The 55,690-nt window shown below is 72.8% G+C and carries 54 protein-coding genes and 1 pseudogene (1 of these 55 cut by a window edge); 39 read left to right on the forward strand and 16 right to left on the reverse strand.

The features are described 5' to 3' along the window. The 4 genes from ME121_RS12355 to ME121_RS12370 form a co-directional block, all read right to left on the reverse strand. Positions 1-943: HAMP domain-containing protein (locus ME121_RS12355; protein WP_491892835.1), on the reverse strand; the 943-nt coding region annotated here is incomplete at its 3' end. Between the two features lie 36 nt (positions 944-979). After that, positions 980-1,552: a chemotaxis protein CheW gene (locus tag ME121_RS12360; protein WP_012319158.1), complete on the reverse strand. Its 573-nt coding sequence runs from the start codon at positions 1,550-1,552 to the stop codon at positions 980-982. Then, positions 1,552-3,096, reverse strand: a complete 1,545-nt coding sequence (locus ME121_RS12365) for a CheR family methyltransferase (protein WP_059408918.1) — start codon at positions 3,094-3,096, stop codon at positions 1,552-1,554. Before ME121_RS12365 ends, ME121_RS12360 begins: the two co-directional genes overlap by 1 nt. Before the next feature lie 7 nt (positions 3,097-3,103). After that, a complete protein-coding gene (locus ME121_RS12370; RefSeq protein WP_029360854.1) occupies positions 3,104-3,598 on the reverse strand; it encodes a chemotaxis protein CheW in 495 nt (164 codons plus the stop codon). A gap of 206 nt (positions 3,599-3,804) precedes the next feature. Here ME121_RS12370 and ME121_RS12375 point away from each other — a divergent pair, with 206 nt between their 5' ends. From ME121_RS12375 to ME121_RS12405, 7 genes are all read left to right on the forward strand, one after another. Continuing rightward, the gene (locus tag ME121_RS12375; protein WP_012319155.1) at positions 3,805-4,047 is read left to right on the forward strand and encodes a hypothetical protein; all 243 of its coding nucleotides are present in this window, start codon (positions 3,805-3,807) and stop codon (positions 4,045-4,047) included. Positions 4,048-4,316: 269 nt separating this feature from the next. Further along, on the forward strand, positions 4,317-5,138 hold the full coding sequence (locus ME121_RS12380) for a DeoR/GlpR family DNA-binding transcription regulator (RefSeq protein ID WP_012319154.1): 822 nt from the start codon (positions 4,317-4,319) through the stop codon (positions 5,136-5,138). 84 nt (positions 5,139-5,222) lie between these two features. After that, positions 5,223-6,755 (forward strand): glycerol-3-phosphate dehydrogenase, encoded by a 1,533-nt coding sequence (gene glpD, locus ME121_RS12385; RefSeq protein WP_043073691.1) that lies wholly within the window; start codon positions 5,223-5,225, stop codon positions 6,753-6,755. Between the two features lie 55 nt (positions 6,756-6,810). Next, on the forward strand, positions 6,811-8,316 hold the full coding sequence (glpK, locus tag ME121_RS12390; RefSeq protein WP_012319152.1) for a glycerol kinase GlpK: 1,506 nt from the start codon (positions 6,811-6,813) through the stop codon (positions 8,314-8,316). A gap of 288 nt (positions 8,317-8,604) precedes the next feature. Continuing rightward, entirely contained in the window at positions 8,605-9,336 is a 732-nt protein-coding gene (locus ME121_RS12395) for an MIP/aquaporin family protein (protein WP_029360856.1), read from the forward strand. Between the two features lie 134 nt (positions 9,337-9,470). Next, entirely contained in the window at positions 9,471-10,454 is a 984-nt protein-coding gene (gene lipA, locus ME121_RS12400) for a lipoyl synthase (RefSeq protein ID WP_012319150.1), read from the forward strand. Positions 10,455-10,469: 15 nt separating this feature from the next. Further along, on the forward strand, positions 10,470-10,928 hold the full coding sequence (locus tag ME121_RS12405) for a type II toxin-antitoxin system RatA family toxin (protein WP_024830108.1): 459 nt from the start codon (positions 10,470-10,472) through the stop codon (positions 10,926-10,928). A gap of 27 nt (positions 10,929-10,955) precedes the next feature. Here the strand turns inward: ME121_RS12405 and ME121_RS12410 are convergent, their stop codons facing one another. After that, a complete protein-coding gene (locus tag ME121_RS12410) occupies positions 10,956-12,173 on the reverse strand; it encodes an FAD-dependent oxidoreductase (protein ID WP_012319148.1) in 1,218 nt (405 codons plus the stop codon). A gap of 23 nt (positions 12,174-12,196) precedes the next feature. Continuing rightward, positions 12,197-12,694 (reverse strand): CinA family protein, encoded by a 498-nt coding sequence (locus tag ME121_RS12415; protein ID WP_024830109.1) that lies wholly within the window; start codon positions 12,692-12,694, stop codon positions 12,197-12,199. 103 nt (positions 12,695-12,797) lie between these two features. Here ME121_RS12415 and ME121_RS12420 point away from each other — a divergent pair, with 103 nt between their 5' ends. Beyond that, positions 12,798-13,196: an MAPEG family protein gene (locus ME121_RS12420; RefSeq protein ID WP_029360861.1), complete on the forward strand. Its 399-nt coding sequence runs from the start codon at positions 12,798-12,800 to the stop codon at positions 13,194-13,196. Between the two features lie 64 nt (positions 13,197-13,260). Here the strand turns inward: ME121_RS12420 and ME121_RS12425 are convergent, their stop codons facing one another. Beyond that, a complete protein-coding gene (locus ME121_RS12425; protein ID WP_059408919.1) occupies positions 13,261-14,592 on the reverse strand; it encodes a bifunctional 2-C-methyl-D-erythritol 4-phosphate cytidylyltransferase/2-C-methyl-D-erythritol 2,4-cyclodiphosphate synthase in 1,332 nt (443 codons plus the stop codon). 171 nt (positions 14,593-14,763) lie between these two features. Between ME121_RS12425 and dusB the strand changes: the two genes are divergently transcribed. The 3 genes from dusB to ntrC are packed head-to-tail and all read left to right on the forward strand — an operon-like array spanning position 14,764 to position 18,442. Further along, positions 14,764-15,789: a tRNA dihydrouridine synthase DusB gene (gene dusB / locus ME121_RS12430; protein ID WP_059408920.1), complete on the forward strand. Its 1,026-nt coding sequence runs from the start codon at positions 14,764-14,766 to the stop codon at positions 15,787-15,789. Then, positions 15,786-16,928 (forward strand): two-component system sensor histidine kinase NtrB, encoded by a 1,143-nt coding sequence (locus tag ME121_RS12435; RefSeq protein ID WP_012319143.1) that lies wholly within the window; start codon positions 15,786-15,788, stop codon positions 16,926-16,928. Before dusB ends, ME121_RS12435 begins: the two co-directional genes overlap by 4 nt. A gap of 47 nt (positions 16,929-16,975) precedes the next feature. Next, complete coding sequence (gene ntrC / locus ME121_RS12440) at positions 16,976-18,442, forward strand: nitrogen regulation protein NR(I) (RefSeq protein WP_012319142.1); 1,467 nt, start codon at positions 16,976-16,978, stop codon at positions 18,440-18,442. 99 nt (positions 18,443-18,541) lie between these two features. Here ntrC and ME121_RS12445 read toward each other — a convergent pair whose 3' ends face one another. Next, positions 18,542-18,811: a hypothetical protein gene (locus ME121_RS12445; protein ID WP_012319141.1), complete on the reverse strand. Its 270-nt coding sequence runs from the start codon at positions 18,809-18,811 to the stop codon at positions 18,542-18,544. Positions 18,812-18,899: 88 nt separating this feature from the next. Here ME121_RS12445 and ME121_RS33590 point away from each other — a divergent pair, with 88 nt between their 5' ends. The 10 genes from ME121_RS33590 to ME121_RS12490 all read left to right on the forward strand — a co-directional run bounded on the left by ME121_RS33590 (position 18,900) and on the right by ME121_RS12490 (position 28,491). Next, a complete protein-coding gene (locus ME121_RS33590) occupies positions 18,900-19,073 on the forward strand; it encodes a ribosome modulation factor (protein ID WP_012319140.1) in 174 nt (57 codons plus the stop codon). Positions 19,074-19,180: 107 nt separating this feature from the next. Then, entirely contained in the window at positions 19,181-20,371 is a 1,191-nt protein-coding gene (metC, locus tag ME121_RS12450; protein ID WP_012319139.1) for a cystathionine beta-lyase, read from the forward strand. A gap of 186 nt (positions 20,372-20,557) precedes the next feature. Then, complete coding sequence (locus ME121_RS12455; RefSeq protein ID WP_053622677.1) at positions 20,558-22,279, forward strand: ArnT family glycosyltransferase; 1,722 nt, start codon at positions 20,558-20,560, stop codon at positions 22,277-22,279. Beyond that, the gene (locus tag ME121_RS12460) at positions 22,276-23,043 is read left to right on the forward strand and encodes a glycosyltransferase (RefSeq protein WP_012319137.1); all 768 of its coding nucleotides are present in this window, start codon (positions 22,276-22,278) and stop codon (positions 23,041-23,043) included. Before ME121_RS12455 ends, ME121_RS12460 begins: the two co-directional genes overlap by 4 nt. Further along, a complete protein-coding gene (locus tag ME121_RS12465; RefSeq protein WP_012319136.1) occupies positions 23,037-23,369 on the forward strand; it encodes a lipid-A-disaccharide synthase N-terminal domain-containing protein in 333 nt (110 codons plus the stop codon). The genes ME121_RS12460 and ME121_RS12465 overlap by 7 nt, the downstream gene beginning before the upstream one ends. Then, positions 23,366-23,968: a pyridoxamine 5'-phosphate oxidase family protein gene (locus ME121_RS12470; RefSeq protein ID WP_053622678.1), complete on the forward strand. Its 603-nt coding sequence runs from the start codon at positions 23,366-23,368 to the stop codon at positions 23,966-23,968. Before ME121_RS12465 ends, ME121_RS12470 begins: the two co-directional genes overlap by 4 nt. Before the next feature lie 183 nt (positions 23,969-24,151). Then, complete coding sequence (gene rarD / locus ME121_RS12475) at positions 24,152-25,048, forward strand: EamA family transporter RarD (protein ID WP_012319134.1); 897 nt, start codon at positions 24,152-24,154, stop codon at positions 25,046-25,048. A gap of 52 nt (positions 25,049-25,100) precedes the next feature. Then, entirely contained in the window at positions 25,101-27,491 is a 2,391-nt protein-coding gene (locus tag ME121_RS12480; RefSeq protein ID WP_059408921.1) for a hybrid sensor histidine kinase/response regulator, read from the forward strand. Further along, positions 27,488-27,769: a hypothetical protein gene (locus ME121_RS12485; protein WP_012319132.1), complete on the forward strand. Its 282-nt coding sequence runs from the start codon at positions 27,488-27,490 to the stop codon at positions 27,767-27,769. Before ME121_RS12480 ends, ME121_RS12485 begins: the two co-directional genes overlap by 4 nt. Before the next feature lie 107 nt (positions 27,770-27,876). Next, positions 27,877-28,491, forward strand: coding sequence for an NIPSNAP family protein (locus tag ME121_RS12490; protein WP_058607476.1), 615 nt, complete (start codon positions 27,877-27,879; stop codon positions 28,489-28,491). Between the two features lie 122 nt (positions 28,492-28,613). Here ME121_RS12490 and ME121_RS12495 read toward each other — a convergent pair whose 3' ends face one another. After that, positions 28,614-29,636 carry a P1 family peptidase gene (locus ME121_RS12495; protein WP_024830119.1) on the reverse strand — a complete coding sequence of 341 codons (1,023 nt, stop codon included), beginning with the start codon at positions 29,634-29,636 and terminating at the stop codon, positions 28,614-28,616. On the opposite strand from ME121_RS12495, the gene ME121_RS12500 reads away from it, so the two are divergent. Both ME121_RS12500 and ME121_RS12505 read left to right on the forward strand, forming a co-directional pair. Further along, positions 29,635-30,615, forward strand: a complete 981-nt coding sequence (locus tag ME121_RS12500) for an NAD(P)-binding domain-containing protein (protein WP_368731362.1) — start codon at positions 29,635-29,637, stop codon at positions 30,613-30,615. The genes ME121_RS12495 and ME121_RS12500 overlap by 2 nt on opposite strands. Before the next feature lie 128 nt (positions 30,616-30,743). After that, positions 30,744-32,432 (forward strand): methyl-accepting chemotaxis protein, encoded by a 1,689-nt coding sequence (locus tag ME121_RS12505; RefSeq protein ID WP_245337814.1) that lies wholly within the window; start codon positions 30,744-30,746, stop codon positions 32,430-32,432. 4 nt (positions 32,433-32,436) lie between these two features. On the opposite strand, the gene ME121_RS12510 is transcribed toward ME121_RS12505, so the two are convergent. Then, positions 32,437-33,294, reverse strand: coding sequence for a S49 family peptidase (locus ME121_RS12510; RefSeq protein WP_012319127.1), 858 nt, complete (start codon positions 33,292-33,294; stop codon positions 32,437-32,439). A gap of 233 nt (positions 33,295-33,527) precedes the next feature. On the opposite strand from ME121_RS12510, the gene ME121_RS12515 reads away from it, so the two are divergent. The 6 genes from ME121_RS12515 to ME121_RS12540 all read left to right on the forward strand — a co-directional run bounded on the left by ME121_RS12515 (position 33,528) and on the right by ME121_RS12540 (position 38,981). Beyond that, on the forward strand, positions 33,528-33,845 hold the full coding sequence (locus ME121_RS12515) for a hypothetical protein (protein ID WP_012319126.1): 318 nt from the start codon (positions 33,528-33,530) through the stop codon (positions 33,843-33,845). A 233-nt stretch (positions 33,846-34,078) separates the two neighbouring features. Continuing rightward, a complete protein-coding gene (gene gyrA / locus ME121_RS12520) occupies positions 34,079-36,811 on the forward strand; it encodes a DNA gyrase subunit A (RefSeq protein ID WP_012319125.1) in 2,733 nt (910 codons plus the stop codon). A 49-nt stretch (positions 36,812-36,860) separates the two neighbouring features. Next, on the forward strand, positions 36,861-37,364 hold the full coding sequence (coaD, locus tag ME121_RS12525) for a pantetheine-phosphate adenylyltransferase (protein WP_012319124.1): 504 nt from the start codon (positions 36,861-36,863) through the stop codon (positions 37,362-37,364). A gap of 27 nt (positions 37,365-37,391) precedes the next feature. After that, complete coding sequence (locus tag ME121_RS12530; RefSeq protein ID WP_012319123.1) at positions 37,392-37,940, forward strand: peptidylprolyl isomerase; 549 nt, start codon at positions 37,392-37,394, stop codon at positions 37,938-37,940. Between the two features lie 7 nt (positions 37,941-37,947). After that, a complete protein-coding gene (locus ME121_RS12535) occupies positions 37,948-38,445 on the forward strand; it encodes a UCP034077 family protein (protein ID WP_029361131.1) in 498 nt (165 codons plus the stop codon). 77 nt (positions 38,446-38,522) lie between these two features. Continuing rightward, entirely contained in the window at positions 38,523-38,981 is a 459-nt protein-coding gene (locus ME121_RS12540) for a peptidylprolyl isomerase (protein WP_010686120.1), read from the forward strand. 117 nt (positions 38,982-39,098) lie between these two features. Here ME121_RS12540 and mobA read toward each other — a convergent pair whose 3' ends face one another. The 3 genes from mobA to ME121_RS12555 all read right to left on the reverse strand — a co-directional run bounded on the left by mobA (position 39,099) and on the right by ME121_RS12555 (position 41,314). Then, a complete protein-coding gene (gene mobA / locus ME121_RS12545; protein ID WP_089231345.1) occupies positions 39,099-39,749 on the reverse strand; it encodes a molybdenum cofactor guanylyltransferase MobA in 651 nt (216 codons plus the stop codon). A 4-nt stretch (positions 39,750-39,753) separates the two neighbouring features. Next, the gene (locus ME121_RS12550) at positions 39,754-40,902 is read right to left on the reverse strand and encodes an Mrp/NBP35 family ATP-binding protein (RefSeq protein ID WP_012319120.1); all 1,149 of its coding nucleotides are present in this window, start codon (positions 40,900-40,902) and stop codon (positions 39,754-39,756) included. 130 nt (positions 40,903-41,032) lie between these two features. Further along, entirely contained in the window at positions 41,033-41,314 is a 282-nt protein-coding gene (locus ME121_RS12555) for a hypothetical protein (protein WP_053622682.1), read from the reverse strand. A gap of 128 nt (positions 41,315-41,442) precedes the next feature. On the opposite strand from ME121_RS12555, the gene ME121_RS12560 reads away from it, so the two are divergent. The 8 genes and pseudogenes from ME121_RS12560 (at position 41,443) to ME121_RS12595 (ending at position 51,903) form a co-directional block, all read left to right on the forward strand. Further along, positions 41,443-41,946: a pyridoxamine 5'-phosphate oxidase family protein gene (locus ME121_RS12560; RefSeq protein WP_024830124.1), complete on the forward strand. Its 504-nt coding sequence runs from the start codon at positions 41,443-41,445 to the stop codon at positions 41,944-41,946. A 123-nt stretch (positions 41,947-42,069) separates the two neighbouring features. Beyond that, positions 42,070-43,362 (forward strand): nicotinate phosphoribosyltransferase, encoded by a 1,293-nt coding sequence (gene pncB, locus ME121_RS12565; protein WP_059408923.1) that lies wholly within the window; start codon positions 42,070-42,072, stop codon positions 43,360-43,362. A 212-nt stretch (positions 43,363-43,574) separates the two neighbouring features. Continuing rightward, complete coding sequence (locus ME121_RS12570) at positions 43,575-45,041, forward strand: MmgE/PrpD family protein (protein ID WP_059408924.1); 1,467 nt, start codon at positions 43,575-43,577, stop codon at positions 45,039-45,041. Positions 45,042-45,155: 114 nt separating this feature from the next. Then, a complete protein-coding gene (locus ME121_RS12575; RefSeq protein ID WP_059408925.1) occupies positions 45,156-47,246 on the forward strand; it encodes an AI-2E family transporter in 2,091 nt (696 codons plus the stop codon). A 108-nt stretch (positions 47,247-47,354) separates the two neighbouring features. Beyond that, a pseudogene (hisN, locus tag ME121_RS12580) lies at positions 47,355-48,142 on the forward strand (histidinol-phosphatase). A gap of 43 nt (positions 48,143-48,185) precedes the next feature. Further along, positions 48,186-49,313, forward strand: coding sequence for a hypothetical protein (locus ME121_RS12585; RefSeq protein WP_059408926.1), 1,128 nt, complete (start codon positions 48,186-48,188; stop codon positions 49,311-49,313). 87 nt (positions 49,314-49,400) lie between these two features. Further along, positions 49,401-50,846, forward strand: coding sequence for a YcjX family GTP-binding protein (locus tag ME121_RS12590; protein WP_059408927.1), 1,446 nt, complete (start codon positions 49,401-49,403; stop codon positions 50,844-50,846). Between the two features lie 28 nt (positions 50,847-50,874). Next, positions 50,875-51,903, forward strand: coding sequence for a YcjF family protein (locus ME121_RS12595; RefSeq protein WP_012319111.1), 1,029 nt, complete (start codon positions 50,875-50,877; stop codon positions 51,901-51,903). Positions 51,904-51,910: 7 nt separating this feature from the next. Here the strand turns inward: ME121_RS12595 and ME121_RS12600 are convergent, their stop codons facing one another. From ME121_RS12600 to ME121_RS12610, 3 genes are all read right to left on the reverse strand, one after another. Further along, on the reverse strand, positions 51,911-52,138 hold the full coding sequence (locus ME121_RS12600) for a hypothetical protein (RefSeq protein WP_012319110.1): 228 nt from the start codon (positions 52,136-52,138) through the stop codon (positions 51,911-51,913). A gap of 150 nt (positions 52,139-52,288) precedes the next feature. Further along, complete coding sequence (locus ME121_RS12605; protein ID WP_012319109.1) at positions 52,289-52,840, reverse strand: RBBP9/YdeN family alpha/beta hydrolase; 552 nt, start codon at positions 52,838-52,840, stop codon at positions 52,289-52,291. Between the two features lie 46 nt (positions 52,841-52,886). Beyond that, entirely contained in the window at positions 52,887-53,960 is a 1,074-nt protein-coding gene (locus ME121_RS12610) for an apurinic/apyrimidinic endonuclease family protein (protein ID WP_012319108.1), read from the reverse strand. A gap of 113 nt (positions 53,961-54,073) precedes the next feature. Between ME121_RS12610 and ME121_RS12615 the strand changes: the two genes are divergently transcribed. Both ME121_RS12615 and msrB read left to right on the forward strand, forming a co-directional pair. After that, positions 54,074-55,264 (forward strand): YihY/virulence factor BrkB family protein, encoded by a 1,191-nt coding sequence (locus tag ME121_RS12615; RefSeq protein WP_041372312.1) that lies wholly within the window; start codon positions 54,074-54,076, stop codon positions 55,262-55,264. Between the two features lie 102 nt (positions 55,265-55,366). Next, positions 55,367-55,690, forward strand: partial view of a peptide-methionine (R)-S-oxide reductase MsrB gene (gene msrB, locus ME121_RS12620; protein ID WP_012319106.1) — the 5' portion only. It continues 87 nt past the right edge of the window; 324 of the gene's 411 nt are visible here — the first part of the coding sequence; its start codon is at positions 55,367-55,369; the stop codon falls past the right edge of the window.

A 55,690-nucleotide genomic window follows, 5' to 3' on the forward strand; every position in this document is an offset into this window, starting at 1 on the left:
GGACCGCGGCGAACTGCTGCTCGACCGAGGCGGCCTGCTCCTGCGCCGAGGCCCGGATCTCCGCCGCCGCCGCGTTCAGGTCCGCCGTCGCCGCGCGGTTCGTCCGCGCCAGGTCCGACAGCCCCGCGACCATCGTGTTCAGCGTCGTACTCAGACGGCCGATCTCGTCGCGCCCGCCCGCCGCGAGCTGGCCGGAGAGGTCTCCCTCACCGACGCGGGCGACGAAGGCCATGACCGTCTCGAGGGGCCGCACCACGGCGCGGCTGATCAGCCACGTGATCAGGGTCGCCAGCAGCACCGCGGCGGCTAGCGTCAGGTAGATCGAGAGGCGCGAGCGGTCGTAGACCTCCTGCGCGGCGCGCTGTCCCAGCGCCATGCCGCCGTCGAGCTGGGTCCGCAGGTTCTTGATCCCCTCGAGGAAGGGCGCCTGCAGGCGGGTGATCTCCGCATTGCGGGCCTCGACCGCCGCGACGTCCTGCTGGGCGATGGCGGCGAACTGCGCCTCGCCCTGCGCCTTGACCTCGCGGAACGAGCCCTGGACCGCGGTCGCCGCCGCGGCGATGCGGTCCCAGGCCGCGACGCGCTCGGCGGACACGACCTGCGTCCGATACTGGGCGGCGAGCTGGATCGTCGTGGCGAGGCGGTTCTCGACCTGGGCCGCGGTCTGGCGCCAGGCCGCCAGGGTGTCACCGCCCTGCGTCGTGCGCCCCTGGGCCTGCATCAGCATCGCGATCACGGCGGTGCGGCGCAGGAGCCCGAGGTCGCGCGCCTCGTTCCCGAGATCGTCGAGCTGGCGCAGGATCGTCATGTCCCGCCGGACGATCGCGTCGGTCGTGTCGCGCACCGCGCCGATCTGCTCCAGGGCGTAGAGGCCGAGCGCCACCACAACCACCGTGACGGCGAAGAAGCCGAGAAGGATGCGTTTTCCGATCGAGAGCGACACGGGCGGGGATGGCTCCGGTTGTGGCAGGCGGCCCGGTCAGGGAAGGGCGCGGCGCAGGAGGCGGGGGAGGTCGATGACGACGAAGTCGGGACGGCCGTCGCCCGCTGCTCCGGAGCCGGGGGCATAGACCGAGGCGGCCTCGTTGCCCAAGCGGTCGGGATCGGCCGCCTCCGCGGCGGCCGCGCCGGAGGCCCGGGCGATGCCCAGGACCCGGTCGACCGCGAGGGCGAGGGGCTGGGGATGGACGCCGCGCAGCACGATCAGGTGGCCGGCCGCCGCCTCGGCGTCGGACGCGGGCTCGGGCCGGCCGAGGGCCCTGGCAAGGCTGAGCACGCCGACGATCCGCCCGGACAGGGCGATGAGGCCGTCCAGCGCCGGCACCGCTCCGGGCATCGGCGTGGAGGGGCGCGACGGGAGGACTTGGGCGACGGCCGCCAGCGGCACGCCGTAGCGCTCGCCGCCGCAGGCGCAGACGAGGTGATCGTCCCCCGAATCGGTCGCGACCGCGACGGCACCGCGCCGGGCGAGGGCGGCCGCGCGCTCTGCGCGCAGGTCCCGCTCCGGCCGCGTCCGTTGACGGCCGTCCTGTGCACTCGGGCGCGCGCCCATCAGGACCTCCTGCTGCCGACGCCGCCGAGCGCGGCGCGGGCCGCGGCCGCGCTGGCCGCGATCTCGCCCGCGGAGGCGCCATCACCCTCGGGCAGCGCCGTGTCCGGCCCAAGGGCTTGACTCAAGGCGACGGCGTTGTCGAGGGCGCGGACCGCCTCGCTCGGCCGCTGCAGGGCGATCAGCAGCAGGCCGAGGTGGTAGTGGGCCATCACGAAGCTGCGGTCGAGGTAGAGCGCGGCCCGCAGCGCCCGCTCGGCCTCGGCGTCGCGCCCGAGGGTGCGGGCCAGCAGGCCCTCGTAGAAGCGCAGGGCCGTGTCGGTCGGGTCGCGGTCGAGGGCGGCCCGCAGCGCCCGCCAGGCCGCGCCGGTCTCGCCGGAATCGGCCAGCGCGCGGATCCGGTCGAGGTCGCAGGCCTCGTCCAGGACTGCCCCGTGATCCCGCGTTCCGGGCGCGTCGGGAACCGGCGCTGTCCCGGGTGCGGCGACCGGATCCGGAGCGGGAACGACCGCAGCGTCGGGCAGCCCCGCCCTGGACACGCCCGACGACGCGCCCGCAGACGCGCCCGGACCGGGATCCCGCGCGGGCGGCCCCGGCACCTGCCCCGTCGAAGGGGCGGGATCCGGCACCGGGGTGCCGGGCAGCGCGACCGGCGGCGCATCGGCGCGCGGTCGGTAGGCCACGGTCCCGGGCAGGCTGACGGCGTCCAGGAAGCTCGCGAAGGCGGGACTCGGCTCGGCGTGGCCGAGGAGCAGCCAGCCCTCCGGCCTCAGCCTGCGGCCGAGACCGCGGACCACCGCGGCGACCGTCCGGGCGTCGAAGTAGATCAGCACGTTCCGGCAGAGAATCAGGTCGAAGGGCTCGCCCTGCGGTGGCCCCGGCTCGACGAGGTTCAGCAGGTTGCCGCGCTCGAACCGGACCGAACCCCGATATTCCGGACGGAGGGCGTAGCCGCCCTCGCGCCGTATGCCCGGCGCGGCCGGCAGCCGCGTGAAGTAGCGGAGCCGATCCTCCGGCGGCATGGTCCGGAGGGCCCAGCGGCCGTACTCGGCGGCGCGGGCGGTGGCGAGCGCCTCGACGCTGATGTCGGTGCCGAGGATGGAGACCCGCCAGTCGGACCGGGCGTCGCCCAGCAGTTCGTGCACTAGGATCGCCAGGGAATAGGGCTCGGCCCCGGTGGAGCAGCCCGCGCTCCAGATCCGCAGGACGCGATCGGACGCCCGCGCCGCGATCAGCGCCGGCAGGATCGTCGCGCGCAGCGCGTTGAACTGCTCGGCGTAGCGGAAGAAGAACGTCTCGCCGACGGTGATCTCGGCCTCGAGCCGGGCCCATTCCGCCTCGCCCTCCGCCCCGCTCGACAGGAGGGCCGCGTAGGCGGCGCAGTCGGCCACGGCGGCGGCGCGGAACCGGCGGTGCAACCGCTCGATCAGCAGCTCGTCCTTGTCAATGTAGTAGTGGTGGCCGGTGCGCGCGATGATCCGCGCCTTGAGCGGCGGGTAGGCGGGATCGACACCCAGGTCGGGACGGGGATTACCCGGACGGGCCATCGCGCGGTCAGACGGCGTGCGGCAGCGCGGCCAGACGTTCGGCGGCGGCCCGCGCCAGGGCGTCGACCCGGACCTGTTCCTGCACGGTGAGGAGGCGCTCCGGCGCCAGCGCGTGGACGAGGCGCTCGCCGAGGACCAGCTCGGCGGCGACGCAGCCGTTGAGCGTGTCGGCCGCCTCGGCCTGCCGGATCGCGGATTCCGCGACGATCGTGAGGTCGGCCGCGCGATCGACGAGATACGCGACGGCGCCGCCCTGCATCAGCACGAGATGGGCGTAGAGACCTGGCGCCGCGACGGCCGGGCGCAGGCCGAGCAGGGCCGCGAGGTCGACCACGGGGACCGGCGTGCCGCCGAGATTGAGGAAGCCGGTGAGCCAGCCGCCGGAAGCGGGCGGCGCGTGCAGATCCGGGAGCGGCAGGATCTCGGCGACCGCGCCGCGGGGCAGGGCGCAGGCGGTGCCGGCGACATCCAGCAGGAGATAGGCCGAACCGCTGCTGGCCACCGCCACCCGCTCCGTGTTGCTCGGTCGCGGCCGGGCCGGGACGGCTCGCGACATAGGCCGAGTTAACGCTGCCGGCAATTGTGCGCCGCACGGGCGCGATGACGCGGAACCAAGTCTCGTCTGAGCCGCTTATTTTCCGACGCAGCGGCAACGCGCCTGACGAGGCGCGGCGCTTTGCCTGCGCCGGTCTACGCCAGGGATTGACGATGAGGAAACTTCTGTTGGCCGCCGCGTCGCTGACGCTCCTCGCGGGCTCCGCCTACGCCCAGGGTAACTCGCCCTACAACGCCTCTGGCGCTCAGGCCGGCGGCCCGCGCGGCGGCATGGAGCGCGCCGGTGAGGCGGCCGCGATGGAGCAGGGTGCCGCTCCGGCCGCGCGTCCGACGATGCGCAAGCGCATGAAGCACAAGCGCATGAAGCATCATCGCCGGATGCGCCACCACATGTGAGTGGCGATCACCGGGGCGCGCCGCAGGCGGCGTCGCCCGGGTGGCTCGGCCTGTCGCACCCGCGGCAGGCCTTTTTCGTGCCTGTTCACAGGCGAAGCGCCGGCCGCGCGGGACTGAAGCATATTGCAGCCCGATCGCCGGTTGCGGGACGACGCAGCGCGGTTCAATCTCGCGCGAAAGCCGCGGCGCCCGGAAAATGTTCGCAAACGAACATCGCCCGATCATCAGTACAGCGGCGCGGCGGCCTGACGGAAGGCGAGGGAGCACCGATGTCACGACCGCTCGACCGGAGATCCGACGACAGGATCGAGGCGACCGGTGTCGAGGGGCGGCGGAGCGCCATCGTCGCCTCGGTCCGCCAGCGCGGCTTCGTGACGATCGAGGCCCTGGCGGCGCAGTTCGGCGTCACCGTTCAGACGATCCGGCGCGACCTCAACGAACTGAGCGCCGAGGGCCGGCTGGAACGCTACCGCGGCGGCGGGGGACTGCCCTCCAGCGTCGAGAATATCGACTACGCCGACCGCCGGGTGACCCTGCTGCCGGAGAAGAGCCGCATCGGCCGCCTCGCGGCGAGCCGCATCCCGTCGCACTGCTCGGTCTTCATCAACATCGGCACGACGCCGGAGGCCGTCGCCCGCGAGCTGGCCCGGCACGACGATCTCAGCATCATCACCAACAACCTCAACGTGGCGATCTCCCTGGCCGAGACGACCGAGTTCCGCATCGTCGTGGCGGGCGGAACCGTTCGGAACCGCGACGGCGCGGTGCTGGGCCAGCTCACCTGCGACACGCTCAGCCAGTTCCGGGTCGACGTGGCGGTGATCGGCATCAGCGGCATCGACGGCGACGGGGCGCTCCTCGACTACGATTACGAGGAGGTGCGGGCGACGCAGACGATCCTGGCCCACGCCCGGAAGACCTTCCTGGTGGCGGACCACACCAAGTTCACCCGCCGCCCGATGGTCCAGGTCGGGCGCCTGGAGCAGGTCGACACCTTCTTCACGGACCGCCCCCCCCCGGCCGAGATCGTCGCGCTCATGGAGCGCCAGGGCGTCACCCTGGCGGTGGCGGACGGCGCGGCCGAACCCTAACGAACATCGATTTTTTCGCTTGCGAAAGCCGAGGGCTGCGTCAATATACTGCCAATCCGCCAGCAGGGCGGCTCCGGAGGAACCATGGCGGCAGCACCGGGCCAGCGCGAGCCGTCCGACGCCTACGATCTCCTGATCATCGGCGGCGGCATCAACGGCACGGGCATCGCCCGGGACGCGGCCGGCCGGGGCCTTTCGGTCCTGCTGGCCGAGCGCGGGGATCTGGCGGGCTTCACGTCCTCGTCCTCGACGAAGCTGATCCACGGCGGCCTGCGTTACCTCGAATATTACGAGTTCCGCCTCGTGCGGGAGGCGCTCGCCGAGCGCGAGCGGCTGCTGCGGCTCGCCCCGCACGTGATCTGGCCCCTGCGCTTCGTCCTGCCCCACGACGAGGGCCTGCGCCCGGCCTGGATGCTGCGGCTGGGCCTGTTCCTGTACGATCACCTCGCGCGGCTGCGCACCCTCCCGGGCTCGCACGGGGTCGACCTGCGCAGCTCCGCCTACGGAGCGCCGCTGCAGCAGCGCCTGAAGCGCGGCTTCGTCTATTCCGACTGCTGGGTCGAGGACAGCCGCCTCGTGGTGCTCAACGCCATGGACGCGCGCGAGCGCGGCGCGACGGTGCTGACCCGAACCGGCGTGGTCTCGGCCCGGCGCGAGGGTGACGGCTGGGCCGCGACCTTGCGCGACGAGCGCGGCGGCACCGAGCGGACGATCCGCACGACGGCCGTCGTCAACGCCGCCGGTCCCTGGGTCAGCGAGACGCTCGGCGGCACGCTCGGCGTCAACAGCCGCGCGGCGGTGCGGCTGATCAAGGGCAGCCACATCGTGGTCAAGCGCCTGTTCGACGGCGATCAGGCCTACATCCTGCAGCAGCCCGACAAGCGCATCATCTTCGCGATCCCCTACGAGCGCGACTTCACGCTGATCGGCACCACGGACGTTCCCTACGAGGGCGAGCCCGGCCCGGTCACGATCTCGGAGAGCGAGACCGACTATCTCTGCGGCTGCATCAACCGCTCCTTCGACACGACGCTCACCCCGGCCGACGTGGTCTGGAGCTATTCGGGCGTGCGCCCGCTCTACGACGACGCGGCGGAGAACGCCTCGGCCGTGACCCGCGACTACGTCCTCGACGTGGAGGACCAGGGCGGGACTGCGGCGGTGCTGTCGGTCTTCGGCGGCAAGATCACGACCTACCGGCGGCTCGCCGAGCACGCGCTCGAGAAGCTGAAGCCCTATTTCCCGCACCTCAAGAAGGCCTGGACCGGCGACGCGGTCCTGCCCGGCGGCGCCATGAAGGACGCGGATTTCGACCGGTTCCTCGCCGAGCTGAGGGCCGAGAAGCCGTTCCTGCCGGAGGAGACCGCCCGCCGGCTCGCCCGCGCCTACGGAACCCGGGCCCGGGACATCGTCGGGACGGCGCGGTCCATGGCGGATCTCGGCGAGGCCTTCGACGGCGGCCTCACCGCCGCCGAGGTCGATTACCTGCGCACCGAGGAATGGGCGGTCACCGCCGACGACATCCTGTGGCGGCGGTCGAAGCTCGGCCTGCGCACCGGCGCGGAGAGCGCCGCGCGCCTCGCCGCCTACCTCGACCGCAGGGCCGAGGCCGCCTGATGCTTTCGAACCCGATCCGGCGGCAGACCGGTCGGGCCTATGAAGGGAGGGAACGATGAGCCGTTACGTCGGGGCCATCGACCAGGGTACCACCAGCAGCCGCTTCATCGTGTTCGACCGGGAGGGCAGCGTCATCGCGCTCGCCCAGGCGGAGCACGCGCAGATCTACCCGGCCCCCGGCCATGTCGAGCACGACGCCACGGAGATCTGGACGAAGACGCAGAGCGTGATGCGCGAGGCGCTGGAGAAGGGCGGGCTCCAGCCCTCCGACCTCGCGGCGGTCGGCATCACGAACCAGCGCGAGACCACGCTGATCTGGGATCGGAAGACCGGCAAGCCCCTGCACAACGCCCTGGTCTGGCAGGACACCCGCAACGACCGCCTGGTGGCCGAGTTCGCCCGCGACGGCGGCCGCGACCGGTTCCGCGACCTCACCGGCCTGCCGCTGGCGAGCTACTTCTCCGGGCTCAAGCTCCGCTGGCTGCTCGACCATGTCGCGGGTGCCCGCGCGAAGGCCGAGGCCGGCGACGTGCTGTTCGGCAACATCGACACGTGGCTCGTCTGGAACCTCACCGGCGGCACCGAGGGCGGCCTCCACGTCACCGACGTGACCAACGCCAGCCGCACGCAGCTCATGTCGCTCAAGACCCTGGAATGGGACGAGGGCATGCTCCGGACCTTCGGCATCCCGAAGGCGATGCTGCCGAAGATCGTCTCGTCGAGCGAGGTCTACGGCGAGACCCGGGCACCGTTCGCGGGCGTGCCGATCGCCGGCATCCTCGGCGACCAGCAGGCGGCCCTGTTCGGCCAGACCTGCTTCGCGCCGGGCGAGGCCAAGAACACCTACGGCACCGGTTGCTTCGCGCTGATGAACACCGGCGAGGAGCCGGTCCCGTCGAAGGCCGGCCTCGTCACCACGCTGGCTTACCGCCTCGACGGCCAGAAGCCGGCCTACGCGCTGGAGGGTTCGATCGCCATCACGGGCGCCCTGGTGCAGTGGCTGCGCGACAACCTGCACATGATCAAGGATTCCGCCGAGGTCGAGACGCTCGCCACGACGGTCGAGGACAACGGCGGCGTCTACTTCGTGCCGGCCTTCTCGGGCCTCTACGCGCCGCACTGGAACGAGGGCGCCCGGGGCCTGATCATCGGCCTGACCCGCTACGTCAACCGCGGCCACATCGCCCGCTCGGTGCTGGAGGCGACCGCCTTCCAGACCCACGAGGTGCTGGACGCCATGGCCAAGGATTCCGGCATCCCCGTCAAGGAGCTGCGCGCCGACGGCGGCATGGTCGCCAACAACACGCTGATGCAGTTCCAGGCCGACATGCTCGACGTGCCGGTGGTGCGGCCGAAGGTGGCCGAGACCACCGCGCTCGGCGCCGCCTACGCGGCCGGACTCGCGGTCGGCTACTGGAAGGGGCTCGACGACCTCAAGCGCAATTGGGGCGTCGACAAGCGCTGGACGCCCAAGATGGATGCCGGCAGGCGCGAGACCATCGCCGCCGCCTGGAGCCGGGCGGTGCAGCGCTCCTTCGACTGGAAGACCGACGAGGATTGAGGACACCGCCCTCGGGCCCGCGCGCGGCGCGCGGGCCTGTCGGCCTCGCGACCGCCTCCGTCGCGCCCGCGCCCTCATCCTGAGGCGCGGCGAAGCCGCCTCGAAGGAGGGCTCCGGCCAGCCGCGCGATTCCTGGAGCTCTCCTGCGAGGCCTCCACTGCGCTCCGGCACCTCAGGATGAGGGAAGCGGAAGGGACTTGCGCTGATATCGGTGACCGCCTCCGGCGATCACGCGCTCGCCAAAGCTTTGAACGTTCACAAAAAGCAGCGAACGGGGGAGACGACACGATGACATCACCCTTCCTGGGCGAATTCCTGGGCACGATGACCTTGATCGTGCTCGGCGACGGCGTCGTGGCCGGCGCCCTGCTCAAGCACTCCAAGGGCGAGAATGCCGGCTGGATCGCCATCACGGCGGGCTGGGCCTTCGCGGTCCTCGCCGGCGTCTTCGTGGCCAACGCCACCGGCAGCGCCGACGCCCACATCAACCCGGCCGTCACCGTGGCGGGCGCGGTCAGCTCCGGCGATTTCAGCAAGATTCCGGTCTATATCCCGGCCCAGATGCTCGGCGCCTTCGTGGGCGCCGTGCTGGTCTGGCTGCACTACCTGCCGCACTGGGGCGCGACCCAGGATCCAGGCCTCAAGCTCGCCTGCTTCTGCACCGGCCCGGCGATCCGCGACGCGAAGGCGAACTGGATCTCCGAGATCATCGCGACCTTCTTTCTGATCCTGACGATCTCCGCCCTCGTGACCACCACGCTGGGCTCGGCCGGCGCGATCCCGCGGGCCGTCGCGCCCTACATGGTCGGCATGCTGGTCTGGGGCATCGGCCTGTCGCTCGGCGGGACCACCGGCTACGCCATCAACCCGGCCCGCGACCTGGGGCCGCGCGTGGCCCACGCGGTGCTGCCGATCGCCGGCAAGGGCACCTCCGACTGGGGCTACGCGCTGATCCCGGTGGCCGCGCCCCTGGTCGGGGCGGTGCTGGCCGGGCTGTTCGTCCGGGCGCTCGGGATCTGACGGAACGCCCGCACCCTCAACCGCCGCGGGGCGGCCCGGCGTCGCGGCGGTTTGCGGCGCGCGGCCTTGGGCCTTAAGTCAGGGCGATCCCGACCGCGCCCCTGGGGCGCTTGCCCGCGGTGTGCCCCCGACCCATGGCCGTCGTCCTCGACACCCTGAAGAACGATCCGCGGCCGGTCCGCCTGCGCCACCCCGAGAAGGCGCACCGGCCCGACCAGCCCGTTCAGGCCAAGAAGCCGGACTGGATCCGCGTGAAGGCACCCGGCTCCAGGGCCTGGTCCGAGACGCAGAAGATCGTGCGCGAGCACGGGCTGGTCACGGTCTGCGAGGAGGCGGGCTGCCCGAATATCGGCGAGTGCTGGGAGAAGCGGCACGCCACCTTCATGATCATGGGCGACACCTGCACGCGGGCCTGCGCCTTCTGCAACGTGCGCACAGGCCTGCCCGACGCCCTCGACCTGGGCGAGCCGGACAAGATCGCCGATTCGGTCGCCAAGCTCGGCCTGCACCACGTGGTCATCACGTCGGTCGACCGGGACGACCTGAGGGACGGCGGCGCCGAGCACTTCGCCCGCACCATCGCGGCGATCCGGCGGGCGAGCCCCGGCACGACGGTCGAGATCCTGACCCCCGACTTCCTGCGCAAGGACGGGGCGCTCGAGGTCGTGGTCGCCGCCAAGCCCGACGTGTTCAACCACAATCTGGAGACCGTGCCGGCCAAGTACCTCACGGTTCGGCCGGGCGCGCGCTACTTCCACTCGGTGCGCCTGCTGCAGCGGGTGAAGGAGCTCGACCCGGCGATCTTCACCAAGTCCGGCATCATGGTCGGGCTCGGCGAGGAGCGGAACGAGGTGCTGCAGCTCATGGACGACCTGCGCTCGGCCGACGTCGACTTCCTGACCATCGGCCAGTACCTGCAGCCGTCGAAGAAGCACCACGAGGTCGTGCGCTTCGTCCCCCCCGACGAGTTCAAGGCCTACGAGACCACCGCCTACGCCAAGGGCTTCCTGCTGGTCTCGGCCACGCCCCTGACGCGGTCGTCGCACCATGCGGGCGAGGACTTTGCGCGACTTCAGGCGGCGCGTCTGGCCAAACTGTCGCCCGCGCTCTCGGCCTGAGGAATCCCGAACACCATGCCGTCCTTCCGGGTCACCCGCGCGGTGAAGCACACGCCGCAGCAGATGTACGACCTCGTCGCCGACGTGGAGCGCTATCCCGAGTTCCTGCCGCTCTGCGAATCCCTGCGGGTGATCCGCCGGCAGGACATGCCCGATGGCGGGCAGGTGCTGATCGCCGAGATGGGCGTGGGCTACAAGGCGATCCGCGAGCGCTTCACCACGCGGGTCACCCTCGATCCGGCGAGCCTCAAGATCGTCGCCGAGTACATCGATGGGCCGTTCCGGCACCTGGAGAACCGCTGGCTGTTCAAGGACGGCCCGGACGGCGGCTGCAACGTCGACTTCTTCATCACCTACGAGTTCAAGAGCCGCACCCTGGGGCTCCTCATGGGCACGATGTTCGACCGGGCCTTCCGCAAGTTCACCGACGCCTTCGAAGGCCGGGCGAACCGGATGTACGGGGCGCGGGCTTAGCCACCGTCACCGCGCGCAGGGGCAGCGTCAGGCCCGCAGCGGCACGCGCACGTGCTCGGGCCGCACGCCCATCCCGATCATCCGCGCCGGAAGGACCTGAAGCCGCGGCAGGGCGTCGAGGAGGCGCAGGGCGAGCGGCGCCCGGAACGGCGCGTCGGCCGCGAGCGACGCGGCGATGACGCGGGACTGGATCACCCGCTGCAGCGCCTGCGTGGCCCGCACCGGAAACATCCGCCGGGCCTGGACCCGGGCGAGGTCGGCCTCCGCGGGGCGCCCCGCCCGCAGGGGCTCGGCCAGGAGGTTGGCCGCCGCCACCGCGTCCTGGATCGCGAGGTTGATTCCGACGCCGCCCACCGGCGACATGGCGTGCGCGGCGTCGCCGACGCAGAGCAGGCCCGGGCGATGCCAGCGGTCGAGCCGGTCGACCGTGACGGTCAGGAGCTTGACGTCGTCCCAGGCGGCGATGGCGTCGGTGCGGTCGGCCAGGAACGGGGCGATCTGCGCAACCGCGGCCCGGAAGGCCGCCAGTCCCTTCGCCCGGAGCGCGGCGTCGCCGCCCTTCGGCACCACGTAGGCGCATTGCCACATGTCACCCCGGTCGAGGGTGATCAGGATCCGCCCCGGGCCGAACCGCCCCGCCGCCGCCTCGGGATCGCCGTGCCGGCGCGGCAGGCGGAACCACAGCACGTCGATCGGCGCGCCGAAGGCCCGGGGCACGAGGCCCGCGCGTTCGCGCATCCGCGAGTGACGGCCATCCGCGCAGAGCACGAGATCGGACCGGATCTCGACCCGGCCGTCCGGCCCGGTCGCGCGCACGCCGGCGATTCGACCCTCCGTCTCGATCAGGTCCTGCGCCTCGGTGCGGCGGATCAGCCGGAACGCCGGGTAGCGGGCGGCCTCGGTGGCCAGGAAATCCAGGAAATCCCATTGCGGCATGAAGGACAGGAAGCGGTTGCGGGTCGGCAGCCGGCTGAAATCGGCGACCCGGTAGCTGCGCCCGTCGACGACGCCCGAGAAGTTCTCCACGCGGCGCTGGGGGAGGGCGCGGAAGCGCTCGGTGAAGCCCAGCTCGTCCATCAGGTCGAGGGTGGAGGGGTGGATCGTGTCGCCGCGGAAGTCGCGGAGGAAATCCGCGTGCTTCTCCAGCACGGTGACGTCGATGCCCGCGCGGGCGAAGAGCAGTCCGGCCATCATCCCGGCGGGGCCTCCGCCGACGATGCAGAGGCGGGTCGTCACCGTATCCATGGGCCGTCCTCCCCGTGCCGCGATCAGTCGCCGAGAGCGTCCTCCAGCAGACCGAGCGCGTCGGCCACGGCGGCGCGGCGGATCCCCGCGCGCCCGAGATCGCCGTAGCGCCGCTCCAGATGACGCGTCTCGCCGTCCCGCTGGCCGAGGCCGAAATGCACCAGCCCGACCGGCTTCTCGGCGCTCCCGCCGCCGGGGCCGGCAATGCCGGTGATCGCCACCGCGACCGAGGCCCGCGACGCCGCCAGCGCCCCGGCGGCCATAGCCCGCGCCACGGCCTCGCTGACCGCGCCGTGCCGGCGGATCAGGTCCATGGGTACGCCGATCGCCTCGGCCTTCGCCTCGTTCGAGTAGGTGACGAAGCCGCGCTCCAGAACGGCCGAGGAGCCCGGCACCGCGGTGAGCAGGCCGGCCACGAGGCCACCCGTGCAGGATTCGGCCGTGGCGACGGTGCGCCCGTCCGCCGCGTAGGCCGCCACCAGCGCCTCGGCCCGGGCGAGAAGCTCTGCGTCGTCGACCATCGCGAACGGGCTCCCCTCGGGCGGCTGCGCCCTATCTCATGTTGTGACCCATGGCCGAGCCCGGCTCAAGGACCGGCGGCCGCCGATCGGAGACACCCGTTCCATGATCTTCCCCGCGACCACGGCCTTCTACGCCGGGCTGCTCGCCCTCGTGTATCTGGGCCTCTCGGGATGGGTGATCGGGGCCCGCGTCTCCGAGAACGTGCTGTTCGGCGACGGCGGCGACGACACGGTGCTCAAGCGCGTGCGCTCGCACGCCAATTTCGCGGAATACGTCCCGCTGGCCCTGATCGTCATCGGCCTGCTGGAGGCGAGCGGCGGCAGCCACGGCCTGGTCCGGGCGCTGCTGGTCGCCCTGCTGGTCGCCCGGATCCTGCACCCGATCGGGATGTTTGCGCCCCCGAATTCGCCGCGCCAGTTCGCGTGCCGGGGCGGCGGCATCCTGCTCACCATGGCGGCCCTGGCCGTCGCGGCGATCGCGCTGCTGGTGCGGGTGGCCTGAAGCGGAGTGCGACGCGCTCTCTCTTCCGTGCGGGAGAGGGGACCCGCGCTCGCCCCGAAACCGCTCAGCCCTGCCGCATCGCGGTTTCGGCCTGCGCGTCGAGGGCGGGACCGTCCTCCTCGGGCAGCCGGACCGTCGCGGCCGCCTGGGCGGCGAGCCCCTCCGCCCGGCCGACGAAGCCGAGCTTCTCGGTGGTCGTCGCCTTGATGGACACCGCGCCGAGCGGCACGCCCGCGATGGCGGCGATCCGCGCGCGGATCTCCTCGCGGTGCTTGCCGATGCGCGGCGCCTCGGCGAGCACGGTGATGTCGAGGTGGTCGATGCGGCCGCCGCGGGCGCGGACCAGGCCGCAGGCATGGGCCAGGAACTGGTCCGAGGACGCGCCGCGCCAGCGCTCGTCGGAGGGCGGGAAGTGCGTGCCGATATCGCCGTCCGCGATGGCGCCGAGCAGGGCGTCGGTCAGGGCGTGCAGCGCGACGTCACCGTCCGAATGGGCGAGCACGCCGCGATCGGCCGGGATCTTCACCCCGCCCAGCCACACATGGTCGCCGGTGGTGAAGGCGTGCACGTCGAAGCCGGTGCCGAGGCGGGTCACGTAGGTGGTCATGGCGCGGGCTCCCGGCGCTGGCAATTCGGTGGTGGCGGTCGCGAAGGCGCGGTCCGCCTCGATCAGGTCGGCGGGCTGGGTGATCTTGCGGTTGGCGATGTCGCCCGCGAACACCACCACCGGCAGGCCGGCCCATTCGGCGAGGGCGCCGTCGTCGGTGAAGCCGTCGAGGCCCTGCGCGGCGGCGTCCCGGTGGGCGCCGAGGAGCGGGCCGAAGACGAAGGCCTGGGGGGTCTGGACCGCGCGCAGGTGCTCCCGGGGCGGGGTCTCGTGGACCCGGCCGATGCCGGGCGCGATGTCGACGACGCGCTTGACCGTGTCGGTGACCGGCACGCCCGGAACGGCCGCACCGTGGTCGCGCCCGGCCGCGATCGCCCGGGCGATCAGCGCGGAATCCACGTAGGGGCGCGCCGCATCGTGGACCAGCACGATCTCGGGCGCGTCGCCGGTGGCCAGGGCCTCGAGACCGGCGCGCACCGAAAGCTGACGCGTCGTGCCGCCTTCGACGGGCTGGGTGATCTTGGCGCGAAGCGCGGGCGCGAGTTCCTCCAGGCAGCTCTGGAAGAAGTCCGCCGCGTCGGCGGCGATCACAGGCTGGATCCGCGCGATCGCGTCGTCCGCCGCGAGCGCCGCCAGGGTGCGAGTCAGGACCGCCTGCCCGCCGACCCGGCGGTACTGCTTGGGCGTACCGCCGCCGATGCGGATGCCGCGCCCGGCCGCCACCACCACCGCGGCGACGCCGGCTCCCGCGCTGGCGGGTCCGGTGGCTGGCGTGCCGGTGGCGGGCATGGGCGACGAACTCGTGACGTCCTGAGGGGCGGAGGGTCGGCCAGCGCGCGGGCCAGCAGTGCCGGCGCAACCCTGCCGCGGAGGGTGCCCGTCGTTTAAGCGGGGGAGGGCCCGAAATCAACGCGCGGTCCCGCTTGCCAGCGGACCGGCCTTGCCTCATTGTTGTGCAGAATGATGACTGACCATTATTTGAGCGCGCTGCGCCGCGAGGATGCGAAGGCTGAAGCGGCAGGCACCGCCCCGCTCTGCCTGCTCGCCCCCCTTTCCGGCGTCACCGACCTTCACATGCGCCGCATTGCCCGCCGCTGCGGTGCTGACGCGGTCATTTCCGAGATGGTGGCGGCCCGGGAATTCACCCGCGGATCCGGCGAGGCCACACTGCGCGCCGAGGGTTCCGGCGTCGACCTGCATGTGGTCCAGCTCGCGGGCTGCGAGGCGGCCCCGATGGCGGAGGCTGCCCGCCTGGCCGAGGCCGGAGGCGCCCACGTGATCGACGTGAACATGGGTTGCCCGGCCAAGATCGTGACCGGCATCGCCTCGGGCTCGGCGCTGATGCGCGACCTCGACCACGCCGAGCGCCTGCTTGCAGCCGTGCGGGGCGCGGTGTCGGTCCCGGTGACGGTGAAGATGCGCCTCGGCTGGGACGACGCGAGCCGCAACGCCGCGGATCTCGCCGCCCGCGCCGAGCGGCTGGGCCTGAACGCCGTGACGGTCCACGGGCGGACGCGGCAGCAATTCTACAAGGGACGCGCCGACTGGGCGGCGATCCGCGCCGTGGTCGCGGCGGTGTCGATCCCGGTGATCGCCAACGGTGACGTGACCGACTTCGCCAGCGCCCGCGCTTGCCTGGACGCCTCGGGCGCCGCCGGGGTCATGATCGGCCGCGCGGCGACCGGCCGCCCCTGGCTGGTCGGGCAGGTCGCCGCCGCGCTCACGGGCCGGCCGGCCGCGGAGCCGTCGCGGTCCGAACAGGCCGCCCTGGCCGCGGAGCACTATGCGGGGCTGCTCTCCCTCTACGGCCGCGACATGGGCGTGCGCCACGCGCGCAAGCACCTCGCCGCCTATGCCGAGACCGGCGGCGCGCTCGATCCGGCCGAACGGTCGGCCCTCCTGACCACCACCGATCCGGAGACGGCGCTCGCCTTGCTGGCCCGCGCCTTCGCGGATGCGGCCGATCCCGTCCAGGAGGCCGCGTGAGCGACGAGCCCCTCCCGAAAGAGTCCGGCAACCGGCGCGACACCGCCGCCGAGGCCGTGCTCAACGCCCTGCCGCTGCCGGTACTCACCATCGGCGCCGACGAGCGGATCCTCCACTGCAACCACGCCGCGGAAGCGTTCTTCGACTATTCCGCCCGGCTGATGCAGCGCCGTCGCCTGCGCGACATCATTCCCTTCGCCTCGCCGATCATCGCCCTGGTGGCCGAGGTGCGGCGGCGCCAGGCCAGCGTCAGCGAATACCGGGTGGAGCTCACCCAGCCGCGCCTCGGCCTGGAGCGCAGCGTCGACGTGTTCGCGACGCCGCTCGGCGACGACGGCGAGGCCGTGGTGATGATGCTCCAGGAGCGCACCATCGCCGACAAGATGAACCGCCAGCTCACCCATCGCGGCGCGGCGCGCTCGATGGTGGCGCTCGGCGCGATGCTGGCCCACGAGATCAAGAACCCGCTCGCGGGCATCCGCGGCGCGGCGCAGCTCCTCGAGAGCACCGGCGCCGAGGAGGACCGGCTGCTCACCCGCCTGATCTGCGACGAATCGGACCGGATCGTCCGCATCGTCGAGCGCATGGAGCTGTTCGGCGACGAGCGCCCCTCGGATCGCGGCGCCGTCAACGTCCACGGCGTGCTCGATCAGGTGAAGCGCTCGGCGCAGTCGGGCTTCGCGCGGCACATCCGGTTCATCGAGACCTACGACCCGTCGCTGCCGCCGGTGCTGGGCAACCGCGACCAGCTGATCCAGGTGATCCTGAACCTGGTGAAGAACGCCGCCGAGGCGATCGGCCCGGACGCGGTCGAGGGCGAGATCACCCTGTCGACCGCCTTCCGCACCGGCCTGCGCCTGCAGGTCCCGGGCTCCCGCGAGCGGGTCAGCCTGCCGATCGAGGTGGCGGTGCGCGACAACGGCCCGGGCATCTCGGCCGACCTGCTGCCCGACCTGTTCGACCCGTTCGTCACCACCAAGGCGCAGGGCTCCGGCCTCGGTCTTGCATTGGTGGCCAAGATCGTCGGCGATCACGGCGGGATCGTCGAGTGCGATCCCGCCCCGCGCCGCACGGCGTTCCGCATCCTTCTGCCGATGTCGAGTGCCCGGGACGGGCGCGAATCGGCGGTCGATCCGTGATGTCGATCCCCGAATCCGGCCCCCGTCGGAGGTCTGAGTAGAGAGTCATGCCGAACGGCCACATCATCGTCGCCGACGACGACGCCGCCATCCGCACCGTGCTGAACCAAGCGCTGTCCCGGGCGGGCTACGAGGTCCGCTCGACGGGCAATTGCGCCACCCTCTGGCGCTGGGTCGCGCAGGGGGAGGGCGACCTCGTCATCACCGACGTGGTCATGCCCGACGAGAACGTGTTCGACCTGCTGCCGCGCATCAAGCGGGTGCGGCCGGAGCTGCCGATCATCGTGATGAGCGCGCAGAACACCTTCATGACGGCGATCCGCGCCTCGGAGCGGGGCGCCTACGAGTACCTGCCGAAGCCCTTCGACCTGAAGGAGCTGATCGCCATCGTCGGCCGGGCGCTCTCGCGCCCCCGGGGCGCGGCGCCGGCCGGGGCGCCCCCCGAGAACGAGGACATCCCGCTGGTCGGCCGCTCGCCGGCCATGCAGGAGATCTACCGGGCGCTCGCCCGGCTGATGCCCACCGACCTCACCGTGATGATCACCGGCGAGTCCGGCACCGGCAAGGAGCTGGTCGCCCGGGCGCTGCACGATTACGGCCGCCGCCGCACCGGCCCGTTCGTGCCGGTCAATATGGCGGCGATCCCGCGCGACCTGATCGAGTCCGAGCTGTTCGGCCACGAGAAGGGCGCCTTCACGGGCGCGCTCCAGCGCTCCGCCGGCCGGTTCGAGCAGGCCGAGGGCGGCACGCTGTTCCTCGACGAGATCGGCGACATGCCCATGGAGGCGCAGACCCGGCTGCTGCGCGTGCTCCAGCAGGGCGAGTACACGACGGTGGGCGGCCGCGTCCCGATCCGCACCAACGTCCGGATCATCGCGGCCACCAACAAGGACCTGCGGGTCTCCATCCAGCAGGGCATCTTCCGCGAGGACCTGTTCTTCCGCCTCAACGTCGTGCCGCTGCGGCTGCCGGCCCTGCGCGAGCGCTCCGAGGACGTGCCGGACCTCGTCCGCCACTTCTTCGTGCTCGTCGAGCGCGAGGGCCTGACCCGGAAGACCCTCGACGGCGACGCCATGGAGCGGCTGAAGCGCTACCGCTGGCCCGGCAACGTCCGCGAGCTCGAGAACCTCGTCCGGCGGCTCGCCGCCCTCTACCCGCAGGAGACGATCACCGGCCCGGTGATCGAGGCCGAGCTCGACACGCTGCCGCTGGCGACGCCCGCGGCGCCGGCGGCCAACGGCGCCGCCCGCAAGGCGAACGGGGAATCGGAGACCCTGTCCAGCGCCGTGGAGCGCCACCTCTCGGACTACTTCTCCGGCTATCGCGACACGCTGCCGCCCCCCGGCCTGTATCACCGGATCCTGCGAGAGATCGAGGGCCCGCTGATCGGCGCGGCGCTCGCCGCCACCCGCGGCAACCAGATCCGCGCCGCGGAACTGCTCGGCGTCAACCGCAACACCCTGCGCAAGAAGGTCCGCGACCTCGACCTGCAGGTCTTCCGGACGGCGCGGTAGGGCGGTCCCCGGCCGATCCGGCCGGGTCCCCTCAACCCGAGGCGCGTCGGGCGCCGCGCGACGAGGTCCAGAACGGGATGAGCGCGGTCCTGGCCGCCCTCAGCGGCCCGGCAGGATCGGGTCGCCGCGCATCAGCGCGTGCAGCCGCTCCGTGTCGAACCCGTTCGGGATGCTGGGCACGGCCGGCTTCGGCGCGGGCGCGGCCCTCGCGGGGGCCGGGATCGACCCCGTCGCCGACGGCTCGGCCTGGGCGGCGCGGATCACCGGCGCCGGCGCCAGATGGGCGAGCCGGTCGGCGCTGACGAGGGCGACGGTCGCCGTCGAGACGAGGACGAGGACGGCGCCGAGAAGGGAACGCAGGATACGCACGCGACGACCCGGGACGCGACTTGAGACGGCAACAGATTTACGGCGCGGCCGTTAACGAAGCCCCACTCCAAGTCTTCGGGAGGCGATATTGACCAACGTCCAGGCCACCGCGAGCGACAGCCCGTTCATCCAGGGCCGTAACGCGCGCCTCTACGGGAAGCCCGTGAGCGAATGCCCCTATCCGGAGGGCTCTCAGGAGCGCGCCGCCTGGATGGAGGCCTACGAGGAAGCCGTCGTCTCGGATCCGCCGGAGAAGCCGTGATCGCGGAAAACCCGGAGGCCCGGCACCGCGAGCCCGCGCGTCCGGCTTGACCTTGCCGGGCGCGGCGCGCTTCGTGCGGTGCACCGCAACGCGATCTCCGAGCCTCGATGTCCCTGAAGCCCTCGCCCGACGCCAAGCAGACCTTCGCGCCCGCGACGCGCCTCGTCCACGCGGGCCGTGACCCGGGCGAGCAGCACGGCTTCGTGAACACGCCGATCTACCGCGGATCCACGGTCCTCTACCCGACCTACGACGCGATCAAGAACCGGCGCGGCCGCTACAATTACGGGACCTCGGCGACACCGACGATGGACTCGCTGACGGAGGCGTGGACGGAACTCGCCGGCGCCGCCGGAACCGTCGTGACGCCCTCCGGGCTCGCGGCGCTCACCGTCGCGCTGATGGCCGCGGTCTCGGCGGGCGACCACCTCCTCGTCACCGATTCCGCCTATCGGCCGACCCGCCAGTTCTGCGACGGCGTGCTGGCGCGCTACGGCGTCGAGGTGACCTACTACGACCCGACCATCGGGGCCGGCATCGCGGAACTGATGCGCCCGAATACCCGGGCCGTGCTGGTCGAGGCGCCCGGCTCGCAGAGCTTCGAGATGCAGGATATCCCGGCCATCGCCGAGGTCGCGCACGCACACGACGCCTGCGTGATCATGGACAACACCTGGGCGACGCCGCTGCTGTTCCCGCCGCACGCGCGCGGCGTCGACATCGCGGTCGAGGCCGGCACCAAGTACCTCAGCGGCGGCTCGGACCTGCTGATCGGCCTGACCTCCGCGAACGCGCGCTACTACCCGGCCGTGCGCCGCACCTTCGACCATTTCGCCATGTGCGCCGGCGCCGAGGACATCTTCCTGGCGCTGCGCGGCCTGCGCACCATGTCCTTGCGGCTGCGCGAGCACGGCCGCGCCGGACTGGAGATGGCCCGGTGGTTCCAGGCGCGGCCCGAGGTGCTGCGGGTGCTCCATCCCGGCCTGCCCGAGGATCCCGGCCACGCCATCTGGAAGCGCGACTTCGCGGGCGCGTCGGGCCTGTTCGGGGTGATCCTGAAGCCGGTGCCCGAGGCCGCGGTGGCCGCCATGCTGGACGGGCTGCAGCTCTTCGGGATGGGCTTCTCGTGGGGCGGCTTCGAGAGCCTCGTGATCCCGTTCGACTGCGCCGGCTACCGGACCGCGACCCGGTGGGCTCCCGGCGGACCGGCGCTCCGCTTCCACATCGGGCTTGAGGACACCGCCGACCTCAAGGCCGACCTCGACGCCGGCTTCGCGCGCCTCCGGGCGGCGTCGTAGGGCGGGGCCGAGCGCCGCGCTACGACGCTGCCCTTCCCGGACAGGTGAGGACCGGCGAACCTTGACCCGGACCGCGCGCCGCGGGCGGTGCCGCATCCGCGCGTCGTGATGGGCCCGCGCCGTCGCGACCGGCGACGGCATCGCTGCATTTGACCTCGCGCCGCGTTCCTGATTGACCGGCCCGGTATGACCACGAGCCTCTCCGCCGGCGGCGCGCCGCGCCTTGCCCCCGTCGACCGGATCGGCCGCGGGCTCGACGCGCTGAGCCTCACCCATGCCAGGGCCGTCGCCGCCCTGCTGGCGCTGTGCCTGATCCTGTTCCTGCCGGGGCAGATCTCGCTGCAGCCGATGGACCGGGACGAGCCCCGCTTCGCCCAGGCCTCGAAGCAGATGCTGGAGAGCGGCGACCTCGTGGATATCCGCTTCCAGGGGGAGGCGCGGCACAAGAAGCCGGTGGGGATCTACTGGGCGCAGGCCGCCGCCGTGGCGGCCGGCGAGGCGCTGGGCGTGCCCGGGGCCCGCACCCAGATCGCCCTGTACCGCGTCCCGTCGCTGATCGGCGCCGTCGCCTCGGTTCTTCTCGCCTACTGGGCGGCGCTCGCCTTCCTGCCCCGGCGGTCGGCGCTGCTGGCGGCCGCCCTCTACGGCGCCTGCCTGATGCTCTCGGCCGAGGCCCACCTCGCCAAGACCGACGCGCTGCTCGCCGCCTGCGCCACCGCGAGCCTCGCCGCGCTCGCCCACGCGTGGCTGGCGCCGCGGGACGGTCGGCCGGTCTCGGGACCGACCTTCGCGGCGTTCTGGCTCGGGATGGCGGTCGGGATCCTGGTGAAGGGGCCGATGGTTCCGCTCTTCGCCGCGCTGCCGGCGCTCGGCCTGTCGCTCGCGGCGCGGTCCGGCCGCTGGCTGCTGCCGCTCCGGCCCTGGCCGGGCCTCGCCCTCACGCTCCTGCTGGTGGCGCCCTGGTTCGCGGCGATCGCCTGGAAGAGCGGGGGCGCGTTCTACGCCGAGGCGGTCGGCCACGACATGCTCGGCAAGGTCGGCGGGGCGGCCGAGCGGCACTGGGGACCGCCCGGCGCCTACGCGCTCGTGTTCTTCGCGACCTTCTGGCCGGCGGCGGCCTTCACCGCCATGAGCCTGCCGTTCGCTTGGCGGGCGCGACGGGAGCCCGCCGTGGCCTTCCTGATCGCCGCGGTGCTGCCGGCCTGGCTGATCTTCGAGGCGGTGCCCACCAAGCTGCCCCACTACGTGCTGCCGCTGATGCCCTGGCTCGCGATCCTGACCGTGCTGGCGCTGAGCCGGGGGGCGCTGGACCCGCGCCTGCGGGGCGCCCGCCTGACGGCCCTGCTGCTGCCGGCGATCCCGGTCGCCCTGACCCTCGGCCTCTGCCTCGCCGGCTGGCGGCTCGACAGCCACACGATCCCGTGGCCGGCCCTGCCGCTGCTCGCCGCCGCCTGCGCGGTCGCGGTCCTGGCCTGGCTCGCCTTCGCGCAGGGATCCGCCGAGCGCGCCCTCGTCCTCGGGGTGCTGGCCTCCGCCCTGCTGGGCCCGGCGGTGCTGGGCGTGGCGCAGCGCTCGCTGCCGGCCCTGAAGGTCTCGCCGCGGCTCGCGGCCCTGCGCGACCGCGCGCCCTGCCCGAACCCGCTTGTGGCGAGCCTCGGATACCGCGAGCCGAGCCTCGTCTTCCTGATCGGCACCGGCCTCGCCCTGCCGCCCGACGGGGCCGCCGCCCGGTCCTTCCTCGAGGGCGGCGGCTGTCGCCTGCTCTTCGTCGAATCCCGCGATCGCGACGATTTCAACGCGGCCTGGCCGGTCGGCCGCGGCGCGCCCGCGCCCCTGGCGGAGGTCGAGGGCTTCAACCTCAACACCGGCCGCCGGGTCTTCGTGACGGCCTACGCGGTGGCCCCGTGAGCGGATCCCCCCATCTCAGCGTCGTCGTGCCGGTCAAGAACGAGGCCGGCAACATCGCGCCCCTGGTGGCCGAGATCGAGGCCGCCTGCGCGGGCCTCGCCTTCGAGCTGATCTACGTGGACGACGGCTCCACCGACGGCACGCCGGCGGCGCTGGCGGCGGCCCGGGCGGCGCGGCCCTGGCTGCGGGTGCTGCGCCACGCGCGGAGCGGCGGCCAGTCGGCGGCGGTGCGCAGCGGCGTCCTGGCGGCCCGCGGCGGGATCGTCGCGACCCTCGACGGCGACGGCCAGAACGATCCGGCCTTCATCCCCGCGCTGCTCGCGGCCCTCGAGGCGGCGGGGCCGGGAGCCGGCCTCGCCCAGGGCCAGCGGCGCGGCCGCAAGGACGGCCGCTTCAAGATGCTCCAGTCCCGGATCGCCAACGGCGTGCGCGGGCGGATCCTCAACGATTCCACCCGCGACACCGGCTGCGGCCTGAAGGTCTTCCGCCGCGCCGTGTATCTCAGGCTGCCGTATTTCGACGCCCTCCACCGATTCATGCCGGCCCTGGTCGCCCGCGAGGGCTTCTCGGTCGTCCACCGCGACGTGGTCGACCGGCCGCGGCTGACGGGGGTGTCCAATTACGGCCTGTTCGACCGCCTCTGGGTCGGGCTCCTCGATCTCGCCGGCGTCTGGTGGCTGATCCGGCGCAAGCGCGCGGATCCGCGGCCCGAGGAGATCGCCGGCCCGGCCGGCCAAACCGCGGACCAGGACGTCGGATGCTGATCCAGCTCGCCCACGATCTGCCGGCCTATTTCTACGACGTGTTCGTCACCCGGCTCGACTTCTGGCTGGTGTTCGGCATCGTCGCGCAGGTGGTGTTCGGCTCGCGCTTCATCCTGCAATGGATCGCCAGCGAGCGCGCCGGGCGGAGCGTGATGCCGCTGTCGTTCTGGTTCCTGTCGATCCTCGGCGGGATGATGACGCTGGTCTACGGGTTCGTCCGCCGCGAGCCGGTGATCATCATCGGCCAGGGCCTCTCCACCGGCATCTACCTGCGCAACCTCGCGCTGATCTTCCGCGAGCGGCGGCGGAAGCGGGGCGCCGCGTGAGCCGCACGCCGCTGCCCGCCTTCTACGACGACCTGGACGCCACCTTCGCCGAACTGTGGCGCCTGCTGGCGGACGGCGCCGCCCATGGCCGGAGCGGTTTCCACCTGCCGACCCTGGGGACGCTGGGTGCCGATGGCGGGCCGCGGCTGCGCACGGTGGTCCTGCGCGCCGCCGACCCGGCCGAGGGGACGCTCCGGTTCCACTGCGACCGCCGCTCCGACAAGGCCTCCGAGATCCTGGCCGCTCCTGCCTGCGCCCTCGCCGCCTACGACGCGGCCGCGAAGATCCAGATCCGCGTCGCGGGTCGCGCCACGCTGCACACCGACGACGCGCTGGCCGAGGCGGCCTGGACGGGGTCCCGGGCGATGAGCCGGGTCTGCTACGGGGCGGAGCCCGGTCCGGGCACGGCGCTGCCGACGGGGGACGCCTACAGCCTGCCGGACGAGACCGCGGCCGCGACGCTCGGCCGGCCGCACTTCGCCGCCGTACTCGTCCGGGCGGAGCGGCTCGACTTCCTCTATCTCGACCGCCGCGGCCATCGCCGGGCGGCCTGGCACGCGGCCGGAGGCCTGTGGTCCGGCCGCTGGATCGCGCCCTGACCGGGCTCGCTCGGGGCGGGCAGGGCCGGTCAGGCGGACGCCCCGGTGCCGCCGCGCCCGGCGCTGCGGGGGCCATCCGGCCCCCCGGGATGGCAGCCCTGCGCCGCCCCCCCTGACGGCGGCCGGGCCGGCGCGCTAAACCCCCTGACCCGGCCGCCGAACCGGGTCGATCGGGAGGAGTCCGTGGGCCTCGTCTACGCGCTCGCCGCCTACCTGAGCTGGGGCCTCCTGGTCCCGGTGCATTTCCGGATGCTCGGCGCCTACTCCCCGTACCACATCCTGTCGGAGCGGATCGTCTGGTCGAGCGTGTTCGCCGGCGCGCTGGCGCTGATCCTCGCGGCGCGCCACCGCCTGAACCTGCCGCTGCCGCTTCGGAAGCGCCACGCGCTGCTGCTGCTCTCGGCGGGGATGATCGGCGTGAACTGGCTGCTCTACCTCTACGCGGTCAGCGGCGGGCACCTGCTCGACGCGAGCCTCGGCTACTACATCAATCCCCTGGTCAGCGTCGCCCTCGGCCGGGTGGTGCTGGGCGAGCGCCTGCGGCCGGCGCAGGCCGTCGCCATCGGCATCGCCGCGACGGGCGTCGCCGTCGCGGTGGTGTGGGCCGGGGAACTGCCCCTGATGTCGCTGTCGCTGGCAGTGAGCTTCGCGCTCTACGGCCTCGCCCGGAAGATCGTCGGCGTCGACGCGCTGGTCGGCTTCCTGGCCGAGACGCTGCTGCTCCTGCCGGCCGCGCTCGTCTGGCTCGTCCTGTCACCCGAGCCGTTCCTGCCGGCCGCGCCGGGCGACCGCGCCCTGCTGATGCTCACCGGCCTGACGACCGCGCTGCCGCTGATCTGGTTCGCCGCCGCGGCGGTGCGCCTGCGGCTCACGACCTTGGGCCTCCTGCAATACGTGGCGCCGACCTGCCTGCTCGTCCTGAGCGTCCTCGTCTACGGCGAGCGGGTCGAGCCGCATCGGGCGCTGATGCTCGCGCTGATCTGGGTGGCGCTCGCGCTCTACACGATCGACGCTCTGCGGTTTCGCCGGCCGCCGGCCCCCGCGGCCCCGCGGTCGGATCCCGACGCGATGCGTGTATAAGGAGTACGGGTATAAGCCGCCGCGGGGCGGGTGACGGGACAGCGTCGGGTCGATGAGCGAGACTGAGAGCGGCCCAGGATCCGTCACGGATGCCGATTACCGCAACCTCGCCGAGACGCTGCCGCAGCTCGCCTGGATCGCCGAGGCCGACGGCACGATCATCTGGTACAATCAGCGCTGGTACGACTACACCGGCACCTCCCTCGACGAGATGCGGGGCTGGGGCTGGCGCACGGTCCATCACCCGGACCACGTCGCGGCCGTGACCGAGCGCTACCGCGCCGCGATCACGCTGGGCCGGTCCTGGGAGGACACGTTCCCGCTGCGCGGCCGCGACGGGAGCTACCGCTGGTTCCTGTCGAAGGCGCTGCCCCACCGGGACGAGTCCGGGCGGATCCTGCGCTGGTACGGGACCAACACCGACATCACCGGCCGCCGCGCGGTCGAGGAGCGCCTGCGCCACTCCGAGCAGCGCTTCCGGGCGCTGGTGGACGCCTCGGCGGCGGTGATCTGGAACACCGACGCGGCGGGCGAGCTGATGCCGCCGCAGGTCCGGTGGAGCACCTATACCGGGCAGACCGAGGAGGCCTACCAGGGCTGGGGCTGGCTGGACGCCGTCCATCCCGACGACCGGGGCCACGCGGCCGACGCCTGGGCGGCCTGCGTCGAGGCGCGCGCGACCTACGAGGTCGAGTACAGGCTGCGCCGGTACGACGGGGTCTGGCGCGCCATGGAGGTGCGCGGCGTGCCTGTCCTCGCCGAGGACGGCTCCCTGCGGGAATGGGTCGGCACCTGCGTCGACGTCACCGAGCGGAAGGAGGCCGAGGAGGCGGTGGAGCGCGCCCGGCAGGCCGCTGAGGCGGCCAACCGGGCTAAGAGCCAGTTCATCGCCAACATGAGCCACGAGCTGCGCACGCCGCTCTCGGCGGTGATCGGCTACTCCGAGATGCTCGGCGAGGAGCTGGAGGATATCGGCCAGGCCGCCCTCCTGCCCGACCTGCGCAAGATCGAGGCGGCCGCCCGCCACCTGCTCTCGCTGATCAACGACGTGCTCGACATCTCGAAGATCGAGGCGGGCCGCATGACCGCCTCGGCCGAGACCTTCACGGTGTCGGACCTGCTCCGGGACGTCTCCGACTCCACCGGCTCCCTGGTTGAGAAGAAGGGCAACCGCTTCGTCTTGGACACCGGCGCGGCCGGGACGGCCGACCTGGGGTCCATGCACCAGGACCAGACCAAGATCCGCCAGTGCCTGCTGAACCTGATCGGCAACGCCGCGAAGTTCACCGAGCGGGGAACGATCACCCTGACGGTGCGGCGGCACCGGGAGGAGGGAGCCGACTGGCTGTCCTTCGCGGTCGCCGACACCGGCATCGGCCTGACCGAGGAGCAGATCGGGCGCCTGTTCGAGCGCTTCGTCCAGGCCGACGATTCGACGACCCGGCAGTTCGGCGGCACGGGCCTCGGGCTCGCCATCACCCGCGCGTTCTGCCGGACGATGGGCGGCGACATCGGCGTCGCCAGCACGCCGGGCGCGGGCGCGACCTTCACGATCCGCCTGCCCGCCACCCTGCGGCCCGAGGACGCGCCGCCCTCCGAGGCCGAGGCCCACACGCCGGTGGAGCCGCACGAGCAGCACGAGACGGTGCTGCTGGTCGACGACGACCCGGCCGCCCGGGAATTGCTCCAGCGCTTCCTGGAACGCGAGGGCTTCCACGTCCGCAGCGCCAACGACGGCCGCGCCGGCCTGACGCTCGCCCGGGCCCTGAAGCCGCGCGCGATCCTGCTCGACGTCGAGATGCCGCGGATGGACGGCTGGGCGGTCCTGCACGCGGTGCGCAACGACCCCGACCTCGCCGGGACGCCGGTGATCATGACCTCGGTCGTGGCCGAGCAGGGGCTCGGCCAGGCGCTCGGCGCCACCGACTACTTCGTCAAGCCGATCGACTGGGACCGGCTCAAGGGCCTGATGGAGCGCTACCGGCCCGACGCGCCGGAGGATGCCCGCGTCCTCGTGGTCGACGACGACGCGGATGCCCGCGAGCGCCTGCGCCGGTCGCTCGGCCGCGAGGGCTGGACCGTCGACGAGGCGGAGAACGGCCGGATCGCCCTGGAGCGGGTCAGCCAGGCGCGGCCGAGCCTGATCCTGCTCGACCTGATGATGCCCGAGATGGACGGGTTCGGCTTCCTCCGGGCCCTGCGGGCGCGGCCCGACGGCGACGTGCCCGTGGTGGTGCTCACCGCCAAGGAGGTCACGGCGGCCGAGAAGGAGAGCCTGAACCGGCAGGCCGACCGGGTGATCGCCAAGGGCTCCATGAGCCTCGCGGAGATCGGCCGGCAACTGCGCGTCCTCTACGCGCGTTCGGCGACCGAGCCGGTGCCGGGGCAGCTCCAGGGGTTGCTCGATCGGCTCGCCGAGAAGGACGCGGGAGAACCACGATGAGTGCCGACGGGATCGATCCGGAGAAGGCGGTGGCCATCCGGCTGCGGGCGCGGCTCGCGGTGGTGGAGCGGGCGGCGTGGTTCGGCTTCGTCCACGCGATGAAGACCCGGCCGGTCGAGACCGAGGCCTACATCGCCGCGGAGCGGGCGCGCTGCACCGACGGGTTCGGCAGCGGCGCCTGGGCCAAGGACCTCACCGACGCCGAGCGGGCGATGCTCGCCGACGAGGTCGACAGCGGGCTGGCACAGCTGCTGGAGGATGCCCGCGCGGAGCTGTGAGGCCGGGCCTCCCGGGCGGAGGCGTGTCCGGGCGTCCCGATGGCAACGAAAGACGCTCTCCCGCTTTGACGGCCTGACGTCGACGGGACGACGTCGCCGAGGCGCCCATGCTGTACGAACTCGCGACCCTCTCGTGCCCGCTGCTCGCGGTGGGCCAAGTCTCGGCCGGCGTCGAGGCTTGGCTGGACGATCCCGATGCCAAGGGGGAGCTGGTCGGCTGCTGGCGCAGCGAGATCGGCACGCTGGGGCGCCTGATCGTGCTGCGCGGCTTCGCGGCGCCCGAGGACATGACCGCCGAGCGCCGGCGCGCCCTCCTCAGCGCCAACCCGTTCAACGCCGGGCCCGTGATCACCGCTCTGGAGATGGACAGCTACGCCCCGTTCCCCTTCCTGCCGCCGATCCGGACGGGCGACCGCGGCGGGGTGTACGAGGTCCGGACCTATCGCCTGAAGCCGGGGGGCCTGCCGCCGACCCTCGCGGCCTGGGAGGCCGCGATCGGGCCGGCACGCGCCTACACGCAGCACCTCGTCCTGAACATGTACGCCCTCGACGGTGCGCCGCGCATCACGCACATCTGGGGTTTCCGCAGCCTGGAGGAGCGGGCCGCGTTGCGGTCCCGCGCCTACGAAGCGGGGATCTGGCCGCCGAAGGGTGGCCCGGACCAGATCGCCGAGGCGACCTCGACGATCGCACTCCCCCAGGGGCGCTCTCCCCTGAGCTGAACGCCGGCCCCACGGAAGCGGCCGCCCGCGCGGCGGGCCCGACGCGTGACGAGCGCGCTCGACCGGGCCTGGATCGAGGCCGGTGGCGCTGTTCCGCGCGCGGGCGGAGCCGGCACCGCCGATCAGGCGCCGAACACGTCGCGCCAGGCCGGCGGAAGCCCCGTGCCGGCCAGGGGCGACGACGGCGCGTGCCCGGGCAGGCTCGTCGCCGAGAACACGCCGCGCGCCACCGCCCGAGCCAGGACCCGCGCGGCGGCGTCGCCGAGGCGGGCAAGGTCCACCACCGTGTCGCCGAGGGGCACGGCTCCGGTCGCCGCGGCGAAGACCAGGTCGCCGTCGAGGGGCGTGTGCGCCGGCACGAGGGCCCGAGCGAGGCCGTCCTGCGCCGCCACCGCGAGGCGCCGGCACTGCGCCTTGGTCAGCGCCGCGTCGGTCGCCACCACGGCCAGCGTCGTGGCGGCGCCCGGCAGCGCGCGGGCCGGAAAGGCGTGGGCCTCGGGCGGCACCCGGACCGGCACGCCCAGGCCGCCGAACTCGTCGTCCACCTCGAAGGGCGCGGCCCAGAAATGCGGCCCACCGCCGATCGTCGCGTTGCCGAAGGCGTTCACGGCCGCGAGGGCCCCGACCCGGAAGCCCGTGCCCGGCACGGCCGCCGAGGCGGATCCGATCCCGCCCTTGAGCCGGCCGGTGCGCGCACCGGTCCCAGCTCCCACGGAGCCCAGGGCGAACGCCTCGGTGGCTGCCGCGGCGGCCTGGAAGCCCAGCTCGCGATAGGGCGGATAGCGGCCCCAGGCCTTGTCGCCGCCGTTGGGGAGATCGAACAGCACCGCCCCCGGGACGATCGGCACCCGCATGGCGCCGACCGGGAACCCGCGCCCGGCCTCGGCGAGCCACGCCGCCACGCCGGCCCCCGCATCGAGGCCGAAGGCCGAGCCCCCGGAGAGGACGAAGGCGTCGACCCGCTCGACGGTGCGCTCGGGATCGAGCAGGTCGGTCTCGCGGGTGCCCGGCCCGCCGCCGCGCACGTCGACCGCGGCGACGGCCGGCTGATCGAAGAGGATCGCGGTGACGCCGCTGGCGAGCCGCAGGTCGGTGGCGTGGCCGACCCGCAGGCCGGGAATGTCGGTGATGCGATTCTGCGGCATGGTCCGAGCTTGCCACGGCGGCCCATCGGCGCAAATCCGGCCGGGGCCGTTGACCGCCGGCCGGGGTTACCCAGGTTGGCAGACGGCGAAGCGCGTCGAGGAGCACGGCATGGACGTCGGATTCATCGGAATGGGGCGGATGGGTCGCGCCATGGCGGCCAACCTCGCGCGGGCCGGCCACACGGTCCGCGCCTGGAACCGCTCGCCGGAGGCCGCGCGCGGCCTCGACGGCGTCACCCCGGTGGCAAGCGCCGCCGAGGCCTTCGCGGGGGACGCCGTGGTCACCATGCTGGCCGACGACGCGGCCCTCGAGACCGTGATCGTCGCCGGCGGCCTCCTCGACCAGCCTGAGCGGCCCGGCCTGCATATCGGGATGAGCACGATCTCGGTGGCCCTGGCGAAGCAGCTCGCCGCCGTGCACGCGCGGGCGGGCGTTCCCTACATCTCGGCGCCGGTCTTCGGGCGGCCGGACGTGGCAGAGGCCGGCAAGCTCAACATCGTGGCGGCCGGGGCGGCGGCTCTGATCGACCGCGCGGGGCCGCTCCTCGACGCCATGGGCGCCAAGACCTGGCGCTTCGGCGACGACCCGACGCGGGCCAATGCCGTCAAGCTCGCCGGCAACTTCATGCTGATCTCGGCCATCGAGGCCATGGCCGAGGCCTGCGCCCTCACGGAGGGCCACGGGGTCGCGGGCGCCGACTTCCTGGACCTGATGACCAACACGCTGTTCGCCTCGCCGGTCTACAAGGGCTACGGCGCCTCGATCGCGCAGAACCGCTACGAGCCGCCGGGCTTCATCCTCAAGCTCGGGGCCAAGGACGTGCGGCTCGCCCTCCAGGCGGCCGAGGGTGCCGGGGTGCCGATGCCGTTCGCGAGCGTGCTGCGGGACGGTCTCATCGAGGCGATCAGCCACGGCGACGGCGAGAAGGACCTCGCGGCGCTGGCCCGCGTCTCTGCCCGTCGTGCAGGGCAGGGTTGAGATCGACGACGACGTCTCGCCTTTCTGGCGAGTCTTAACCCGTCGTTTCAACTTCACAAACGAGTGTTCGTGCCGGCTATAGGCACGGATACCAATAGATGCGCACACATTCCTATTCGCTGCGCAGGATGACTCTGTCTACGAAAGTCATCCTGCTGGCGATGCTCGCCGTGACAGTCACCGCCGGCGCCATCTGGATCACGGTCTCGCGGCAGACCTGGTCGCAGATGGAGGCGCGTCAGCGCACCAACGGCGAGCGCAACCTGAGAACTCTGGCGCTCGTCCTGGCGGCGCGGGTCGAGGGTGCGGCGGCGGACCTCGACGGCGCGCGCGTCGCCCGGGTGTCGACGCCGAGCCTGTCCGGCTTCGCCGATGCCGGCGTCGTGGACGACGCCGTCGCCTATTCGGGCGGCCTGGCGACGGTGTTCAGCTACGAGCCCGCCTCCGACAGCTTCGTGCGGCGCCAGACCACGGTGCGCCGGGAGGACGGGACCCGCGCGGTCGGCACGGCGCTCGCCGCCGACAGCCCGGCCCAGGCCGCGATCCGCGCCGGTCGGACCTACGAGGGGCCGGCCGCCCTGTTCGGGCGGCGCTACTACACAGTGTACCACCCGACGGTCGACACCACCGGCAAGGTGAACGGCATCCTGTTCGTCGGGCTGCCGATCGAGATGTACTTCGACGCCCACGCCCAGACGATGACGAGCCTCAGCGTCGCCGCCCTGGTCATCGCGGTGCTGGCCTGCGCCCTCGTCGGGCTGGCGGCGGCGCGGCTGTTCCGGCCCTTCGCGACGATCGCGGCGCGGATCGAGGCCCTCGCGGCCGGCGACTTGGACTCGGCGATCCCCCACGCGGGGCGCGGCGACGAGATCGGCACCGTGGCGCGCGCCCTCGAGGTGCTGCGCGTCGCCGGGCTGCGGACCCGGGAGCTCGAGAGCCTGCAGAGCGCGGGCGCGGCCGACGAGACGCGGCGGCGGGCCGCCCTCGACCGGGCCATCGAGGCGTTCCGGGGGCAGGTCGTTCGCCTGAAGGACGCGCTGACCGCCAGCACCGGCGCGATGCGGGCCCGGGCCGGCGAGATGGCGGCCAGCTCCGCCGAGGCGGAGGTCGCCGTCGCCGAGACCGAGCGCGGCTCGCACGAGACCTCGGCCAGCGTCCAGACCGTGGCGAGCGCCGCCGAGGAGCTCTCCGCCTCGATCGCCGAGATCGGGACCCAGCTCGACCAGGCCGAGGCCCTGGTGGCCACCGCCGCCGCGGAGTCGGACGCGATGAACGCCGAGATCGGCGAACTCGCCGAGGCCGCCGGGCGCATCGGCGCCGTGGTCGGGCTGATCCGCCAGATCGCCGAGCAGACCAACCTGCTGGCGCTCAACGCCACGATCGAGTCCGCCCGGGCCGGCGCCGCCGGCAAGGGCTTCGCCGTGGTGGCCGCGGAGGTGAAGGCCCTGGCGTCGCAGACCGCGAAGGCCACCGAGGAGATCGGCAGCCAGATCGCCGGTGTGCAGGCCTCGACGACGGCGGCCGTGGCGGCGATCGGCCGGATGGGCGAGCGGATGCGGGCGGTCAGCGTCACCACGGGCGGGATCGCGTCGGCGGTCTCGGCCCAGGGCGCGGCCACGGCCGAGATCTCCCGCAACGTCGCCGACACGGCCGGCGCCACCGAGGCCATCGCGGGGGGCCTCACTACGGTCGCCGGCGCGGCCCGGCGCTCGGCCCGCATGGCCGCCACCGTCACCGACGCGGCTCAGACCGTCGACACGGTCGCGGCCGACCTCGAGGCCGAGATCGAGCGCTTCCTCGGCCAGGTCGCGGCCTGACGCCTCAGAGCCCGTAGCGGGCGAAGGCCGCGCGCTCCGCGAACGCGGCCATCGCCCCCTCGGCCAGGTCGATCCCGCCCGGCGCGCCGCCGCGGCGCAGCAGGCGGGACAGGAATCCGCCCCGGGCCTCGGCGACGAGGCGCAGGTCGACCTTGTCGCCGAAGCGCGCGCGCATCGCGGTGCGCACGTCGCCCAGCGCGTCGACGAGTCCGAGGGGCAGCGCCTGCCGCCCGGTCCAGACCGCCCCGGTGAACAGGTTCTCGGCTCGCGACAGGGTCGGGCGCCGGGCCGTGACGAGGCCGGTGAACAGGTCCTGCACGTCGGCCTGGATGCGCTTCAGGCGCTCCACGTCGGCGGGATCCTCCGGGCGGAACGGGTCGAGCATCGACTTCGCCTCGCCCTGCGTGTGGACCCGGCGCTCGACGCCGAGCTTCTCCAGCAGGCCGTGGAAGCCGAACCCGGCCGAGACCACGCCGATCGAGCCGACGATGGAGGTCGGGTCGGCGACGATCTCGTCGGCCGCGCAGGCGATCATGTAGCCGCCGGAGGCCGCGACATCCTCCACGAAGGCGATCACCGGCACGCCCTTCTCGTCGGCCAGCGCCCGGATGCGGCGGTGGATCAGGTGGGACTGCGCCGGCGAGCCGCCGGGCGAGTTGATCACCAGCGCCACCGCCTTCACCCCCGGCATCCCGAAGGCGCGCTCCAGGCTGCCTGCGACGCTCCCGATCGAGAGCCCCGGCCGGATCGGCGAGACCGCCCCGATCGTGCCCGACAGCCGGACCACCGCGACCCGCGGGCGTCGGTCCCGGAAGCGGCGCGGGAGGAGGGCGCGAAATGTGTCGGGGAACGCGAACGCCATGGGAGTCTTACGCGGCTCATCGGGAAGCCGGGCGGGGGACGGCCCGGAAGCGCCTGTTGCGGAAACTGGGCGCTTTCCGGCGCCGCGCAAGGGCGGCGCGCGACGGCGGCGCATCTGCGCAGTCAGAACGGATCGAACCGTTTGCCGACCTTGGCCGTTTCAGGCGACGGCGCGAGCCTCGTGCCGGCCCGGATCCGCTGGACTCGGACGGGCGCTCACACGGGAGAGAAACGATGCGACCCTGGCCGATCCTGGTCCTCCTCGCCGCGCTGCTCGGCGGGCTGGCGACTGCGCCCGCGCGGGCGGCGCCCCTGCCGGTCCCCGCCGGCGCCGAGGCCGCGGCGCCCGCCCCCGCGGTGCAGCAGGCCCACTGGCGCTACCGCCGCCACTGGCACCGGCGTCACCACTGGCGGCGCCACTGGCACCATCGCCGCCACCACTGGCATCGCCGCCACCACTGGCACCGGCACCACCATTTCCGCCGCCACTGGCACCGCCACCATGTCTGGCACGGCCGCCCGTACGGCCACCGGCACGTCACGTTCTACTGAGCCAAGCCCCCGCGCCCCGGCCCGATCCGGCCGGGGCGCGGCCCCGCCGGGAACTGTGCCGGGGACCCCGCGGCCGAGCCTGCAGGCGGCCGCGCTGCGACCTTGCGGCGGGCCTCGGAAAACCTTATTTAACCGTCTGATATCACTGCTCTTCCGCAAGGCCGTTCCGGCGCATCGCGCGCCGCTTGGCCGCCGCGAGCACCGCCCGTCCGGGCCTCAGAACGGAAATCGACTTGGCCGAGAACGATCCGACTGGCGCCGCCCCGCCCGCCAGCGACATCCGCCCCGTCTCCATCACCGACGAGATGCGCCGCTCCTACCTCGATTACGCGATGAGCGTGATCGTGAGCCGGGCGCTTCCCGACGCGCGCGACGGGCTCAAGCCCGTGCACCGGCGCATCCTCTACTCCGCCTTCGAATCTGGGCACCTGCCCGAGCGGAAATACGTCAAGTCGGCGCGCATCGTCGGCGACGTGATCGGTCTCTACCACCCGCACGGCGACCAATCGATCTACGACGCCCTCGTGCGGATGGCGCAGGACTTCTCCATGCGCCTGATGCTCATCGACGGGCAGGGCAATTTCGGCTCGGTGGACGGCGATCCGCCGGCCGCCATGCGCTACACCGAATCGCGCCTCGCCAAGCCCGCGACCGCGCTGCTCACCGACATCGACAAGAACACCGTCGATTTCGGACCGAACTACGACGAGTCGCGCGAGGAGCCGACCGTCCTCCCGGCCCGCTTCCCGAACCTGCTGGTCAACGGCGCCGGCGGCATCGCGGTCGGCATGGCGACCAACATCCCGCCGCACAATCTCGGCGAGCTGATCGACGCCTGCGTGGCGCTGATCGACGATCCGGGGCTCACCATCGAGCAGCTCACCGAGATCGTCCCCGGCCCGGATTTCCCCACCGGCGGCATGATCCTCGGCCGGGCCGGCACGCGGCAGGCCTACGCCACCGGCCGCGGCTCGGTGATCATGCGCGCGAAGTCGCATGTCGAGGAGCTGCGCAAGGAGCGCGAGGCGCTGATCTTCACCGAGATTCCCTATCAGGTGAACAAGGCGACCCTCGTCGAGAAGATCGCCGAGCTGGTGAAGGAGAAGCGCGTCGAGGGCATCTCCGACCTGCGCGACGAATCCGACCGGTCGGGCATGCGCATCGTCGTCGAGATCAAGCGCGACGCCATGGCGGACGTGGTGCTGAACCAGCTCTACCGGTTCACGCCCCTGCAATCCTCCTTCGGTTGCAACATGGTGGCGCTGAACGGCGGCCGCCCCGAGCTGATGAACCTGAAGGACCTGCTCCAGGCCTTCGTCGACTTCCGCGAGGAGGTCGTCTCCCGGCGGACCAAGTTCCTCCTCGGCAAGGCCCGCGAGCGGGCGCACGTCTTGTGCGGCCTCGCCATCGCGGTCGCCAACATCGACGAGGTGATCCGCCTGATCCGGACCTCGCCGGACCCGAACGCCGCCCGCGAGGCCCTGATGGGCCGGGACTGGCCGGCCCACGACATCGCGCCGCTGATCGCCCTGGTGGACGACCCGCGCCACCGGGTCGCCGAGGACGGCACCTATCGCCTGTCCGAGACCCAGGCCCGCGCCATCCTCGACCTGCGCCTGCAGCGCCTCACGGCTCTGGGCCGCGACGAGGTCGGCGACGAGCTGAAGACGCTGGCCGACGAGATCGCCGACTATCTCGACATCCTGCGCTCGCGCGCCCGCATCCAGGGGATCGTCAAGGGCGAACTGGCCGAGGTGCGCGAGCAGTTCGCCACACCGCGCAAGACCGAGATCGTCGACTTCGACGGCAGCGTCGAGGACGAGGACCTGATCGCCCGCGAGGACATGGTGGTGACCGTGTCGCACGCCGGCTACGTCAAGCGTGTGCCGCTCTCGACCTATCGGGCCCAGCGCCGCGGGGGCAAGGGTCGCTCCGGCATGGCGACCCGCGACGAGGATTTCGTCACCCGCCTGTTCGTGGCCAACACCCACACGCCGGTGCTGTTCTTCTCCAGCCAGGGCCAGGCCTACAAGGAGAAGGTCTGGCGCCTGCCGATGGCCGCGCCGAACGCCCGCGGCAAGGCGCTGGTCAACATCCTGCAATTGCAGGACACCTCCGAGCGCATCACCACGATCATGCCGCTGCCCGAGGACGAGGCCTCGTGGGAAACGCTCGACGTGATGTTCGCGACCGCGCGCGGCAATGTCCGGCGCAACAAGCTGTCGGACTTCACCACGGTGAACCGCAACGGCAAGATCGCCATGAAGCTCGATCCGGGCGACCACATCGTCCATGTCGAGATCTGCCGTCCGGACCAGAACGTGCTGCTGACCACGGCGCTCGGCCAGTGCATCCGCTTCCCCGTCGAGGACGTGCGCGTGTTCAAGGGCCGCGACTCGACCGGCGTGCGCGGCATCCTGCTCGGCAAGGACGACAAGGTCATCTCGATGACCATCCTGAATGCCTTCGACGCCACGGCCGAGGAGCGGGCCGGCTACCTGAAGATGCGCCGCGCCGTCACCGGTGAGTCCGAGGAGAACGGCGACGCCGAGGCCGAGGACGGCGCCGAGGCGGCGGCGATCTCGCTGGACCGCTACAACGAGATGGGCGCGGCCGAGCAGTACGTGCTCACCCTGTCGGAGCGGGGCTTCGGCAAGCGCTCCTCGTCGTTCGAGTACCGGACCTCGGGACGCGGCGGGAAGGGCATCACGGCGATGCGGGTCAACGCCCGCAACGGCAGCCTCGTGGCGTCCTTCCCCGTCGAGGCCTCGGACCAGATCATGCTGGTCACCGACGGCGGCCAGCTGATCCGCGTGCCGGTGGACGACATCCGCATCGTCGGCCGCGCCTCGCAGGGCGTGACGGTGTTCAACACCGCCAAGGACGAGAAGGTCGTCTCGGTGGAGCACATCGAGGGCGAGGACGAGGGCGCCGAGGCCGGCCCCGAGGGCGGCGAGGAGGCGTGAGGCGCCGCCCGGTTCCGTCCGGCGCGAAAATGCTCTAGGTCGGGTCGCGATGACCCGCACCGCCCTCTACGCCGGCTCGTTCGATCCGGTCACGAACGGCCATCTCGACGTGGTCCGCCAAGCCTGCCGGCTGGTGGACCGCCTCGTGATCGCCATCGGCGTCCATCCCGGCAAGGCGCCGCTGTTCTCCGCCGAGGAGCGCGCGGCGCTCCTCACCGAGACCTGCGGACCGGTGGCACAGGCCGAGGGCGCGGCGCTGGAGATCGTCACCTTCAACGACCTCGCCGTCTCGGCCGCCCGGCGCTGCGGCGCCGCGATCTTCATCCGCGGCCTGCGGGACGGCACGGATCTCGACTACGAGATGCAGCTCGCCGGCATGAACGGCGCCATGGCGCCCGAGGTGCAGACCGTGTTCCTGCCCGCCTCGACGCAGGCCCGACCGATCACCGCGACGCTGGTGCGCCAGATCGCCGGCATGGGGGGCGACGTCTCGCCCTTCGTGCCGGCGGCCGTCGCCGCGCGCCTCCGGCAGCGCTTCGCCGCCCATTCCTGAGACCGGCCCGACCCTGGAAGGACCACGATGAACCGACGCCACGCCCTCCTCGCGCTCGCCCTCACGCTCGGCACCGTCCAGGCCGCCCGGGCCGCCGACGCCAACACGGTCTATCTCCAGACCAAGGACGGGCGGATCACCATCGAGCTGCGGCCCGACCTCGCGCCCAAGCACGTCAAGCAGATCAAGACGCTGGTCTCGCAGGGCTTCTACAACGGCCTCAAGTTCCACCGCGTCATCGACGGCTTCATGGCCCAGACCGGGGACCCGAAGGGCAACGGCACCGGCGGCTCCAGCCTGCCGAACATCCCGGCCGAGTTCACGCAGGCGGCCCAGTTCCGCCGCGGCACCGTGGGCATGGCCCGGTCGCAGGATCCGAACTCGGCCAACTCGCAGTTCTTCATCTGCCTCGGCGACGCGCCGTTCCTGAACGGCCAGTACACGATCGTCGGCAACGTGACGGACGGGCTCGACGTCCTCGACAAGATCAAGAAGGCCGCCCCCGGCGCGCCGGGCGGGGCCGTGCAGGACCCCGACAAGATCGTCAGCATGACGCTCGCCGAGAAGGCCAAGTAGCGGCCGCATGCCCGGCCGGCGCGCCGCCTCGATCCTCCTGCTGAGCCTAATCCCGGCGGCCGCCGCGGCCTATGACGGCGCGCCGTTCTACGGCTACGCCGACGGGCCGGGGGGCGGCTATCCGCTGAGCCTGCCTCAGACCCTGCGCGCCACGGTCCCGGTGCCGGTCGCCCGGATGGCGACCAGGCCCGCCGACACCCTGGCCGAACTCTACCCGGCGCTCGCCGCCTGCTGGCAGGCTCCGGGCGGCCTCGGCCGCCCGAGCGGCGGCGCCGACGACATCGAGATCACCCTGCGGCTCGCGCTGCGGCGCGACGGCAGCCTGATCGGGCCGCCCCGCGTCACCTACGCGGCGGGGGTCGCGGGCGATCAGCGGACCGCCCTGGTGCGCGGGACCCTCGACGCCCTCGCGCGCTGCACCCCGGCCCACATCACGCCGGGCCTGGGCCGGGCGATCGCGGGCCGGCCGGTGGCGCTCCGCTTCGTCTACCGCCCGCCGGCCTGAGCGCCGGCGAACCCGACACGGGCGCTGGCCGGATCCGGCGCGCGCCGATACAGTTCCCCCAACCGGAAGGAAAGACCATGGCCGACAACGAGACCATCGTGCTGGAGACCACCAAGGGCCGCGTCGTGATCGCGCTGCGCCCCGACCTCGCCCCGGGCCATGTCGAGCGGATCAAGACGCTCGCCGCCCAGGGCTTCTACGACGGCGTGCCGTTCCACCGCGTGATCGACGGGTTCATGGCCCAGACGGGCGACCCGACGGGCACCGGCTCGGGCGGTTCGGACCTGCCGGACCTGAAGGCCGAGTTCAACGCCGAGCCGCACGTGCGCGGCACCTGCTCCATGGCGCGGACGAACTTCCCGCACTCGGCGAACTCGCAGTTCTTCATCTGCTTCGACGATGCCCGCTTCCTCGACAAGCAGTACACGGTGTGGGGCAAGGTCGTGGAAGGCATGGACGTGGTCGACACGATCAACAAGGGCGAGCCGCCGCGCTCGCCGGACAAGATCGTGAAGGCGACCGTCGCGGCGGCCTGAGCCCGGATTAAGCCTCACGTCTGAAGCCATCTCTCGGTGGCTTCGGCGCCGCCGTCGTTGCGGGCGGAGCGAAGCAATCCAGCGGCACGACGACTTCCTCAGTCGCGCCGCCCTGGGTCACTGCGCTTCGCTCGCGATGCTGGCGGACCGCATCAACCCTCGATCCAGGGCTTCCGCCGCCGCCAGATCCGCCGGCGTGTTGACGTTGAGGAACGGATCCACCGGCTCGACCGGCCAGGACGCAACCGCGGCCCCGCGGCGCGCGATGAAGGCGCCGACGCGCCGCTCGCCCCGCTCGAGATAGGCCCGGAGCGCGTCGCGCAGGGCCGTCGGCCAGAGGGCGATCGTGTAGTGCTGCCGCTCCCCCGAGGCCGCGAGCGCGATGCCGGTCTCCGGCCCGGCGGCGTCGAGGCGCGCCACCAGATCCCCCGGCAGGAACGGCGCGTCGCCCGACACGCTGACCACCCGCGCGACACCCCGCGCGGCGGCGTGCTCCAGTCCGGCGAGGATGCCGGCGAGCGGTCCCGGCTGATCCGGCACGGGGTCCGGCAGGACCGGCCCGGGAAAGCCGGAGAACCGCGCCGGGTCGCCGTTGGCGCTGAGCACCAGCCCCGCCCCGCATTGCGGCCCGAGCCGTTCGACCACCCGCTCCAGCAGGGTCCGCCCCCCGAGCCGCAGCAGCGGCTTGTCGCCGCCGCCCATCCGCCGCGCCTGGCCGCCGGCCAGGATCAGGCCCAGGACCGGCGAAGCGACAGCCGGCGACGGCATGGGATCACTCGAAGACGATCTTCGGCGCCGTCCGCCCGGCCGGCGCGCCGGACAGGTTCGTCCAGAGCTGGGCGGCGATGTCGCGGTAGACCTTGGCGTGCGGCCCGTCCGGATCGGTCGCCACCACCGGCTGGCCGGAATCCGAGGTCTCGCGGATCGTCATGTTCAGCGGCACCTCGCCGAGGAACGGCACGCCGAGGCGCTGCGCCTCGATCCGCGCGCCGCCATGCCCGAAGATGTGCGAGGCGTGGCCGCAATTCGGGCAGACGAAGGTCGCCATGTTCTCGATCACGCCGAGGATCGGCACCGCGACCTTCTTGAACATGGTCACGCCGCGCCGCGCGTCGATCAGCGCGAGGTCCTGCGGGGTCGAGACGATCACGGCGCCGGACAGCGGCGTCGCCTGCGCCATGGTGAGCTGCGCGTCGCCCGTGCCGGGGGGCATGTCGACGAGCAGCACGTCGAGCTCGCCCCAGAGCACGTCGCGCAGCATCTGGGTGATCGCCGACTGGACCATCGGGCCGCGCCAGATCATCGCCGTCTCCGGCTCGATCAGGAAGCCGATCGACATGACCTTGAGCCCGTAGCCGATCATCGGCTCCATGGCCTTGTTGTCGACGACGTTGGGCTTGCCCGAGAGGCCGAACAGCTTCGGCACGGACGGGCCGTAGATGTCGGCGTCGAGGAGGCCGACCTTCAGTCCCTGTGCCTGGAGCGCCAGGGCGAGGTTGCAGGCGGTGGTCGACTTGCCGACGCCGCCCTTGCCGGAGGCGACCGCCACGATGTGGCGCACGCCCGCGATCTGCGGGCCCTGGTTCGGCGGCGCGCCGGGCCGCGGCGGCGCGACCGGCGGCGGCGTCACGGGGCGGGGGGCGGCGCTGCTCTGGGCCGGGTGGCTCTGGTTCCGCTCGGAGGTGAGGCTCGCGAACACGCCCGAGACGCCCGGCATCTGCAGGACGCGCCCCTCGGCCTGCCGCCGCACCGGCTCGAACCGCTCGGCCTCGCTGGGATCGACCAGGATCGAGAACATCACCCGGTTGTTCGGATCGACCACGACCTGGGAGAGCCGTCCCGAGCCGGGCAGGGTGGTGCCGGCGGCATCGACCGTGATGCCGGCGAGCGCCTTCAGCACGTCGTCGCGGGTGATCGCCAAGATGTCCTCCAGCGGGGCAAGCAGGTATGCCAGTGCATGTAACCGAGCGGGCCGAGAACACCAGACCCCGGACCCGCAATCGGCGCCGCCGGCGGCGGCCTGCGTCCCCGGGGCCGTCCCGCCACCCATCTCAGTGCGGGCGCGCGATGAGGTTGCACTCCTCCATCGGGCCGCGCACCACGGTCCCGTCGCCGCGCCGGTAGAAGCCTTGGCGCAGGCGGCGGCAGCCGAGCGGGCCGCGCAGGCGCTTGACGCGCTCGATGTGGACGCTGCCGTAGCGCCGGTTCGAGAAGTCGTGGCCGCCGATGCGCACGCCCGGGCCGAAACGCACCTCTGCGGCGGCCGGCAGCAGGCCGAGCCCGAACGCGACCAGCGCCGCCGCTACCCGGCCGATCCCTCGACCCTGATTCATCCGAACCTCCTCACCGCACGGGCAAGCTGAACCAACGGGAGACTGATCCGTTGTCGGGGCAGCCTTCGGCCGGGGCCCCCCTCCGGAGACCCCGCCGGGACCGAAACGACGCGTAGGAGACCACTTTCATGCATCAGGGCAACCACCGCGACCACGAGGGCGCGAAGAAGCTGTTCGAGCTCATCAAGGACGTGAAGATCGCCATGATGACCACCGTCGATTCCGACGGCACGCTCAACAGCCGCCCGATGTGGAACAACGACGCCGACGAGAACGGTGACCTGTGGTTCTTCACCAAGCTGCACTCGCCCAAGACGGCCGAGATCAGCAAGGACAACCAGATCAACCTCGCCTATTCCGATCCGTCGAGCCAGAACTACGTCTCGGTGGCCGGAAAGGCCGAGATTGTCCGCGACCAGTCGATCATCGACGCGAAGTGGAATGAGAGCCTGAAGACCTGGTTCCCGAACGGCAAGGACGATCCGGAGGTCGCGCTGATCCGCGTCCACCCGGAGAAGGGCGAGTACTGGGACAGCCCGAACAGCACGATGCTGCACCTCTACGGCTACGTGAAGGCCTCGCTCACCGGCGAGAGCCCGAAGACCGAGACCAAGAAGGTCGATCTCGCCTGAGAGTCCGGGTTCAGGGCACGGCCTTTCCGCGGGCGGTCTCCGGGAGGAGGCCGCCCGTCTTCTTGACGTCGGCGGTTCCGGCATGCGCTCTGCGCGATCGAAGCGCGGCAGAGTGCCTTACGAATGCTGGATCTGGCGAAGCGAGTCTACGACCACAGCTTCCGCATCGACCCGATCGTGCGGTCGCTGCTCGACACGGATTTCTACAAGCTCCTGATGGCGCAGACGATCCTGCGCCGACACCCCGACATCCGGACCACCTTCGGCATCACGAACCGCACGCGGCGCATCCGCATCGCCGACGAGGTCGATGCCGGTCTGCTGCGCGAGCAGCTCGACCACGCCCGGACCCTGCGCCTCAGCAAGGGCGAGATCACGTGGCTGCGCGGCAACGTCTTCCGCGGCCAGGGGCGAATCCTGGGACCCGAATTCGTGAGCTGGTTCGAGGCCTTCCAACTCCCCGAATACGAGCTCGCCGTCCATGACGGCCAGTACGAGCTGACCTTCCACGGTCCCTGGGTCGAGACCACGATGTGGGAGGTCCCGGCGCTCGCGATCCTCAACGAGTTGCGGGCGCGGACCGTGCTGCGTGGCCTCGGCAAGCTCGACCTGCAGGTGCTCTACGCCCGCGCCATGACCCGGGTCTGGGAGAAGATCGAGCGCCTGCAGAGGCTGCCGGACCTGTCGGTGGCGGATTTCGGCACGCGCCGGCGCCACGGCTTCCTGTGGCAGGACTGGTGCGTGCAGGCGATGGCGGAGGGCCTCGGCGGCGCGTTCCTCGGCACCTCCAACTGCCTGATCGCGGCCCGGCAGGAGGTCGAGCCGGTCGGCACGAACGCTCACGAACTGCCGATGGTCTACGCGGCGCTCGCCGAGGACGACGCGGCGCTCGCCGCCGCGCCCTACGCGGTGCTGTCGGACTGGCAGGAGGATTACGGCGGCAACCTGCTGGTGATCCTGCCCGACACCTACGGCACCACCGGATTCCTGGCGAACGCCCCGGACTGGGTGAGCGACTGGACCGGCATCCGCATCGACTCGAAGGACCCGATCGAGGGCGGCGAGGAGGCGATCCGCTTCTGGCAGGCTCGCGGGCACGACCCGCGGGACAAGCTCGCGATCTTCTCCGACGGGCTCGACATCGACGAGATCGAGCGCATCCACGCCCGGTTCCACGGGCGCATGCGCATCGGCTACGGGTGGGGCACGCTGCTCACCAACGATTTCCGCGGGCTCCTGCCGGAGGGGAAGCTCGACCCGGTCTCGATCGTCTGCAAGGTCACCGAGGCCGACGGCCGGCCGACCGTGAAGCTCTCCGACAATCCCACCAAGGCGCAGGGGCCGGCCGACGAGGTCGCCCGCTACCGGCGGGTCTTCGCCGTGGGCGAGCAGGAGGCTCTGCCGGTACTGGTGTGACGGGCGCACACCACCGGCGGAGGACCCCGGCACCGCCGGCCTCGCGAGCGGAGCGACGTGATGACGGTGAGGGACCCGTCCACCGAAGCGCTCGAGCGGAACGCGTATCAGACCCGGCCGTGTGAAACACGGAGGCTGCCGACCCGGGGATGAATTCATTATCTTGCCCGGCAATCGGAGCCGCCCCGGGCGGCCCCGTCCGGGAGAACGCCATGTCGATGAATCGCCGCTCGCTCATCGGGGCCGCGGGCCTCGCTCTCACGGCTCCGGCCCTGCAGGGCGCGCAGGCGGCCGAGACCGCCAAGCCGGCCGCCAAGCCGGCCGCGAAAGCACCGCCGCCGCCCGTGACGAAGATCCTCGCGCAGTGGATCCTCGGATCCACCTACGACACCCTGCCGGAGCCCGTCCGCCGCGAGGGCGTGCGCAGCTTCCTCAACTGGGTGGGGGTGGCGATCGGCGGCTCGCACCACGAGACCGTGGACGTGGCGGTCTCGGCGCTGCAGCCCTTCTCGGGGCCGCCGCAGGCCGGGCTGTTCGGCCGGACCGAGCGGTTCGACATCATGAACGCCGCCTTCCTCAACGGCGTGTCGAGCCACATCTTCGACTTCGACGACACCCACCTGAAGACGATCATCCACCCGGCCGGCCCGGTCGCCTCGGCGATCCTGGCCTACGCGGCGATGAAGCCGGTCTCCGGCAAGGATTTCCTCGACGCGCTGGTGGTCGGGATCGAGGCCGAGTGCCGGATCGGCAACGCGGTCTACCCGAACCACTACGACGCCGGCTGGCACATCACCGGCACCTGCGGACCCTTCGGCGCCGCCGCGGCGGCCGGCAAGCTGATGGGGCTCACCGAGCAGCAGATGGTCTACGCCCTGGGGCTCGCCGCCTCGCAGCCGGTGGGCCTGCGCGAGTCGTTCGGCTCGATGAACAAGAGCTTCAACCCGGGCCGGGCCGCGTCCAACGGCCTGTTCGCCGCGATCCTGGCGGCGAAGGGCTTCACCTCGTCGGACGGGATGATCGAGGCCAAGCGCGGCTGGGCCAACACGATCTCCACCAAGCAGGACTGGTCCGAGATCACCGACGGCCTCGGCACGCGCTACGAGGCCCAGCTCAACACCTACAAGCCCTTCGCCTGCGGGATCGTCATGCACCCGACGATCGACGCCGCGATCCAGATCCGCGACGCGGACCACGTCAAGCCGGAGGACGTCCAGCGCGTCGACCTGAAGGTCCACCCGCTGGTCCTGGAGCTGACCGGCAAGACCGCGCCGAAGACCGGCCTGGAGGGCAAGTTCAGCATCTACCACGCGGCCGCGGTGGCCTTCGTGGAGGGCGCGGGCGGCGAGAAGCAGTTCAGCGACCGGGCCGTGAACGATCCGCGGGTGGTGGCCCTGCGCCAGAAGGTGGTCCCGGTGATCACCCCCGGCGTCGACCCCGCGCAAGTGGACATGACCGTGACGCTGACCGACGGGCGGACGTTCCACCGGCATATCGAGCACGCCATCGGCAGCGTCGAGAAGCCGATGTCGGACGCGCAGCTGGAGGCGAAGTTCACCGACCTCGCCGCCGGGATCCTGCCGGACGCGCAGGCCCGGAAGGTGATGCAGCTGTGCTGGTCGCTGCCCGACCTGAAGGATGCGGGCGACGTGGCGCGGGCCGGCGTCGCGGGGACCTAACCTGCGCGCGAAGCCCGCGGGATCGTTTTCGCGTCCTGTGCCGTTCCCCGTCCGCGAGGCCTCCGCCGCTCCCGGCGGCCGCCCGCGCGTGGCGTTCGGGACGTGGATCACGGTATGGGCACGAGAACCCCGGTCGGGGTCGAACCGGCAGCGCGGCCCGGAACTTCCCTGATCCCGCCGCGGCCGACCCGCGTGGCCGCCGCCGAGACGCCGCGGGCCGCCATGGCGTCGCCGGTCGTGGTCGGCGCCACCATCATCGCCGCCCTGTATTTCGGCCGCGAGATCTTCATCCCGATCGCGATCGCGCTGCTGCTGTCGTTCGTGCTGACGCCGCTGGTGAACCGCCTGCGGCGGCTGCGGCTGCCGCGGCTGGCGGCGGTGGGCGTCAGCGTGCTCCTGACCGTCGGCATCGTGGCCGCCCTGGCCACCCTGATCGGCATCCAGGCCGCCGACCTCGCGGGCGACGTCCCCCGCTACCGCGACACCATCGAGCGCAAGATCGACGGGCTGCGGAACTCCCCCGTCGGCCACGTCACGCAGTACGTCGCCAATATCGGGCGGGCGCTCCACGGCGCGAAGGAAGCCGGCAGCCCGGAGACGCAGTCGGCCGCCCAGCAATCCGCCACACCGCCCTCGACACCGCCCTCGACACCGTCACCGGGCCCCGAGCCGACCCAGGCCGCGCCGAAGCCCGTCCTCGTCGAGGTCGCCACGACCCCGCCGGGCTCCCTGGAGATGCTCTCGACCGTGCTCACGCCGGTGATGCATCCCCTGGCCACGGTCGGCATCGTCTTCGTGGTGCTGCTGTTCGTGCTGATGCAGCGCGAGGACCTGCGCGACCGCATGATCCGGCTGGCCGGATCGAGCGACCTGCACCGGACCACCGTGGCCATCGACGACGCGGCCAAGCGCCTGAGCCGCTACTTCGTGGTGCAGCTGGCCCTCAACGCCGCCTTCGGCGTGGTCATCGGCATCGGCCTCTACATCATCGGCGTGCCGAATCCGGTGCTCTGGGCGATCTTCGCGGCCCTGATGCGCTTCGTGCCGTATCTCGGGGCGGTCCTGTCGGCGATCCTGCCGATGGCGCTCGCCGCCGCGGTCGATCCCGGCTGGAACATGATGATCGCGGTGGCGATCCTGTTCATCGTCCTGGAGCCGCTGACCGGTCAGGTGTTCGAGCCGATCTTCTACGGGCAGTCCACCGGCCTCTCGCCCTTCGCGGTCCTGGTCTCCGCCCTGTTCTGGACGTGGCTCTGGGGGCCGGTCGGGCTGCTGCTCTCGACGCCGCTGACCGTCTGCCTCGTGGTGCTCGGCCGCTACGTCGAGCACCTGGAGTTCCTGGACGTGCTGTTCGGCGACCGGCCGGCGCTGACGCCCGTCCAGAACTTCTACCAGCGCATCCTGGCGGGCGATTCCGAGGAGGTGCTGGGCCATGCCGAGTTGATCCTGCAGCAGTGCTCGCTCTCCTCCTACTACGACGAGGTCGTGCTCAAGGCGCTGGAACTCGCCGCCCGCGACGCGGCCCGCGGGGTGCTGACGGCGCAGCAGAAGGGCGCGATGCGGGCCGCGCTCACCGAGCTGGTCGCCGACCTCTCCGACCGGAGCGACGCCGTCACGGGGGCGACGGGCGAGGGCGAGGAGAGCGCTTGCAGCCCGCTCCCGATGGGACCCGCCCCAGAGGCGCTGCCCGCCGCCTGGACGCGCGAGGGCGCGGTGCTGTGCGTGGCCGGGCGCGGCTTCCTGGACGAGGCCGCGGCCGCGATCCTCGCGCAGATCCTGGAGAAGCGCGGCCTCGGCGTCCGCACGGTCCCCTTCGCCGAGACGGCCTCCGTGCGGATCGGCCGGTTCGAGGCCGGGCCGGCGCGCATCGCCTGCGTGGTCTCCCTGGCGCTCGACGGCGAGCCGACCCACCTGCGCCGCCTGATCCGCCGGCTGAGGGGCCGGGTCCCCGGCGTGCCGGTCCTGCTCGGCCTGTGGCTCGCCCAGGACGGTGGGGCGAACCGCCTCGCCGGCGGGCCGGGGGGCGCCGCCGAGGCCGACGCGCAGGTGGGATCGCTGCGCGAGGCGGTCGAGGCTATCCTGGCGGCCGCGCAGGAGGACGCGGCGGCGGCTGACGCGCCGGAGGGCGGGTCGGACGGCGCCGCGGAGAGCGCCCCGGACGCCTGCGGCGAAACGGCGGGGCTGCCCGCGCCGGCCAGAGCGTGAGCCGAGGATGCGCGGGGGCGAGGGCTTGACGGGCAGGGGCGCGCGCCGGTTTCGTCGGAACGGGCCGGTTGGCCGCGCGGCCTTCGGGCGGAACAGGGGACGGAACGGATGAGCGTCGTCGAACTCGGCCGGTTCATGGACGACCTCGCGGACGCGTCCGGGAAGGCGATCCTGCCGTTCTTCCGCGCCCAGTTCGGCCTGGACGACAAGGCCCGCGGCGGGGCGCCGTTCGATCCGGTCACCGAGGCCGACCGGGCCGCCGAGGTCGTCCTCCGGGCGATGATCGGCCAGACCTTCCCGGGCCACGGCATCCTCGGCGAGGAGTTCGGCGCGGAGCGCACCGACGCCGAGTGCGTCTGGGTCCTCGACCCGATCGACGGCACCCGCGCCTTCATCGGCGGCCTGCCGACCTGGGGCACCCTGATCGGGCTGACCCGCAACGGCGTGCCGGTGCGGGGGATGATGCACCAGCCCTACCTCGCGGAGCGGTTCACCGGGGACGGGCGCAGCGCCAAGCTCCGCGCGCCGGCGGGCGAGCGGACCCTGCGCACCCGCCGCTGCGGAGACCTCGCCCAGGCCATCCTGGCCACGACGGATCCCCGCCTGTTCGCGGCCGGAGACGAGGCCGAGCGCTTCCGGGCACTGGAAGGCCAGGTGCGGATGTCCCGCTACGGCGCCGATTGCTACGCCTACTGCATGCTGGCGGCCGGCCAGATCGACCTCGTGGTCGAGGCCGGTCTGAAGCCCTACGACATCGTCGCGCTGATCCCGATCGTCGAGGGGGCCGGGGACGGGTCACGGCCTGGGACGGCGGCTCCGCCGCCGGCGGCGGCCGCGTGATCGCGGCCGGCGACCCGCGGCTGCACGAGGCCGCGCTCAAGGTTCTGAACCCGTGACGCGCGGCCGTCTCCAGTCCGTCCGCCGCGAAGGTTCGTCCGCGTGCTGCTGAACGCGCTGATCCTGGTCACGGCCCTGGTGCCGCACGCCGAGGCCGGCGCGGACGCCCTCGCGCGCGCCCTGCCGCTTCCGGCGGCGGCCACCGCCCCGGCGGACGGACGGCCCCCGCGCTTCGATCCCGCGACCCGCTCCGTGTCCAACTGGCACGCCCAGACCGGCGCGCAGCTGACGCCGCGGGCGCTGGCGGTCACGGCCTCGCTGGCCGACGACCCGCCCTACGTCGCCCGCTGCGTGCGGCTCAACAACGGCTGGTGCATCAAGTCCGCCCGCTGGCCCGGTGAGATCGGCGCCGACGGGGAGGGCCACACCGCCTTCGCCACCCTCGACGACGGCGCCGACGCCGCCGCGAGCCTGCTGCGGCGCTACTACCGGGATTACGGCCGCCGCACGGCGCTGGCCATCGTGCGCCGCTGGGCGCCGGCCGAGTGCCGCGTCGGCGCCGCGCCCGCGCGGCCGGGCCGGGCGGTGGCGACGCCCGCCGTCTCGGCGGCCCTCGCGCCCCGGGGGCTCGGGCGGACCCTGCGCGCCCGCTACCTCGCCGCGCACCGCCCCGGCGGCGCGCCGCGCGGCCGGGCAGCCCTGCGGGTGCAGCCCTGGTCGCCGCTCGCCCGGATGGCCGGCCGCCCGAGCAGGCGCCCGGCCGCCATACCGCGGGTGGCGATGCTGCAGCCGGTTCCCGACATCGCCGCCGGGATCTCCGCCTCCAGCGGCCGCCCGGCCGGGAGCGTCGCCGACCCGTCCGCACTCCTCGACCGGAAGCCGGGCCGCGTCCCGAGCGCCGAGCGGATGGTGGCCGAATCCGCGCTTCTGCCCGCGATCGCGGCCGGCCTGCCGGTGCTCGACCTGCGCCTGCCGGCCCCGCTCTGCACCGGCGACGAGGTCCGGATCCAGGCCTACGCCAACCGGATCAGCGCCAGCGTCGGCCTGAAGCCCGGCGACGACCTCGACCTGTTCGGGCCGGACGGCGCGCCGCGCGCCAACTTGGCGCCCGTGATGCTGGCGATGTCGGCGGTGGAACTCGGCACGCTGCGGGCCGGCCCGGACCTCGTGGCCGGGGCGATCGCCCGGCTGAGGCCGCTCACGCCGTCCGCCAGCACCGCGCCGCCCTAGGGGAGCCTTCCCGGGCGGCAAGCCTTGCGGTTCGGCCCCGGCCGCGCCACCTCTGCCCGGCCCGTTCCCCTCACCCCGAGCCCGCCCGTGCCCCTGATCGACCTTGCCGCGCGTGCCGGCTCGGCCGTCAAAGCCTTCGCCGAAGCCTCGCACGACCTGCTGGTCCAGCCGACGCTGCGACTGGGCGTGACCGGGCTCGCGCGGTCGGGCAAGACCGTGTTCACCACGGCGCTGATCCACCACCTCGTGGAGACGCACGCACTGCCGGCCTTCGCGCCCGCGCAGGAGGGCCGCCTGCGCCGGGCCAAGCTGGTGCCCCAGCCCGACGACGACGTGCCGCGCTTCCCGTTCGAGGAGCATTTCGCGACCCTCACCGAGGCGCGGCGGTGGCCGCGCTCCACCGACCGGATCAGCCAGTTCCGCCTGGAGATCGCCTACGAGCGCGCCGCCGGCTGGCGCTCCGGCCCCGCGACCCTGATGCTCGACGTGGTCGACTACCCGGGCGAGTGGCTCCTCGACCTCGCGCTGATCGAGACCAGCTACACCGCGTGGTCCCGGGCCACGATCGGCGGCACGCGCCGACCCGGCCGCGCCGCCGTGGCGGCGCCCTGGCTCGAGGCGCTCAAGGGCTTCGACCCGAACGGCCCCCTCGACGAGGTCGCGGCCGAGCGGGCGAGCGACGCCTTCAAGACCTACCTCGCGGGCCTGCGCGCCGGCCCGGAAGCCGTGGCGACGACGCCCCCGGGCCGGTTCCTGATGCCGGGCGACCTCGCGGGCTCGCCGGCGCTCACCTTCGCGCCCCTCGACCGGCTCACCGAGACGATCGCCCCCGACAGCCTCGCCGGGCTGATGGAGCGGCGCTTCGAGGCCTACAAGGCCAAGGTCGTGACGCCGTTCTTCCGCGACCATTTCCAGCGAGTCGACCGGCAGATCGTGCTGGTGGACGTCCTGTCGGCGGTCGATGCCGGCCCGACCGCCCTGGCGGAGCTGGAGGAGGCGCTGGACGCGGTGCTGCTCAGCCTCAACATCGGCCGCAACACGGTGCTGTCGCGGCTGTTCGCCCCCCGGGCCGACCGGGTCCTGTTCGCCGCCACCAAGGCCGACCACCTCCACCAGACGAGCCACGACCGGCTCGACGCGCTGCTGCGGCTGCTCGTGTCGCGGGCCATGCGGCGGACCGAGGCCGCGGGCGCCCGGGTCGGCACCGTGGCGCTGGCCTCCGTGCGCGCCACCCGCGAGACCACCGTCCTCGACGGGTCGGAGACGCTGCGGGCGGTGGCCGGCACCCCGGAGGCCGGCGAGGTGGTGGGCGACGAGGTCTTCGACGGCGACAGCGAGGCCGCGATTTTCCCGGGCGAGCTGCCCGCCCGTGCCGAGGCGGTGCTGGAGGGTGCGGTCGAGCCGGGCTCGCTGCGCTTCCCGCGCTTCCGGCCGCCGCTGGTGCGGCCCGACGGGTTCGGCCGCCCCGGGCACCTGCCGCAGATCCGGCTCGACCGGGCGATGCAGTTCCTGATCGGCGACCGGCTGGCGTGACGATGTGTGCGATGCGGAGCCCGCGACCATGACCTCCGGCCAGAAACCCCGCGCCTTCCGGATCAATCCCGAGCCGGCCGCCGCGCCGAGCGTGACCACGACGCCGCTCGGCCCCCGGCCGCCGCAGGCCCGGATCGTGGAGGAGCCTTTCGAGATCGTCGACGCCGCGGACGGCGTCGCCGTGCCGGTGGCGCCGCGGCGGCGCTCGCCCTGGGGCGCCCTGTTCCTCTCGGCGGTCGGCGGCCTCGTCTCCCTGGGCGTCGGCCTGTCGGTCGAGCGGATGATCAGCGACCTGTTCCAGGCCGCCCCCTGGCTCGGCTGGGTGGCCCTGGCGCTGCTCAGCCTCGCGGCGCTCGCGCTGCTGGCGATCGTGGTGCGGGAACTCGCCGGCCTGCGGCGGGAGCGCAAGATCGAGCGGCTGCGCCAGTCGGCGCTGGACGCCCTCGCGACCCGCGACCACACCGGCGCGCAGGCGGTGGTCCAGGCGCTCTCGACCTTCTACGCGGACCGCGACGCCCTGGCGGCGGGCCGCGCCCGGATCGACGCGGCCGCCGACGCGATCCTCGACGTCGACGACCGGATCGGCCTCGCCGAGCACGAGCTGCTGGCCGGGCTCGACAGGCAGGCGCGCAACGCCATCGCGACAACGGCCAAGCAGGTCTCGGCGGTGACGGCGCTCAGCCCGCGGGCGATCGTGGACGTGGCCTTCGTGGTGTTCGCGGCGGTGCGGCTGCTGCGCCGGATCGCCGCGATCTACGGCGGCCGGCCGGGCTTCCTGGGCTTCCTGCGGCTGGGGCGCGCGGCGCTCGCGCACCTCACGGTCACCGGCGGGATGGCGGTGGGCGAGAGCGTGATGCAGCAGGTGCTGGGTCTCGGGATCGCCGCCCGGGTCTCCGCCAAGCTGGGGGAGGGCGTGCTCAACGGGCTGATGACCGCCCGGTTCGGGCTCGCGGCGCTGAACGTCTGCCGGCCGCTGCCGTTCGTGCGGGAGGCCCCGCCGCGGCTCGCCGACGTCGCCGGCGAGCTGCTGCGCTCGGCCGAGGCCGAGCCGAAATAGTGGCGGGCTACTTGGCGCCCGCGGCGGCGCGGCGGTTGGCGATGCGCGAGAACATGTTGCCGGTGTAGTCGGCGGTCTTCGGCTTCTCGGGCTCGCCGAGCTTGGCCTCGAAGGCCTCGATCCGCTTGAGCAGCGTCACGTCGTTGAACAGCGAGCTGTTGAAGTTGCTCTGGGCCCGGGGGCCGAGGGCGGTCTGCACCGCTTCGAGTCGTTCCAGAAGCTCTTTGCGCGTCACGGTGCTCTCCAGGGGCGGCTTCGGGACGAAGGACCGCCCGTGCCGCCACTGAAGAGGGCGGTGGTAAACAGCGCGTTAATGCGGCCCCACCGGTTCACCCCGGCCGCGGGGACACCGACCGTCCTCACGCGCGCGGCGGCGCTCGCAGGCTCACAGCCCCTTCAGGAACCCGGCGAGCCGCATCAGCCCCTCGGGCCAGGGCCCGTGCCCGCTCGCCACGTTGAGGTGGCCGGACTCGCCCGCGTCGACCGTGAGCGCGCCCCAGGCATGGGCGAAGTCGTCCGCCCGCTCGTAGCGGCAGTACGGGTCGGTGCGGCTGGCGACCAGCAGGGACGGGAAGGGCAGGGGCTCGCGCGGCACCGGCGCGAAGGTCCGGACCGAGTCGGGCAGGTCCGGCGCCTCCTCGACATCCGGGAGCGCCACCAGGAGGGCGCCGCGCACCACCCCCGCGGGGAAAAGCGGGACCGCCTCGACGCAGGCCACCACGCCGAGGCTGTGGGCGATCAGGATGACCGGGCGGGTCGCCGCCGCGACCGCCTCGGCGATGCGCCCGCACCACGCCTCCGGGGTCGGGGCGTGCCACTGGTCCTGCTCGACCACGCGCGCGGTGGCGAGGCGGCCCGCCCAGCGGGCCTGCCAATGGTCCTCCTCGGAGCCCCCGAGCCCCGGGACGATGAGGATGTCGCAATCGGCGGTCTTCATACCGGGATGCCTAGTGCGGACCGGCGGACGCGTCGAGACCGTCCCGTCACTCGGCCGCGATCGGCGCGGCCGCCTCGAGCGCCAGGATGTGACGGGCGATCTGCACGGAGGCACAGTTCTTCGCCTTGGCCTCGATCTCGAAATCCGCCCAGGCGAGGTGCCGGGCGACGAGGTCGTTCACCGCCCGGTTCCACATCATGTCGGAATGGGCCGCAAGATCCCGGACCGCGTGGCCGGCCGCGCGCAGGGCCGGGAAGTCGGGCAGGGAGTCCGGATCGCAGGCGGCGGAGACCGCCTCGCGCGACACGCTGATGTGGGCCACGGGCCGGACGCCGCGCCAGGACTCCGTCACCCGGGCGATCCGGGGATCGTCCGGCTCGAGATATTCGCCGCCGCTCTCGACCCAGTGGTGGTGCAGGTCGAGCACGACCGGCACGGTGTCGGCGAGCCGCAGCACCGCGTCGAGGCCGAAGACGTTCTCGTCGTTCTCCACCGTCACGAGGTCGCGCGCCACCCGGCTCGCCCGGGGCAGGGTCTCGCGGAAGCCCTCGACCCCGGGATCGCCCGCGCCGACATGGATGTTGATGTGGGCGCCGTGCGGGTGCCAGCCGCCGCCGTAGCCCATCCGGTCGAAGATCTCGGCGTGGTAGTCGAGCTCGGACAGGCCGTTGGCGATCGCCGCCGGGTTGCGGCTCGCCAGCAGGCAGAACGGTCCCGGGTGGAAGCTCAGGCGCACCCCGAGCCGGCGGGCCAGCGCCCCGGCCTCGGCGAGGCCGCGCTCGACGAGCGCCGCCATCTCGGGCTCGGCGTAGAGCGCCTGCGCGATCGGGTGGGTGTAGCCCGGCAGGACGTTGCTCGCCATGCGCAGGAGGCGCTCCAGCGGCGGCCGGGCCCCGACCCAGGCGATCTGGCGGGCGAGGGCGTCGAGGTTGTGGGCGACGAGGCCGGCGAGCTTCGCCCGCCGGGCGGCGGGCTCCAGCTTGGTGAGATAGGCCATCGTCACGCTGGTGAGGTTCATGTGCAGCGTGGCCTCGCGCTCCGCCTTGAGGGTGGCGTGTGTGCCGGGAGGCTCGTCCAGGACGAACTTGCAGCAGAATCCGAGACGGGGCTGATCGCGCATGACGAGCACAACGCGCGAAGGGCTGCGGCGTCCCCGTGCGACGCGCGGAACGGCCGCGGCACGACGACGTTGGGAGTCCCGAGCGCGGCAGTTCCGCGCACTGGCTCCGACCCATGCCCCCGTCACCGTCGCGTTCGACCGCCTCCTCCGAGACCGGCTCGATCCTCTGGATCCTGATGCTCGGCTCGGCGCTGGTCGCCCTCGCGGCGGCGCCGGCGCGGCGCGGCGTGCCCGCGGTTCTTCCCGCCGACGAGCCGCCGGCCGACCGCGACCCGCCCTGCAACGACGCGGGCCTGCGGAAGGGCGTGGCCGCGGGCGCGCGCTCGATCTCCGGGCGCGCCGCGCAGCTCACCGCCGCGACCCAGCCCGAGCGCGGTCGCGCCGCCGACAGCCCCGCCGAGATGACGCGGTCCGGCTGGAAGGACATCGCCGTCCGGGTCTACCTGGAATTCAACAAGGACCGGGTCCTGGCGGTCGCCGCCGGCGTGACCTTCTACACGCTGCTGTCGCTGTTCCCCGCCATCGCCGCGCTGGTCTCCTGCTACGGCCTGTTCGCCGACGTGACCGTCATCAACGATCACCTCGCCCAGCTGCACGCGGTCCTGCCGTCCGGCGCGGTCGAACTCATCGGCGACCAGGTCAAGCGCATCGCCGCCAAGGGCAGCGGCTCCCTCAGCATCACGTTCTTCTCCAGCCTGCTCCTGTCGATCTGGAGCGCCAACGCGGCCATGAAGGCGATGTTCGACGCGCTGAACGTCGTCTACGAGGAGGAGGAGAAGCGGAACTTCTTCTGGCTCAACCTCCGGTCGCTCACCTTCACGGTCGGCGCCCTGCTGTTCATCATCGTCGCGCTCAACGTGATCGTGGTCGTGCCGGTGGTGCTGAACTTCCTGGGGCTCGGCTCGACCGCGTGGCTGCTCGCGGCCCTGCGCTGGCCGGCGATCCTGATCGTCCTCCTCGGCGGCCTGTCGGTGCTCTACCGGTTCGGGCCGAGCCGGGAACATGCCCGCTGGCGCTGGGTCGGGGTCGGCAGCGTCGTCGCGGGCCTGCTCTGGCTCGCCGCCTCGCTCCTGTTTTCCTGGTACGTCGCCAATTTCGGCACCTACAATGAGACCTACGGCTCGCTGGGGGCCGTGATCGGCTTCATGACGTGGATCTGGATCTCGTCGACGATCGTGCTGCTCGGGGGCGAGATCAACGCCGAGCTGGAGCACCAGACCGCCCGCGACACCACAACGGGCGCGCCGCTGCCGATGGGCGCGCGCCGGGCGCGGATGGCCGACACCGTCGGCGCCGCCGCCTGAACGCGGCGTCTCCGGTCCCCGGGACGCCTGCGGCATCCTCCGGGACTGCCGGAGACGGCCCGCGTTCCCTATATTGCGTGGCGAAAGAAAAGGGAGATCGCCATGGCCGACACGCCGACCACCAGCCCGGAGACCCGCAGCGACGCCGAGTGGCGCTCGGCGCTGACGCCGGAGCAGTACCGGGTCCTGCGCGAGCACGGCACCGAGCGGGCCGGAACGAGCTGCCTGCTCGCCGAGAAGCGGGCCGGGACCTTCACCTGCGCCGGCTGCGGGCAGCCGCTGTTCGAGCAGGGCACCAAGTTCGAGTCCGGGACCGGCTGGCCGAGCTTCTTCGAGCCGATCGACGGCGCCGTCGGGACGACGGTGGACCGCAGCCACTGGATGGTCCGCACCGAGGTGCACTGCGCCCGCTGCCAGGGCCACCTC

The organism is Methylobacterium sp. ME121, from assembly GCF_000974725.1.
In the GTDB taxonomy this organism is placed as follows: domain Bacteria; phylum Pseudomonadota; class Alphaproteobacteria; order Rhizobiales; family Beijerinckiaceae; genus Methylobacterium; species Methylobacterium radiotolerans.

Excerpts from the sequence above, each read along its gene's own strand:
- ME121_RS12360 (WP_012319158.1), bottom strand. The coding sequence starts at position 1,552 with ATGGGCGCGCGCCCGAGTGCACAGGACGGCCGTCAACGGACGCGGCCG.
- ME121_RS12395 (WP_029360856.1), top strand. The coding sequence starts at position 8,605 with ATGACATCACCCTTCCTGGGCGAATTCCTGGGCACGATGACCTTGATC.
- ME121_RS12515 (WP_012319126.1), top strand. The coding sequence starts at position 33,528 with ATGCGACCCTGGCCGATCCTGGTCCTCCTCGCCGCGCTGCTCGGCGGG.
- ME121_RS12425 (WP_059408919.1), bottom strand. The coding sequence starts at position 14,592 with ATGCCCGCCACCGGCACGCCAGCCACCGGACCCGCCAGCGCGGGAGCC.
- ME121_RS12510 (WP_012319127.1), bottom strand. The coding sequence starts at position 33,294 with ATGGCGTTCGCGTTCCCCGACACATTTCGCGCCCTCCTCCCGCGCCGC.
- ME121_RS12575 (WP_059408925.1), top strand. The coding sequence starts at position 45,156 with ATGGGCACGAGAACCCCGGTCGGGGTCGAACCGGCAGCGCGGCCCGGA.
- dusB (WP_059408920.1), top strand. The coding sequence starts at position 14,764 with ATGATGACTGACCATTATTTGAGCGCGCTGCGCCGCGAGGATGCGAAG.
- ME121_RS12380 (WP_012319154.1), top strand. The coding sequence starts at position 4,317 with ATGTCACGACCGCTCGACCGGAGATCCGACGACAGGATCGAGGCGACC.
- ME121_RS12405 (WP_024830108.1), top strand. The coding sequence starts at position 10,470 with ATGCCGTCCTTCCGGGTCACCCGCGCGGTGAAGCACACGCCGCAGCAG.
- ME121_RS12605 (WP_012319109.1), bottom strand. The coding sequence starts at position 52,840 with ATGAAGACCGCCGATTGCGACATCCTCATCGTCCCGGGGCTCGGGGGC.
- ME121_RS12540 (WP_010686120.1), top strand. The coding sequence starts at position 38,523 with ATGGCCGACAACGAGACCATCGTGCTGGAGACCACCAAGGGCCGCGTC.
- ME121_RS12555 (WP_053622682.1), bottom strand. The coding sequence starts at position 41,314 with ATGAATCAGGGTCGAGGGATCGGCCGGGTAGCGGCGGCGCTGGTCGCG.
- ME121_RS12500 (WP_368731362.1), top strand. The coding sequence starts at position 29,635 with ATGGTCCGAGCTTGCCACGGCGGCCCATCGGCGCAAATCCGGCCGGGG.
- ME121_RS12415 (WP_024830109.1), bottom strand. The coding sequence starts at position 12,694 with ATGGTCGACGACGCAGAGCTTCTCGCCCGGGCCGAGGCGCTGGTGGCG.
- ME121_RS12530 (WP_012319123.1), top strand. The coding sequence starts at position 37,392 with ATGAACCGACGCCACGCCCTCCTCGCGCTCGCCCTCACGCTCGGCACC.
- ME121_RS12505 (WP_245337814.1), top strand. The coding sequence starts at position 30,744 with ATGACTCTGTCTACGAAAGTCATCCTGCTGGCGATGCTCGCCGTGACA.
- glpD (WP_043073691.1), top strand. The coding sequence starts at position 5,223 with ATGGCGGCAGCACCGGGCCAGCGCGAGCCGTCCGACGCCTACGATCTC.
- ME121_RS12485 (WP_012319132.1), top strand. The coding sequence starts at position 27,488 with ATGAGTGCCGACGGGATCGATCCGGAGAAGGCGGTGGCCATCCGGCTG.
- ME121_RS12595 (WP_012319111.1), top strand. The coding sequence starts at position 50,875 with ATGACCTCCGGCCAGAAACCCCGCGCCTTCCGGATCAATCCCGAGCCG.
- ME121_RS12610 (WP_012319108.1), bottom strand. The coding sequence starts at position 53,960 with ATGCGCGATCAGCCCCGTCTCGGATTCTGCTGCAAGTTCGTCCTGGAC.
- ME121_RS12615 (WP_041372312.1), top strand. The coding sequence starts at position 54,074 with ATGCCCCCGTCACCGTCGCGTTCGACCGCCTCCTCCGAGACCGGCTCG.
- pncB (WP_059408923.1), top strand. The coding sequence starts at position 42,070 with ATGCTGGATCTGGCGAAGCGAGTCTACGACCACAGCTTCCGCATCGAC.
- metC (WP_012319139.1), top strand. The coding sequence starts at position 19,181 with ATGTCCCTGAAGCCCTCGCCCGACGCCAAGCAGACCTTCGCGCCCGCG.
- ME121_RS12495 (WP_024830119.1), bottom strand. The coding sequence starts at position 29,636 with ATGCCGCAGAATCGCATCACCGACATTCCCGGCCTGCGGGTCGGCCAC.
- mobA (WP_089231345.1), bottom strand. The coding sequence starts at position 39,749 with ATGCCGTCGCCGGCTGTCGCTTCGCCGGTCCTGGGCCTGATCCTGGCC.
- ME121_RS12535 (WP_029361131.1), top strand. The coding sequence starts at position 37,948 with ATGCCCGGCCGGCGCGCCGCCTCGATCCTCCTGCTGAGCCTAATCCCG.
- ME121_RS12570 (WP_059408924.1), top strand. The coding sequence starts at position 43,575 with ATGTCGATGAATCGCCGCTCGCTCATCGGGGCCGCGGGCCTCGCTCTC.
- ME121_RS12490 (WP_058607476.1), top strand. The coding sequence starts at position 27,877 with ATGCTGTACGAACTCGCGACCCTCTCGTGCCCGCTGCTCGCGGTGGGC.
- ME121_RS12465 (WP_012319136.1), top strand. The coding sequence starts at position 23,037 with ATGCTGATCCAGCTCGCCCACGATCTGCCGGCCTATTTCTACGACGTG.
- ME121_RS12365 (WP_059408918.1), bottom strand. The coding sequence starts at position 3,096 with ATGGCCCGTCCGGGTAATCCCCGTCCCGACCTGGGTGTCGATCCCGCC.
- ntrC (WP_012319142.1), top strand. The coding sequence starts at position 16,976 with ATGCCGAACGGCCACATCATCGTCGCCGACGACGACGCCGCCATCCGC.
- ME121_RS12455 (WP_053622677.1), top strand. The coding sequence starts at position 20,558 with ATGACCACGAGCCTCTCCGCCGGCGGCGCGCCGCGCCTTGCCCCCGTC.
- glpK (WP_012319152.1), top strand. The coding sequence starts at position 6,811 with ATGAGCCGTTACGTCGGGGCCATCGACCAGGGTACCACCAGCAGCCGC.
- lipA (WP_012319150.1), top strand. The coding sequence starts at position 9,471 with ATGGCCGTCGTCCTCGACACCCTGAAGAACGATCCGCGGCCGGTCCGC.
- ME121_RS12420 (WP_029360861.1), top strand. The coding sequence starts at position 12,798 with ATGATCTTCCCCGCGACCACGGCCTTCTACGCCGGGCTGCTCGCCCTC.
- ME121_RS12375 (WP_012319155.1), top strand. The coding sequence starts at position 3,805 with ATGAGGAAACTTCTGTTGGCCGCCGCGTCGCTGACGCTCCTCGCGGGC.
- coaD (WP_012319124.1), top strand. The coding sequence starts at position 36,861 with ATGACCCGCACCGCCCTCTACGCCGGCTCGTTCGATCCGGTCACGAAC.
- ME121_RS12560 (WP_024830124.1), top strand. The coding sequence starts at position 41,443 with ATGCATCAGGGCAACCACCGCGACCACGAGGGCGCGAAGAAGCTGTTC.
- ME121_RS12410 (WP_012319148.1), bottom strand. The coding sequence starts at position 12,173 with ATGGATACGGTGACGACCCGCCTCTGCATCGTCGGCGGAGGCCCCGCC.
- ME121_RS12480 (WP_059408921.1), top strand. The coding sequence starts at position 25,101 with ATGAGCGAGACTGAGAGCGGCCCAGGATCCGTCACGGATGCCGATTAC.